Genomic DNA, 57,671 nt, shown 5'->3' with positions numbered 1-57,671 from the left:
TTAATCGTACTGCAATGATTACAAACAAACGTCGAACCAAACGTCATGGACGATCCTGTGCCCATTGAGTTCGTTTTCATATGGGCAATGTGTATATGAGTAGGCAGCATGTGCTTCTCCCCTTTCTTGTCATCTCTATAAGTATATATCTCACAGCTTTTCCATAGACTAGATCAAGGCAGAAGAAAAGGTTGTGGTCTACTTGAAACATTTCATTCTATCACTCTTTAAAAAAACTGAATCCAGTCCATCCTCCTCTGTCAGTGAGCTGGAAAAAAGGCTCACCGCTCTTGAGCAAAAAATGTCTGCACCAGCTTCCCCTGTCTCAGAGGATACACACATTCATATTGAATCCCTGCATGTGGACAAAATTGATTACCATTTGGAGTTTGGTGAGCTTTCCATTGACCAGCTTCAAGGCAAACTCAATATTGGGGCAACCTATTACACGCCAAAGGACACTCACATCAAAAAATCAACACCACAACCAAAGCCAAAAGAAACAAAAACACCGACGGTCTCGATTCGATCAAAGCCACCTTCGTAACCCGCTCAGCTTTTAAGCACAGCCGGGAGCCAGAAATACACCGCAAGGACAATCACCACAATACTCATGATATTTAACCAAAAGCCCGCCTTGACCATATCTGATATTTTCAGCACGTCTGCACTAAAAACAGCGGCATTTGGCGGTGTGGAAATCGGCAGCATAAACGCACAAGAAGAAGCCAAAGCAGCCGCAGCCATTAACCCATAGGGCTCGATACCAATCGCAAGCCCAAGCCCTACCGTAATCGGAATGATCATATTGGCAACAGCTGTATTTGACATAATCTCCGTCATAAACAAAATCGCTCCCGTTAAAATGATCAATAGCATGAGATAAGAAAGGCCATTTAAATGCTGTAGATTTTCCCCGATCCACCCTGTTAAATTGGTTTCTGCAAAGCCCGTAGCGAGCGAAAGCCCACCTCCAAACAAAAGCAACAGCCCCCACGGCAGCTGTTTCATATCCTGCCATTCTAATATTCTCTCACCGTTTGTTGCTGGAATGAGAAATAATAGCATGGCACCAAAAATGGCGATGGATGTATCGGATACGGCGGCTCCTCCAAACAAAAAGAGTTTAAAAATCCACAAAAACGCCGTCATGAGGAAAACAGCAAACACCCATTTCTCCTCTTGTTTCATTTTCCCTAAATTCTCTAATCCCTCCCGTATGAACGTTACACTCATTTCACCTGTGTGCTCTACCTTGAACTGTACCTTGGTCAAATACAGAAATAAGAGAATGAGCAGAATCATCGCAACAGGAAAGCCAAACAAAAACCATTCAAAAAACATAATTTCCCGATCTAATAGCTTTTTTGACATCGCAGCAAACACAGCATTTGGCACAGATCCGACAAGTGTTGCCAGACCACCAATTGACGCTGAATACGCAACCGACAATAAAATGCTTTTACTGAATCGCTCAAGAGATGGACCAGCTAAGATATCATTAGCCTTGACCTCTTTAATCACAGCCAGTGCCACCGGGAGCATCATCAGGGCTGTCGCTGCATTTGAAATCCACATAGATAAAAAAGCAGTCGCGATCATGACTCCTAATACAATGCGGTCACTTCGTGTGCCAATCACCCTTAAAATGTGTAAGGCCATTCTTCTATGCAGATTCCATTTTTCAATGGCAATTGCGATCATAAATCCTCCCATGTACATAAAAACGATCGGATCTCCATAAGCTCTTGATGTTTGTTCCATCGAAAGCCCGCCAAGTGTCGGCAGTAAGATGATGGGCAATAAAGATGTTGCAGGGATGGGCAGTGCTTCTGTCACCCACCATGTAGCCGTCCAAGCGGTAATGCCCAAGACTACCCTCGCAGCATAGGTCAATTCATTTTCAGGTATGAGAAAAAGAATGAGCAAGAAGAGTGCCGGTCCAAGAACAAGTCCAATCACATTCACCTTTTTATAAACGATAACAATTCCCCCCTATTGAAAGCGCTTGTATATTTTTCTATTTTCCACATTCGATGATCTCTTAAGAAATCCTTTAAATCATAAGAAAAAATGAAGATATCTTTCATAGAAACAAGCTATCATTTTCATCCCTTTCCCAAAACCATGACATCGTGCCTTGGTCTATTTTCATAGGATAAACTATACAAATCATGTGCAATCACTGTAAAATATAGAAGATCTAATCAAAAATTGAGGTGTTTTCATTGTATACAGATCAACGAAAATCAATTTGGAAACAGAAAAAAGTCATCATTCCCATTCTTAGTATCATCGTAGTTGCTGCTGCTTTCTTTTTCTTAAAAGATTCTCTTTTCTCAAAAGAAAAAGAGGCTTTAAAAGCGGCTCAATCCTTTACAAAACAATTGGAGAAGAAAGACTTTACAAAGCTGGCTGATGAGGTGACAAGTGCGTCTTTGAAAGCCAATGACTTCTCAAAAAAACAATTAGCCGAAAAATACGACAATATCTTCAACGGAATTGGTGCTCATGATCTGAACATATCAAAGCTTAACGTCGAAAAACAGGACAAAGGAAATGGGTATCAATTTTCCTATGATGTAACAATGAAAACGTCATTTGGCAAGCTGCACAAGCTTTCTTACAAGGGCGTTCTCTCAGAAGAAGATGACAAATGGAAAGTGGACTGGAAGCCAAATCTCATCTTCCCGCAAATGGAGAAGGGAGATACCATCAAAGTCAAATCAGACCCTGCTGTCCGCGGAAATATCGTCGACCGAAAAGGGCGAACCCTAGCAGAAACAACTGGTGGAAGCGCACTTGGGATCATCCCAGGAAAGCTTGGCACAGGGGAAGAAAAAGAACGCAATATCAAAAAAATCAGCAAGGCATTTGATATAGATGAGGAACTAATCGACAATCAGCTAAAACAAGCATGGGTCACAGACGACACGTTTGTCCCGCTCAAATCAATGTTAGAACAGAAGCCGATTCCAAAGGATATAAAAGGCGTCACCTATCAATCAAAGGAAATGCGTTACTATCCTTATAACGAAGCCGCCGCCCATCTCACCGGCTATGTCGGGAAAGCAAATGCAGATGATATCAAAAGAAATCCGGCATTAAAAGCAGATCAAATCATCGGCAAAACCGGCCTTGAATTCGCATTTGACAAAAATTTACGCGGACAAGATGGCGGAAGCATTTTGATCGTCCATGATGAAACAGGCATTGAAGAAACATTGCAAAAGTCAGATCGACAAGATGGAAAAACAGTGAAGCTGACCATTGATGCCTCTTTACAGAAAAAAGCCTATAAACAGCTGAAAGGTGAAAAAGGGGCCGTCACCATCATGAATCCATCATCAGGGGATCTATTAGCGCTTGTCAGCTCTCCTTCCTATGATGTCAATCTCATGACAAACGGGATCACACCTAAGCAATATCAGGCATACAGTGAAAACCCAGATCTCCCATTCCAAGCCCGGTATGCGAGCCGGTATGCACCAGGGTCTACATTCAAAACCATTACAGCAGCCATCGGGCTGGAAACAGGTGTCACAAAGCCTAATAAAGTACGCACCATCCATGGATTGAAATGGCAAAAGAATCAATCTTGGGGCAATTATCGAATTACACGGGTTCACGATAAAGAAAACGTAAATATGGTTGATGCCCTCGTGTACTCAGATAATATTTACTTCGGACAAGAAGCACTGGAAATTGGCAAAGACACCTATGAGAAAAAAGTGAAGACATTTGGATTTGGCGAAGATTTGCATATGCCATTTACAATGAAACCAGCACAAGTATCGAACGACGGCATTCAATCGGACATCTTACTTGCTGACTCAGCATACGGTCAAGGCGAATTACTCATGTCACCGATTGAACAAGTACATGCCTATTCTCCATTTGCAACTGGAGGCAAGCTTGTCTACCCTCGAGTCGTTCAAGATGAGAAAACAGCAGCATCAAAACAAATCATCAAAGAAGACTCGGCAAATACAGTAAAAGACGCGCTCACTCAGGTCGTGACGAGTCCAAACGGTACAGCTCACTCCTTACAAATTGAAGGAGCTGATATCGCCGCTAAAACAGGAACGGCAGAACTGAAGAGCAAGCAAGGAGCAACAGACGGTTCTGAAAATGGATTTTTACTTGCATTTAATCCTAAAAAAGAAGATTACGTCCTCGTCGGTATGATTGAAGATGTAAAAAACCGCGGCGGTAGTGGACTCGTCATTCAAAAAATGAAGCCTGTCATCGCATCTTTTTATAAGTAACCGTTTAGAGACACAAGCACTTGTGTCTCTTTTTTCTAAATCATGACAATTTGCTATTGTTTTATAGTTCACCTTATGAATAAAATGAGAAGAATGCAAAATTGAAAACAGTTGAATGAAAGGAGGAAGTCTCATTGGCTATTGCTGCTCGTACAAAGGATAAACCTCAACATTCTGTCACTGGATCAACGGTTTATCCCATTTTATTGATTATTGGCATTTGTCATATGCTCAATGACACTTTGCAAGCCGTTATTCCTGCGATGTTCCCTATTTTAGAACGCTCAATGGGGCTGACCTTTACACAATTAGGGCTGATTGCCTTTACATTAAATATGGTCTCCTCTGTGATGCAGCCCGCTATTGGGTGGTACACAGATAAAAGGCCGATGCCTTATGCACTCCCGATTGCTTTATTTTCTAGTGCTGTCGGTATATTCGGGCTTGCATTTGCGCCTTCCTTTGCCACCATATTGCTTTGCGTTGTCTTTATCGGACTCGGCTCTGCCATTTTCCATCCAGAGGGCTCTCGTGTTGCCAATATGGCAGCTGGTCCAAGACGAGGACTTGCACAGTCCATCTATCAAGTAGGCGGAAATACAGGTCAAGCCTTTGCTCCGCTGATCGCTGCATTAATGCTCGTCCCTCTCGGTCAGTCAGGCGTGGCTTGGTTTACGATTGTTGGAATGATGGCTGTCGGTTTCCTTCTTTATATTTCAAGATGGTACGCAGGAAGACTTCAAACCATTCGCGCTCAAGCGAAAAAAGCTCCAGCAAAAGCTGCAAGATCCGAACTTCACCGCAAGTCAGCACTCACAGCACTTGGCATTATCGTCTTTCTCATCTTTGCCCGCTCTTGGTATGGAAATGCGATATCGAATTTCTATGCGTTTTATGCGATTGAACGATATGGATTGACGATTAAAGAATCACAGACTTATATTTTCTTATTTCTCATTCTAGGTGCAATTGGGACATTTTTAGGCGGGCCGCTTGCAGACCGCTTCGGCAAGAAAACTGTGATTTTAATTTCCTTATTGGCATCCTTTCCACTTGCCTTGCTGCTGCCATTTGCCGGACCTGTTTTTGCTTATGTTTTACTTGGATTAATTGGGGTTATTCTGACATCAAGCTTCTCTGTCACAGTCGTTTATGCTCAAGAACTATTTCCCGGGAAAATTGGCACAATGTCTGGTTTAACGGTTGGGCTTGCGTTTGGTATGGGTGCAATCGGATCGGTCGCTCTAGGCTCATTCATTGATGCCTTCGGTTTAACACCTACCATGATCGGAGTCGCTTTTTTACCGATTTTAGGCATCCTGGCCTTCTTACTACCTAGTGATCAAACCATCTCCAAATGGAATGAATCATAAAAAGGAAAAAACCGCTCAGTGATTGAGCGGTTTTTTCATATCTCATAAAAATGCGTATCAGGAACGTGCTTCTTTGCAATAAACCCTTGCTGAAATTCTGGAAAGACCTTTTGCACCTGTTTAATTTTTTGATGAATTAAATCAGCATACGGAATATAGAGATGATCCACTAAATTTTGTTCTGTCATATAGTAATACCAATTCAGATTAAAGGTATTCTCATCAATGATCGTAAAGGCAGAAAAATGATAGAACAAGAGTGGACATTCGTCGAGATACATATCCCCTTTTACAACGGAAAGCTTGTAGTTTTCAATATTCCAAATCGCGGCATTGGCTCCTTTAGAGGTCACGACATGGACCCCTTCAAAATCATCGATCCATCTTTCAACATACCGCTGATCTCCGTACGTCTTATTTTTTGTATCCATTTCGACTGTACAGTGTGCAAGACAGTTTTCCTTCCATTGTGTGATCGCCTGTTTGGCAACGTCTGTGTTGCGGCAGCCGACAAATCCAGTATTAAAGCGGCCGGACAACTCATAAAAGTGATAGAACCGCTCAGAATTCATATGATCCGTCAAAAATAAATGAGCAAGGGGATTCTCAGCAAAAATCGCCTCTGGATCATGATAAAAATACAAATCCGTATCCAAATGGGCGAGATAATCTGCTTCTGAGGATTCAAAGATTTTGAGCAGGAAAGCTGGCTTTAACGTCCAGCAATACTCATGGAACGTCCGATCACCCTTTGCCTTTCGCAGCTTGGCATCTTCAATATCTTCAAGTTGTTCATATTGAACGTGCGGATGAGGAAATTCACTTAACACCTTGTAAGCCAAAGGGTCTGCACATAAAACCGACAGCTTGAATGAATGAGCGGTTTGTTCAAGCGAATGAATGAGCGCCAAAAGCTTAAAAACATGGGTATTCGACACAATGGTTGTAAAATGATAAGACGCCATCTACAACACATCCACTTGAAACAAATCAACGCGTAATAGCTCTTTCGTCAGCCCTTGAATGGCTTCTACAAGCACTGTGCAGCCATATTCGTGCCGTGCAAGCTGCGCTGCCTCTGACAGCTTTTTCAAAGGGACATGTCTAGCGGTTAGCTGATCTTTATTATCGCGTTTGACGCCCACATTCCGCTCTGTGATCAAATGAAGCAGCTCTAAAAAATAAGAGAGCAGACCATCGAATACTGGATTTTCACGCAGCTGCCGAACCTCTTTTACAATGTCATTTGTGACGGTGTGTGAAAACGGACCAGAGAAAGCCAGATGGACATCTATGGCATCAATATTGTTGTACTTCTCGCACATATACAAAATGTTATATTTGATGTCATCAAATGAAGTTAAATTACTTGGATGTTCCTGATGCACGCTCATGATATCCTCTCGCAATTCAAAGGAGAGACCAAGCTGATGCAGACGAATGCCTAAATCATAATCTTCAAACCCGTACCGAACGATATGTTCATCAAACATCCCGAGCGCGATGACATGCTTGCGTTTGACAGAGGAGTTATTCGTAATAAAAAATCGCCACGGCAGCTCATAAGAGCCTAAATCATAATTGTACGTGCGCAAAATGTCTTTGAGAATATCAATAAACTCAGACTGCAAATCAAAGCTTTTCTCTAGAAATGCACCATTCTCCACTTCTTGCATGGATAAAAGAGGCGTTTTATCTTTCATTTTCCGCTCATACAAGCCTTGTTTTTTCAATCGCTTGATATGATCCTTATCAAATGCTTCGTAAAAATAACGATAAATCCGCTTCCAGCATACACCACAAATGACAAGGTCCTCTTGATCAGCATGTGCCTCCGCATGCTTTTGAATAAATTGCGGCTCTGCCAGCATATCGCTGTCATGGAAGATCAGCAGGTCTCCCTCCGCCTCGCGAATGGCATGATTGCGACCCTTGGCAATCCCTTGATTCACAGGAATACGTACCTTTTTAAATGGGAAATTCACCTCAATGTTCTCCAGCATTTCCATCGTGCCGTCCGTTGACCCATTATCGGCGACAATGACCTCAAACGGAATATCCGTATCCTGAAGCGTTAAGGAAAAAAGACTCCCTTCTAAACGCTCCTTAGCGTTATAGCTCGGAATAATGACGCTTACCTTTGGCTTCTCATTCATGCGTCATCCTCCTCCAATTTGGCATAGCCGTTAAACAGCGGATCGACCTGCTCAACAGATTCAATCACATGGCGCAGCACGTTTCGATAGGCTTCTTGGAAAAACGGCAGATCATCTCTCCCCTTCTCATGAATTTGCTGCATCTCATCTTTGCTCGCGATGCGAAAGCCGCTGAAATGATAGCAAATGAGCGGATGCCCATCCTCCAGCAAAATCCGTCCATTTTCTTCCCGATAAGAATGCTGCCCATAGTTCCAATGACCAATATTCACGCCTTTTGTTTGAATATCTTCCACTTTTTCAAACAGCTTCGGCATATGATCGAGATATCCTTGATCGCCAAACTTGCCTTCGCCCGGCGCATTTTTGCATTCCTTCAAGCATTCTTCCTTCCACCAACTGAGGCATTTTCGGCCAGCTTCATCTCCTTTAAAATGCAGGAAGCCTGAGTTATAGCGGCCTAAAAGCTTCTGAAGCATCTTCACTTCCTCAGGATCGAAGCTCGGAATCACAATATCCCCTCTCGAAAGTAAAACAGAGGCATCCGGCTGATGTTGAAAAATCACTTGCGGGCTCTCATAAAAGAACAAATCCGCATCAAGGTAGGTTACGCCCTCTGCCTGCTCCTGTTCAAATAACCACTCAATCCACATCGGCTTTAACGTCCAGCAATATTCAGAGGCATCCCGTTCCTCTTTTTTCTCCAGCAGCTCCGGGGTTTCGAGCTCCCGTACATGAACGAGATCGACATGAGGAAAATTCATTTGATGAAGCAGATCAAATGCAGCATCATCCATACATAACGTCTTGATGACAGCATCATCTTCTACTTGCTTCAATGATAAGAAAAACGCAATGGCTTGATAAAGCCTTCCACTTGATAGAACCGTACAATATATGCTGTTCATCTACTTACACCTCTATTTTTGAAAGAATTCACGGTACCATTCAATCGTCTTCTCTAACCCTTCATCAATGGAGTAGTCGGGCTTCCAATCAAGCAGCTTTCTCGCCTTTTCTGCCGACAAATATTGATGCTTTATCTCATGCGTTCCTTGGTTTAAAATACGCGGCTTCAGTTCACTGCCCATTGCCTTTAAAATCTTATCCACGAGTTCAAGCACCGTCAGCTGAATTTCATTACTAAAGTTAAATGCTTCTCCAGCGAGCCCTTTTTCCTCCATCTTCTCAGCTAGCAGCAAATAAGCCTTAACCGCATCTTCAATGTAGAAATAATCACGAATAAAAGTCCCATCACTTCTAATTTCAGGCGCTTCTCCTTCCAGCACAAGCTGGATGGTTTGCGGAATGATTCTGTTGAAATTTAAATCCCCGCCTCCATATAAATTGCCGCAGCGTGTAATACAAACTGGAAGACCATATGTGTTGTAATACGTGTGAGAAATTAAATCTGCACAGCTCTTTGATACGTCGTACGGATGTTTCCCATTTAGCGGCATGTCTTCATCGTATGGAAGCTGCTCCTGATCGCCGTATGCTTTATCACTTGATGCCACGATAACTCGTTTGATCAGCGGCTGTCTTCTGCAAGCCTCCAGCACATTCCATGTCCCTAAAATATTCGCTTCAAATGTAGAAACAGGGTGTCTATTTGCAACCCCAACAATGGCCTGCGCCGCCAAATGGAAGACAGTATCAATTTCATATTCTCCTAACGCACGTTCAATCGTTTGCATATCCTCTAGTGCACCTTGCACCACATTCATCTTTTCAAATTGACTGCCTTGATATAAATTCGACCTTGGCACCTGATCACGCACAAGTCCAGTTACGTTTGCCCCTTGATTAATCAATTCCTTGACGAGATAGCTTCCCAATAGTCCTGTACATCCAGTCACAAATACTTTTTTCCCATTCCAAAATCCGCTCATGCCGTCACCAAACCTTCCATGGTTGTTTTCCATTTATCCACATGCCATTGATTTCCTTCAGGTTCTTGTACGTATCGATCGCTGTCCAAAATCCGTGATGCTCATAAACCGCAAGCTCTCCATCATTCGCCAAATTTTGAAGAGGTTCCGCTTCAAACACACATTGGTCATCGTCAGTCAAATAGTCAAATACCTTTGGAGACAACACAAAAAATCCTCCATTGATCATCCCGATACTGTCTGTCTTCTCAGAGAAGGATTGTGCCATCCCGTTATTTACCTTCAACGTCCCATACTGTGACTTCTTTTCAATTCCTGTGACAGTCGCAGCTGCCCCAAGCTCCTGATGACGCTTCAGCAGATGAAACATATTAATATTGGCAAGTCCATCACCATACGTCATCATGAATGTCTCATCCCCAATGTAGTCCTGTGTCTGCTTTAACCGTCCGCCTGTCATCGTATTCTCACCCGTATCTAAAAAGGTGATTTTCCAGTTCTCTGACTTTCCTAAGAGCTTCATGTCCCCTGTCGCCATATCCAGCTTCATGCTGTGATGCCGCCAGTCATAGTTCAGGAAATACTCTTTGATCTTCTCTCCTTTATATCCAAGCAATAAGATAAACTCATCTACTCCGTAATACTGATAGATTTTCATAATATGCCATAGAATAGGCCGATCTCCGATCATAGCAAGTGGTTTAGGAAGCGCTTGTGTGACCTCACTCATTCTCGTTCCCTTTCCTCCGCAGAGAATGACTGCTTTCATCTTCTCCCCTCATCTCTCTATGAAAATTTTTGATTGAAAACCTTATCTTTATGCGGAAAATCAGTACATGTACCCTCATACTTTGTCCGACATCAGGTTTTGAATCTACTCTATTCATATGTCGAAATGAGAGAGGGTGCCACCTAGCATTTAACTATTTTTACAAATAAAAAAGAGCGAGATTTGTATTCTCGCTCTTTCAAAGTTTAAATTGTATATTATCAGGGTAGATGGTATGATAAACATGTGCATCAACAGCACAAATAGCCTCTTTTTATTAAGAGACTACTAGATGAAATGAATTCAAGTGGCAGCTTGCTTCATTCTCAATATGAATCACGGAGGTGAATTCCCATGGCACAAAACGTACTTTGTGAAGTGAACTCTTGCCGTTTTTGGGCTGATAACAGCTGTACGGCTTCTACCATTAAAATTGGTAAAAACACAATGACTGATGTGACTCGCAATGCTGAAACTGATTGCGAAACATTTGAAACAAAATAAGTGGTTTTTCTGAGATGAAGGAACTGGCAGGTTCCTTCTTTTCTTTTATCATTCTATCAAGAATGATAATTATTATCAAGTGTTTTTCACTAAACATTTCTCGGGAAATAATGACACGATATTTCTCCATTCGTTGACGATTTTCACTCCTTTTTCTATACTCAACATATCCGAAGAAGAAAAAGTGGTGACCAATCAATGGATTTTACGATACGTTTTCTATCATTCTTTGTCGTAGAAATCGAAGGCAAAGATGAACAAGCAAATAAACGGTTTAAGCATTATCAAACATTAGATCAAGAGGAATTTGAACAAAGTGAGCTGAAGGACTTTTTAGATGGTGAGCTAAAAAAAATCGCCAAACGAAAAGTGGACAGACACCCTAAATCTGAACAAGTACCAACCAAAATTGGCCGATTCATTGTCGAACCTGGTCATGAACTAGATTCAAATCCAAACTACAATTTATTTCATCAGACGAGATTTGCCGATACAAAAGAAGTATTTAATGAATGCAGTGAACAGTTTGTTCGCACATATTTAGATACAAGTGCTGTCAGAGGCGGCGTTTTTTTAGTTGCGTCTGCCGTTCCTAAAAAGTACTTCGATGACTCCTTTGTCTTTATTATGAAATGCGATTTTGAACAGAAAGTCGCTTCTATCGCTGATACATCTACCTTGATCAAAAAAGTAGAAATGGCGATTACGACAAAAAATATGAAATCGATTCAATACCCGTTTATGCCAGAAGAGGGCATGACAGAGGAAGCTGAAGTGAAAATTCACCAATCCTCACACGCTCGTTATTTTGAGGACTTTCTGAAATTCGTCGAATACGGAGAATCTATGCCTGAAATCATGAAATCCCAGGTCATGAACATGGTGCAGGAACAAGTATTTGAAACATTACAGGATGAAAGTGAAGAATTAAAGCAGTTCGAAGAGGATCTTGAAATATGGGAAGCGAGTGAAAAGCGAGAAATTAGAGAAACACTCGATACAGAACAGGTCACACTAGCAGCTTCTCACATTGTGGAACAAACCCCTGACATCACAATGAAAATGCGTCTAGGTGAAACAGAAATCAAAGGACTTTTAGCCGACTTTGGCCACTCGATCCATATTGCAAAGGTCAACAATCGATATGTCGTGCTCGTTGAAGCAGACCAAATCGTCTTTGAAAAAGGAAGCACACCTGTTGAATTCCATAAACCAAATGGGTTAAAAGAGGTTGTCAGCCAGCTCACGCAAAAAGCCTACGATTCAGACTTAGAATAAGAGAATATGACTGCCTCCTGCGATCAGCTGCATGAGGCAGTTTTTTATATAGCGCTTTATTTTTTTACGCTGCACTAGAAGAAACATGCTGCCCGCCTCTTACCCACATGCTGACAAGCATGAAGCTTATGACGAGCATCAGCCAAAAAACGCTGTTTGTTCCGAAAAACTGAATCAATGTATACCCACACAAAGGTCCTAAAGCAGCCCCCATATCTTGAACAAAAGAATAGCTGGCGAGAAAGCGGTTCTTATCTGTTTGAGCAGAGGCTTTTTGAAAGGCAAGTGTATCGGTGAAGGTTGTGACAATCGTTGCCAGCAGCTGAAGCAAAAGCAGCATCAATAGGAACCAGCCGCTTACCTTCAGCATGACCCCAAGAAAACTGAGCCCTCCAAATGAAAGAAACATCCAGCATAGCATTCGTTCCTTCATCACAAGCCGATCAAACCATTTACCCGTTCTCGGTGCGACAAAGGGTTCCCATCCCCACCTGATTGCTTGAATCACACCGCTTAATGCCGAAGCTCCGATGACAAAGCCAAACAGAGTCAATTGATTTTGGTCGATCTTTGCTTCAATGACATGACTCAGCGTGGATGCGAATAAACCTTGGATGATCAGTGCGATCAGCATGCCTGTTATCAGTACTTTAACCACATCTCGTGTAAACCACTTCTGTTTGATGCCCTGATACACCTGCATGCCTTCTCTCTTTTCAATTTCATCCAACGATACATAAAAAATGCACCCCATCAATGTGAGTAAACCAAAGACTAGCGTCATGGACTGGAAGCCGATCAAGCTGGCAAAGATTCCGCCACATAACATGCCAAATAAACTGCCGAGCCGGTAAAGCCCATTATAAAGCCCCGTCAAATGTCCTTGTGTGCCTTCGTCCATTTCAGCCAAAACCCTCATCCCGCTCATACGGAGTAATGTCCAAGCAAGCCCCCATGCGCAGCGGCAGATCAATAGCAGCCAAAAGCCGCTCATCCCATATAATATCGTGGTCACTGACGCGATCAAAATCGCGATCAATACGCCTGTCTTCATTGGGATATATCGATAGAGCCACCATACGACAGGTGCTAGCGGGATACGAATGAATCGGTTAATGGACAGCAGTAACCCGACCTCCCAAATGGATGATAAACCAATCTCTTTCCAATAGACCGGGAGAACAATATAGAGCATTGAATCCCCAATAAGTGCAAATGCTGTGATGAGCGATATTGACACAACTTGCTTTTGACGACGATCCATTTTTTCTTCCCCCTTCGCTACCTTTACGATAAGGGATGCCTTATAATAAATCTAATGAATGTTTTTGATTGTTTTATCAAAATAATTGATAGGTGGTGCAAAGTTGAATTTACATGCCCTTCGGATTTTTGCAAAGGTCGCAGAGACAAAAAGCGTCACACAAACTGCAGATGCACTATCTTTAACACAGCCAGCTGTGACGGCTCAGCTTAGAAGCATTGAACGAGAGATCGGATTTCGCCTTTTTAAACGAAACGGCCGAGGCATTGCACTCACAGAAATGGGAAAGATGTTGCAACCTTATGCCCGGCAAGTGTTTGAGGCTGAAAAGGAAGTAGAATATCAGATCACGCTATTACAAAACGGGAAGAAGGGGCGCCTCCGCATCGCTTCTACCTACGTACCACTCAACTTTTTACTGCCTGATTGGCTGGCTGCATTTAAAACGTCAGCTCCACAGATAGAAATTGAATTAAAAAGCGGAAACTCCGCTCAAGTGATAGAGAGCCTGCTTCAATACAAATCAGATGTCGCCATCGCTGTAATTGAAGATTTGCATCATGAGGAGATCATTACCTCTCATTTGACGAATTTAAGCTATGATTTTATTGTGCCAGCAGACCATCCGTTGAACGGAAAAACCGTTCCGCTAGAGCGCCTGAGTCTAGAGCCTTTTTTGATGCGTGAAGAAGGCAGCTCCACAAGAGATAAGCTCTTTTCCCTGTTCACCTCGAAAGGAATAAAAAAACCAACTGTTGATTTACAATTCAGCGGTGTTCATGAAGCGATTCAAATGATCAAAGCTGGCTATGGAATCACGCTTGTTCCCCGTGATGCGGTTCAGGGCAGTCTCAAGCGGAAAGAGATTGGGCGAGTATATATCGAAGACATAGAAATCGTCAGACCTGTTGTGATCTGTAAACGGACGAATGACCTTGAAGAAAATAGAACCGTGGATGCCTTCCTGCAAATGAAGGGTATCGGTCCATTTAAGGAGCCGGCTGCAAATTAAAAAAGTGCCTGTATGAGAAACAGGCACTTTTTTCTATTCTGCTGGCTGCACGATGTCATACGGTACAGCCTTTGAGGCTTTCACTAATTGTTCTGGTGTGATCAGTATTTCATTTCCCCATTCACCTGCTCCAACACCTAATATTTCTTCCTCTAATAGCGAAGCTTCGATGATGGTGCGGAAACCTTCTGGCTGCCAGCAAAACGGCGGTATTGAACCAATTCGGTAGCCTGTCACTTCTAGAACCTTCTCTGGTGATGCCATTTTAATATTGCGGGAGCCAGCCGCTTTCTTTAGTTTCCCTGACTTAATATGCTGGTCTGCGCCAACCATCACAAGCAGCTGCTCCCCTTCCCCTGTTTCAAAAATCAATGTCTTAATCATTTGTCTTTCACGAAAACCAAGGGCAGCTGCTACATTTGCGGCTCCCTTCTCTGTTTCGGAAGAAAATGTTTTGATCTCATATGGGATGCCGTGCTGATTCAAGAATTCATGTGCTGGCAGTACTTTCATTGATTTGAACCCCTTTCCTTACGATGTCTTTCATTTAGCTTATCACAATCCTCTCATCCTTAAGATGTATTTTTCAATGAAAAGCATGTGGGTCCTTCTTCACCATGCTATACTGAACTTGTTTTTGGAAAGGAGCCGGTTGGATATGGGAAATCAGTTTTGGTGTTATACAGGCAGTAAAAGCCTTCTCATGCTAAGTGATATTCTATTTGTCATGACGATCACATTTGTGATCTATCAAGATACACAATCTGTTGCGTATGCGGCTTTATTTCCGTTAATAAGAACGCTGTGCCAGCTATTAGCTGGGCTCCTCTCTCCTGTGTTGGCAGATCACTTTCAAGCAGGCCGGCTGTTGAAATGGGTCCCGCTTTTACGTCTTGGGATGCTCATTGTCTTTACAGCCCAATTTCATTTCTTTCAGCAGCATATGGTTTGGCTATTTGTTGCACTCATTCTCATTTCCATCACAGGCGGATTCATTAGTCCTTTATTACAGGCCATCATGCCGATGCTTGTGCCAGAAAATCAGCTTGTGAAAGCAAACAGTACAGCTTCCATTTTTCAACAAACGGTTCAAATTGCCGGCTATTCGTTTACTGGAATGCTCGTTCTGTTCATTGGTCCCTTTTATTTAATGTGGATCACTTGTTTGATGATAGTGTTATCTTATTTGTTTTTCTTCCCTATATTTCCTCTTCTTCAGCAAGAAGAACCCGTTCGAAAAGTAAATAAAATGAACAGTTTCAAGGATGGCTGGACGATCATTTGGACAAACAAAACAATTCGTACCCTGACCTTTATGGATGTGTGTGAAAATATAGCAGGCGCTGTGTGGATCGGGGCGATTACGCTTGCCTTTGTCACACAAGATTTAAACAAAAGTGAGGATTGGTGGGGGTTTATCAATGCCGCCTATTATACCGGCGCCATTCTAGGCGGGCTCTTGGCGGCGTGGATAAGCCGGTTCATTCAAAAGCAGCTTCTTCTCTTTATGGCAGCTGGTTCATTCATTTATGCGGTGTTGACCATTGTCTACTCACTGAACAGCCTGCCGTGGCTTGCTTTGTTGCTTTGTATTTTAATGGGGCCTGCCTATCAAATTCGGGATGTTTCGCAGCAGACTATTCTTCAAACGGAAACGCCAGTCCGAGATTTATCAAAGGTGTACTCGGCTCATTACGTCCTTTCCTCTGTATCTGTCGGTTTATCTATTTTCTTTGTTGGATTGATTGCAGATGCATTCGGAGCGAGGACTGTGTATTTGCTGGGCGGTTTGTTTGTGCTCATCTGTTCCGGGATTGCCATCCTCTCTTTTATGAGGCAGAAAAAAAAGAGCGGCTGATTCATGCAGCGGCTCTTTTACTTTTCCTTTAACATTGCGAACATATCACGCGCCATCGCTTCTAAAATATACACAACGGGCGTCTGTGTCGTAATATTGGCTCTGTGAACCCGTTCGTCTGTCACGTAATAAGCAATGTTTAAATCTGAAATGCGTGAAATCGTGCAGTGCTGATTGTTTGTAATACTAATGATTTTGCTTCCTTCTCTTTTTAACTTCGAAATATGATCGATGGTAATACTGTTCTCCCCTGATACAGACAGCACAATGGTGACACTATTGTCTAAATACTGCATATTCATCGGGAAAAACGGATCATTGATGTAAAATGAAAATTTCTCAAGACTTGAAAAGTACCTCGCCCCATACTGCGCCAAAATACCAGAGCTGCCCGTGCCAATAAACAGCACATTTTTCGCATCGGCAATGAGCCTTGCTGCCTCTTTAATCTTCCCTTCAAAGTCCCCTTTTAGTGTGCGTTCAATAAATTCATATAGAAAGTGCTGGGTGCTTTTTAAAGTAGGTGTCCGCTCTGATTCTAAATACATTTTGAGTTTCACTTTAAACTCTGAAAAACCTTCACAATTCACTTTTCGGCAAAAGCGAAGGACAGACGAGGTGGAGATATGGGCAGCATCTGCTAAGTCCCGAATTCTCATATACACGACCTTTTCACTGTTTTCCATGATATATCGGTATAAAGCGCTTTCTAATTCATTAAAGCTGGAAATGACCTCACTTGAAAACATCTGACTTCCCCTTTCTCCAACAGCATGTCACAATGTGTTTCTTTTATGTAACAAATCTCTAAATAGGGCACCCTTGCCTAAAGACGCTGAAGTCATTTACGCACGAGATGCTCTCACGATAAGCTATAGATGTACAAACAAAAGAATTGGCTTTTCTCTATTATAACATTGCGCGTTACATTATTCGGAGGTGCAGCACATGGCAAAAGGATTAAAGGTTGTCACAATTGGCGGAGGATCAAGCTATACGCCAGAGCTTGTAGAAGGATTTATTAAACGGTACGATGAATTTCCGATTAGCGAGCTTTGGCTTGTCGATATTGAAGCAGGAAAAGAAAAGCTTGAAATCGTCGGAGATCTTGCCAAACGAATGGTGAAAAAAGCAGGACTTCCAATCGAGGTTCATTTAACATTAGATCGCCGAAAAGCGCTTGCGGGCGCTGATTTCGTCACAACACAATTCCGTGTCGGACTTCTTGAAGCACGTATGAAGGATGAACGCATTCCTTTAAAATATGATGTCATTGGTCAGGAAACGAATGGTCCAGGAGGTCTATTCAAAGGACTTCGTACCATTCCAGTGATTCTAGATATTGTCAAAGATATTGAAGAACTATGCCCAGATGCATGGCTTGTGAATTTCACCAACCCAGCTGGTATGGTCACAGAGGCCGTTCTTCGCTATTCAAACCATCGCAAAGTCGTTGGCTTATGCAACGTGCCAATCGGCATTCGCATGGGCATTGCCAAAGGACTTGATGTCGACGCAAGCAGAGTCGAGGTCAGCTTTGCTGGATTAAACCATATGGTCTTCGGACTCAACGTATTCTTAGATGGTAAAAGCATTATGGATCAAGTCATCGAAGACATGGCAGATCCAAACTCTACGATGTCGATGAACAACATTCAAGCCATTCCGTGGGATGCTGATTTCTTAAAAGGGCTTGGCGTGATTCCTTGTCCATATCACCGCTACTACTACAAAACAAGTGATATGCTGGCTGAAGAAAAGAAAGCAGCTGAGAATGAAGGAACTCGTGCAGAAGTCGTTCGTGCACTAGAAAATGACCTATTCGAGCTTTACAAAGACCCTGATCTTGATATCAAGCCGCCGCAGCTTGAAAAAAGAGGCGGTGCTTACTACAGTGATGCAGCGTGTAACTTGATTGCATCGATTTATAACGACAAGCATGACATTCAGCCTGTAAACACGATCAACAATGGTGCCATCAGTGATATTCCAAATGATTCTGCTGTAGAACTGAACTGCGTCATCACAAAAGACGGTCCTAAACCAATCGCTGTTGGCGAGATGCCAGTCGCAGTCAAAGGACTGATTTCTCAAATTAAATCCTTTGAACGTGTTGCCGCTGAAGCAGCCGTGACAGGAGATTACAACACAGCACTTGTCGCAATGACGATCAACCCGCTCGTCCCATCAGATGCGATTGCAAAAAGCATCCTCGATGAGATGCTAGAAGCACACAAAGAATATTTACCACAATTCTTCAATAAAGTAGAAGCATAAAACAGAACCGCACTTGTCAAAGTGCGGTTTTCTTATTTCTCTGTAAACAGCTGGTCCATCTGAGGGCGATCATAGTCTAATAGCCAGTGCTGCAAGCCCTCATAGACTGGCCGAAGACGCTCAGCATCTGCCGCAATAAGATCACAGCCTCGATCATCATATAAGTGGAAAATCATCTGTTTTGAGAGATTGATAAGATAAATTTCATAACCAAGCTTCCCGTTCAAAATTTGATTCGGTGCATAAAAGTCCTCTTGGCATATGGCTTGTAGAAGTGGGCGTACTCGGATATCTTGCAGCTGGCAAGTCAGTGTAAACCTCTCCAATGTCAGGGGCTCATCTAGATCTGATCTGACATAGGTCAAAAGCTCGTGACGCAATCGATTGCGTACTTGCCGGCGAACATATTTCTGATAAACTAGGAGCTTTTGCTTCGTTAATTCATGTTCATGCTGCGTATAGACATCCGTGACAAACAGAATATCGTCTTCTGGGTCAAAAGCATATCTGACAATTTTCAAAGCACGATCCCCTGCTTTTTCTAATACAACTGATTTTTCTCCTAATGACCAATCTGCCACTTCAAAGCGAAGTCCAAAAGACCACCCATAAAAAAGAGGCGGCGTGAGGACAAGATTAGGAAAATGACTTTTTAAAAAACTATTCGTTTGATCGCTCATGTCATGTCCTTCCATTGGTTTTATTTCTTATTTTACCGTTGAAATTGATGGAAATACAATTGGAAATAAACTGTCATTTTTTATATGATAGAAAGAGATGGAGGTGTGACCAATTGAAAAAATGGTTTTTACAGGTGTTCCTCACCGCATTGATCACTATGTGGATACAGGCTGGACTTGATCAGGCGAACATCATTCATACCACCAATGTATGGGTCGATGCCAGCAGCTGGATCCTGATCTTCTTTGTTATCTACGCACTTTTTGAATGGACAGCTCACGTCTTAGCAAAAAGGAAAACTGCTCATCGCTGAACATCTCTTTTCATAGAGATGTTTTTTGTTGAAATTCTTCCTGCACAAGTTCATGAATGACGCCCATTCCTGCCTGGCTTCCAGCTGCTGCGGCAAGGACAAGCTGAGCTGGCCCGCCTAAATTGTCACCGCATGCAAAGACACCGCTGACGGTTGTACGTCCAAGAATATCTGTTTCGATACCGCCATTTTTCGTCATTTGACAGCCTAGTTTTTCAGCAAATGGAGCTGACTGTTTGAATTCACTTGCGACAAATCCGCCTTCTCTATTCACCGTTTCCCCATTCGCAAGGTGAATAGAGTGCATTTGCCCATTCTCATGATGAATGGACATAATCGGTACATCAATGACTTGGATAAAATGTGCTGATAGCAATGCCTTCTCCTCTTCAGCAAACACTTGCTGTCCATTCGTAAACACGATCAAATCCTTTGTCCAATTGGAAAGAAGTTTAGCCATATGCAAGGCGCGTGGATTCTCAGCAATGAGAGCAAGCGGCTTGTCCTTTAGCTCCCAGCCATCACAGAAAGGACAGCTAAACAACGTCTTTCCATACACTTCATGAATCCCCTTCATCTCTGGCAGTATATCCTTTAGTCCTGTTGCCAATATGATTTTCTTCGCTTCAAATCTTTCTCCCTCTTGTGTCAGTAACGCAAAGTTGTCCTCATTGTTTTGTATCTCAACAATTCTAGTTCGTTTGATTTGGATATTGGGGTAGTTTTGAAGATCTGCTTCACCCGCTTGTCTGATCTCAAACGGTGTCATCCCATCGTTTGTAATAAACCCATGTGATTCCTGAGTCACTCGATTTCTTGGCATCTTGTCATCGAATACAATGACCTGTTTTCTACCTCGCCCCACAACAAGTGCTGCACTTAATCCAGCTGGTCCGCCTCCAATAATGACACAATCTAATAACATATAAATCTCTCCTTTTTATTCAAGACTTTAAAGACTCTTAATATCTATAATTTATTCAAAAAAAATCACATCTTGAAAAATGGATTTTTTTCTCTCTGCTCAATTTGGCTAGCGATATCAACTAACCGCTTTTGACTTAGTGCTTCCTGCATTTTCATTTCAACATCCTGCATGGCTTGTTCAATCAAACAACCATCATGAGGCATAAAAGAATCATGTTCTAAGGAACAACGAAATAAATTGGTTTGTCCCTCTACCGCCTGAATGACGTCTAAAAATGAAATGTCCTCCTTCTTTTTCAGAATGGTGTAACCACCTTTTGCACCAGGCGTTGATTCAATTAAACCCGCCTTTACAAGCTTTGTTAAGATTTTGGATAAATAAGTGGATGAAAGGTCTTGCATCTTGGCGAGAGGCTCAACGCCAATTGCTTTCCCCTTTGGTGCAAGGGTTAAAAATACCATCGTATGAAGCGCATAGTTGGTTGCTTTAGAATATTTCATCAGATGATTTCCTTTCTATCTATTATAGACCTTTTATATCTGTAATTGATCATAAAAGATTCAAGAAGAAAAAGCAAGTCTTGTGGATCTGCTTCTTTTTTTCATTCCACATTTCGCATATCCTTCCGATAATAGAGGTAAGCACGAATCAAATTTGATGAAAACTAGAAGGAGTGAACAAAATGTCAGATCAACAGCACAATGCAGCACACGAAGAAGAAGAGGAATTTAACGTATATGATATGCTTCCACCCGCAGGAACAATCATTGGTGAAGCAACGGAAGAAGAAATGGAAGCTGCGGCAGCATTAGAAGTGAGACATTACGCCTTTATGCGTCTTCAAGACTCGTACATTCAATTTGACGGATCTTCCTATAAAGAATTGCTCAAAGACTTTCAAGAACTAGAATTTGATTCTGCAAAGTTTTGGAGAGCCATCGCACGACGCCTGCAAGTCCCATACGAATGGCCCATCCGAATCGACCACGCAAACGGTCCTATTTATATTGGCGAAACAGAGGATAGCCGTGAGGTTGAGGAGAGTGCGGAGTAAAGGAAATGTGACCCCCTTTTTGAAAAAGGGGGCTTTTCGTCTCCTTCACAATCCATCGATTGAAAAAACAAATAAGCAATATGAGCATTGTAACGCCCATATTGCTTATTCTCGTGTTATGTTAACTCTGGCCAAAAGGCTTGATTTGCCACAATTAAGTCATCTAGAATATCTTTTGCTACTTTAGCACTCGGCACCGTTTTCGATAATGTAATAGCCTGCCATAGTTTTTGATAGGACCCTTCTTCAAATGCTTCTACTACTAATTTTTCTACGCCAACTTGCTGCTCCATGAGACTTTTTTGAAATCTAGGAATTTCTCCAACCACTAACTTTTCTGGACCGTTGCTGCCAACGATACAAGGAATTTCGACCATAGCTGTTGGGTCAAAGTTCCTGATTGCGCCATTGTTCTCCACAATCATCAGCATCCGTTCCTTTTTATTAAAAGCAATGGCTCTTGCTAAATCAACGATATAGGAAGCGTGCTCATCAATGGCTAGCTTTGTTTCCTTTGCAGTACCTTTATCAATGATGGCCTGACATTCACTAAAAACAAAGGCTTCCCGTCCCTCCATCACTTCATTGGCACGTGTGAACTCTATATTTGAATGTGCCACTTCTTCATCTGGAAATAGATAGTATTTCAAATACGTATTTGGTACCGTTTTTGGATCAAGTGCTTGAATATCTTTAGCCTTTTTTAATGTGCTGTTCCAGCTCTTCTGCTGTTCTAGTTCAGATGTTCCATCTGCTGCATAACCATGCTGGCTTACATGCTGAATGACCTCAGGCATTAAGCTATTTCCTTTTTTATCTCGAATATCTGTCCACCAGCCAAAATGATTCAAACCATAATAATCTACTTCCAGTTCTTTACGTGAAGATAAGCCTAAATTCTTTGCAATCAATTCTTCAATTCCAATCGGCATATCGCATATGTTTAAAATTTTGGCATTCGGCCTTAGCTTACGTGTTGCCTCTGCTACTATTGCTGCAGGGTTAGAATAGTTCAACATCCAAGCTTCAGGAGAGTATTTTTCCATATAATCGACAAGTTCTAAGACACCTGGAATGGACCGCATACCGTAAGCGATTCCCCCTGGACCGCATGTTTCCTGCCCAACGACTCCATGCTTCAATGGAATTTTCTCATCTAATTCACGCATTGCATATTTGCCGACACGGATATGTGCCATCACAAAATCGACTTGAGTAAAGGCTTCTTCTGGGTCAGTACTTGCCAGCAGTCGAACTTCTGGCGCTCGTTCTTTTAACATAATCTCACAAGCATCTGCAATTGTATTTTGTCTAGTTTCATCATTATCATAAAGTTTAATTGTATGAATTGGGAACTCATCTAAATAGTCTAACAGCATCAAAATGATTCCCGGTGTAAATGTACTTCCGCCTCCAGCGATCGTAATATTAAATGTTTTCATGATATCCAGCTCCTTTTTCAATCTAATGAAAGTTTTGTTTCAAAGGACTCTCTCACTTGCGGTACACTTAAGCCAACGATGATTTGAATGCTTTGACCACTCTTAGCCATTCCATGTGCCAGTTTATTTTTTGTAAAGTATTCTCTATCTTTCACCAAGCTAGGGTCAATCACTGTAATACGCAGACGCGTGGCACAGTTTGTTACATCTTTAATGTTTTCTTTACCGCCAAGGCCTTCTAAGAAATAAACGGCTTTCTCTTCGTACTCAGACGCATAAACGGGCACTTCCTTTTTGTTATGATCCTTTTTATTAGCATTCTCATAATCTTGTTTTGTATATAGCCTCGTCTCCTCCTCATGTTTTCGTCCTGGTAATGGAATATCAAATTTCACAATCACCCATCTAAATATGACAAAATACAATGCTGTAAATAGACATCCAATTGTGGCTTGGATCAGATAAATCCCTCCATGATTTGAAGAGAGCGGAATCCAGTTCAAAGCAGCTATTTCAATAAGCCCGGAACCCATCATTCCGACAACACCAAACATATTCATGATTGTCACCATGGTTGCTCCAAGAAGTGCATGTATGACAAATAAATAAGGCGCAAGAAATAGGAATGTAAATTCAAGTGGTTCTGTAATTCCGGCAAATACCGCTGTTAATGTGGCGGGTAATACCAATGCCAAAACCTTTTTTCTGTTTTCTTTCGGGGTAGAAAAATACATCGCTAGAGCTATCCCTAAACATCCGAACATCTTAATATTTCCATGCAGTAAAAATCCGTATGGATAAAGATCCTTCAAATCGGAGGTTGAGGTCGCAAATTCATTTAAGTGAGCAATCCAATATGGTTTTAACCCTCCATTTACAGCCGCTGGACCAAACTCAAAAGGTGTATAAATAAAATGGTGAAGTCCTGTTGGAATCAACACCCTTTCCAAAAAATGAAACAGCCAGACACCAATATAACCAGACTGTGCCATGAACCCTTGGAGAGATTGAATTCCCTGCTGAACATAAGGCCATACAAAAGCAACGACAAAAGCAATAGGAATCATCACAAAGAATCCGATGATGACAACAAAGACAAGCCCCTGGAAAATCCCGAGCATTTCAGGCAGCTTTTGATCATAAAAACGATTATGAATCCAAATCACAATTCCAGATATCATCACCGCACCAATGATACTTGTATCGAGCGTAGGTATACCCGCAATTTCTTTTACACCCGATACGTTCTCGACTCCTTGCGATAAATCAACACCAAAAGTGGACGGCCAAAGTGTCAAAATCGCATGAATATAATTATTAAACACAAGATAAATCATCAAAGCTGCGAGCGTCGCACGTGCTTGCGCTTTTTTTGCAAGAGAGATCGGCAAGCCAATCACAAATGCCAGCTCCATATGATTGAAAATCGTCCACCCTCCACTTTCAATCAGTGTCCAAGCCTTATACCACATCGTACCTTCTGCAGCCATATCCCCCATAATCGCTGGATTCTTACATAAAGTCGCAAGGCCGACAACAATACCAAAAAACGCGAATAAAAGGACTGGAACTACCATAGCACTGCCAAATCGCTTGATTGCATTCATAAGCATCACCCCTTTGTTTGATCCATAACACCACTGTAAAGGGAGCGCTTACAAAAACCAATAGGATTGACGTATTTAGAAATCAAGTTGTAACATTAGATTATATTTTCACAGGAAGAAAATATTTTCATGTTGGAGGGCACATCCCATGATATTGGACAAGCTGGTAAATGAATACTTCGAGAATTTAAATAAGAATGACCTGCACATTATTAAAACGATTCACGATCATCTTGAAGAAATGAAGACAATGAAAATTCAGGATCTTGCTCGTTATGCTCATACTTCCATCTCCTCCATTCATCGACTTGCCAAAAAAATAGGTTTCGACGGCTACAGTGACTTAAAGTCTTATGTGAAATTAAATCATCTTACTGAAGAATCAACACAGGATTTAATGAAACTACTCGATCAAGATATCAGCCAGACAAGGAAATTTATGGAGCAGCTGGACTTTCATCAATTAAATCAAATGATTGACCGCGCACCATATATTTATATTTATGGTACAGGAACTGCACAGCTCGATTTGGCCAATGATGTACAACGGCAGCTATGGTCACTGCATAAGAAATCTCAAGTATTACGAAGCAAGCGAGACTTAACAGATGGAATCATTGAATTTGGTGAGGATGACCTTTTATTTATCATTTCTTTATCGGGTGAATCGAAGAATCTAGATGAAATCATTCAATTAGTGAAAACGAGACATATCAAATTTATCAGTATGACCACATTGAGAAATAACCTCCTTGCACAAAATGCCATGTTTAACATCTATGTAAGCAGCACCCCGTTTCCTTTGTATAACAAAGTGGACAACTCAAGCTTTCTACCATTTTACATTGTGGTAGATATGATCGTCAGAAAATTTAGTGAGTGGAAATGGAATCAATTGAATAATAGGACTTAAACATAATAGGTACAGTTTTGGAGAGAAATAGTGAGAGAATCCATATTGCTTCACAAAAAAAGAGAGACTCTTTTGTCTCTCTCAAAAAACAACAAAACATTTTTCTGACTGCTTAATGTTATTCAGCAGTATAATGCCCAGCAATCAGTTCATCAAACGAATCCGCTAATTTGAAATCTGTCTCATCTTCTAGATCAAAGTAGTGAATCGGCGGATGTTCCTTTGTTTCTCTATAATCTAATGCGATCCACGTATGACCATCTCCACAAATAAGCACAAGTCCTTCAGGCAATTCCCATTCTTCTATTAAATAATCACTATCCATAATACCTTCGCCTTTGGCAATTCCTCTTAGATGGTTGAACTGTACATGATCCTCTGCCCATCCATTCGGCTGGTCCGTTGGAAAAGCATTATGCAGAGTATAACCGCCATTTTGTTCAAGAATCAGTTTTTTATATGTATCAGGCAGGATGATGCCTAGCTTCTTTTCCGCTTTTGCAATGCCTTTCTCATTGATTTTCTTAAATGTCTCTTCACTTTCTATGTCTTTATCCCAAAATGATTTCAAATAAAATACCTCCAATTGTTATTTCTATCTCATTTTACCATTTGGAACAACTAGTTTAATAGTCCTGTTCATAGAAAAAAGAGAAGGGCTTCCCCTCCTCTTTTTCATCATGATTATTCTTGATTTCTCGCTTCAAATTCATCTAGCATTGCACGCACTTCATCTGTTGAGGATGTGTTCATTAATTGGTTTCTTAGGAAGCTCGCTCCTCTGAATCCTTTTACATAAATCTTAAAGAAACGGTGCAGTGCCTTGAATGGACGCAAACCTAGTGATGAATATTGATCATGAAGATCAAGATGCAATCTTAAAAGACCTAGCAGCTCATCACTCGTATGCTCCTTCGGCTCTTTTTCAAAGGCAAATGGGTTATGAAAAATCCCGCGCCCAATCATCACACCATCCACTCCATACTGCTCAGCGAGCTTTAAGCCTGTTTGACGATCAGGAATATCGCCATTGATCGTCAAAAGCGTATCAGGTGCTACTTCATCACGAAGTTTTTTGATCTCAGGAATGAGCTCCCAATGCGCATCCACCTGGCTCATTTCCTTTCTTGTGCGAAGATGGATAGACAAATTCACAATGTCTTGCTCCAAAATGTGTCTGAGCCAATCTCGCCATTCATCGACTTCAGTAAAGCCAAGTCTTGTTTTGACGCTGACAGGTAATCCCCCAGCTTTTGCCGCTTGAATCAGTTCTGCCGCAACGTCTGGACGAAGAATTAAGCCACTGCCCTTCCCGTTTTGCGTGACATTCGGAACAGGACAGCCCATATTAATATCAAGCCCCTGAAATCCTAACCCCGCCATTCCAATGCTCATTTGTCTAAAGTTCTCAGGCTTGTCTCCCCAAATATGAGCAACAATCGGCTGCTCATCCTCTGTAAACGTTAAACGCCCTTTCACACTTTGAATCCCATCAGGATGGCAATAGCTCTCACTATTCGTAAACTCTGTGAAAAACACATCCGGTCTCGCCGCCTCACTCACAACATGACGAAACACAACATCTGTCACTTCTTCCATTGGTGCTAATATAAAAAATGGCCGCGGTAAATCACGCCAGAAATTTTTACTCATCTTTCATCCAATTCCTCTCATGACATAGCGCCTTTTAAGGGCATGTCCTTCTATAAAATATCATTATATACTTTAGTAAGAAGCCAACGCAAACGTTCATTCTTGGTGTTAAAAACCTTATTATAACAGGCCTTGATCATAATCAACTATGAATAATAATTGTAAATCGTTGCAATTAAAAGTATTCTTTTTGGTTAATATTATGGTTTTTTTATAAGCGACAATGCAAAAGAAGCGTAAAATAAACGTTAACAAAATACGATCAGCACTATATAAAATATCAAAAATTTCAGAAGGCGTAAACGTTGTTCAAAAAGGCAACTTTCGGGAAACGTGTTATGCAACGTGCTGTCAATAAAGCACACGGCAAGCTTGTGAAAACGTACACCTTTTCAAACTGTTCCACTTGTTATTTGAACAACTAGTCTTTATCACCTAAGCAAATCGGTTCAACTTCATGAAATGAAGTATTTATTCCCCAATCATTCTCCGTATAATGGTAAAATCTCTATTGATTGCGACCAAGCATTAAAGGAGAATACCATGAAAACGTTAGATGTTAAAACTTTGCACCATGCAATTGATCAAACACTGACACAATTAAAACAACAATCACTACATATCAAATCCCTTGAAAGCCAAATCAATCGAATCATTTCATTGGATGGCGCATTAAAGGGAGAAGCTGGACAAGCGATTCGAGCGTTTTACTCAGAGTGCCATATCCCTTTCTTGCAATTCTTTCAAGTCACGATTGGAGAATACACCTCCATACTCCAAAAGGTTCAGAATGCACTTCATGCATTTGAATCAAATGAAAATGGCTTTATCTCACAATCATTTCTCGAGCACGAGCTTGATCAAGGTTTAAAAAATGCCGAACGAGCCGTATCTGATATCATTTCAGATGTGAGCAGTGCCATCGGCAAAGTCAGCCATATTATTCATTTACCAAGTGTGGACGAGTCTGCTTTTCAAGCCAGTTACCAAAAAGCCTGGATGAACATCTCAAAAACCATCGGTACGCTCCATGCCTTTGACAGAGAACAAGCCAGTGCTTTGAATGAAACCAAGAACTCCATACAAACAATGAAGGAATACATAGACACTCTAGGCACAATGTTCACTGGTGCGAAAATCGGGATCACCACCTATCAAAAAGGATCTATTCTCAAAGATGAGGAAGACAAAAGAATCAGAAGTAACCTAAACGAATTGAATAAAAAAATAGACAGCCCCGGTGAAAATCCAATGGCGATCATGCTGAAGAAGCTGAATGATAAAGAGCGATCAAATGTGGATACGATTTTAAATAGGACACCGTCTAATAAAATCGATCAAAACGCCGTGTTCGTAAATGGAAAAGTATATAATACAAACGAAAAGCTTGACTTCGCAAATGCCAAAACAGTTGAAGTTATTCGAGATGGAATGCTATATCGGTTACGAATATCGGATCAAAACAAAGTGAATATTGAAAGCATCACAAAGATTTCCGACTTGAAAACGGGTGAACAAACCTCAACTATCTTAAATACAGCGGTTGAATTTACAGGAATAAATGATGCCATTCGAGTCATCACAGGGAGAGACCCTGTCACAGGTGACAAAGTCGCTGACATGGACCGTCTAGTATCAAGCTTGTACATGATACCAGGAGCTAAAATCGCTAAAGTTGGAAAATACGTATTTAAAGTAACGAAAGGAGAGAAAGTAGCCAAGAAGATTGTCAAAACACCTTCATTTGGCAAACACTCCGTACCAAAAGGTCCGTATCGTGAAGTAAATGGTTTCCCTGTAAAAGTAAAACCAGGCGCTCAAGAAAAACATATTCCTGATGCACCTAACTATAAACAAGAAGTTGCGAATGGTAAAACCAAGAGTATCTTTTATGGAGATAATAAAAAGGCACAAGAATTACTAGATAAGTTTGCAGGAAAAGGTGATATGTTCACTAAAAATAGGGAAAGAATAAATTTTGGTCAAGTAATAGGAAAATACTACGATCACAAATCCAACACATATGTAGAAACTACTAATGGGTTGATACATTACGGAAAAGACGGAGCTCACATAGTACCAGCGAGACCATAAAAATCATTATGAGAAGAGGATATACATGGGATATGATTCATTAATTAGAACATTAATAGATTTTGAAAAAAGTGATATGATACTAGAATGGAAAAGTGGTTTTAGAATTATCGGTAAACTAGATACGGTTTATGAAACAGACAATGGATTAGAAGATGACGATGTAAATTACACGGAATACCATGCAGCTGGAATTAAAGTGAATAAAATATTGGCTAATCCCACCAATAATAGTGGTAGTGTTTATGAATGGTTGAGAGAAGGTAATGCTTTTACTGAAATTTCCCTTTATAATGATCCACCAAAAGCAGTATATTTACCTGATGGTCAAAAAATATGGGAATTGGACAGTGATAAATAACAGACGAATAACAAAAGAAAGCCCCTCTAATAAAGAAGGGCTTTTCATTTTATTTTTGTTTTACCTGAACATATTTCGTAGGCTTTGTTTTATTTGAAGATACCTTTTTTAAATCCGACGGCTGGCGCAATTCCTTCCGCATGCCCCTCAGCCAACAAATCAAGGAAAGATTCTTATTTGAGCAGCACATCATCTCTTTTCGATCAATAAAAAGGTTTTCTGTCAATATTGCTGGCATTTCCCGCGTTTTTTTGATTTTGTTATAAATCGCAACATGTACAGCTCTTAAACCCTTTTTATTCAAGGGATAAAGACGCCACGCACTCCACATGACTCGTATGCGGAAACATATCCACTGGCTGCACTTCCTCCGTCACATACCCACCATCTTCAAGAATACGCAAATCACGAGCTAGCGTCCCGGGATTACAAGACACATACACAACGCGATTTGGCTTCATCTTTAAAATGGTGTCAAGCAGTGCTTCATCACAGCCTTTCCTTGGTGGATCGACAACTAGCGTATCTGCTTTGATGCCTTCTTTGTACCAGTTTGGGATAACAGTTTCTGCTTCGCCGACTGCGAATTCGACGTTGTTGATCCCGTTTAAGGCAGCGTTGCGTTTAGCATCTTCAATCGCTTCTGGCACAATTTCTACGCCATAGACTCTGCCTGCTTTTTGTGCGAGAAATAAGGAAATCGTACCGATTCCGCAATACGCATCGATCACGGTTTCTTCGCCTTGCAACTCGGCATATTCAAGCGCTTTGTCGTAAAGCACCTTTGTTTGAGCTGGATTCACTTGATAAAACGAACGGGCTGAAATGGCAAATTTGATGTCGCCAATTGTGTCATAAATGTATTCTTCACCCCATAAAACAGTCGTTTCGTCTCCGAAAATGACATTTGTTTTCTTCGAATTCACGTTTTGCACAATTGACCGAATGTGCGGGAAGCGTGCTATAATCTGCTCAATGACTTGCTGCTTTTGCGGAAAATCAGCTGTTCTAGTGACAAACACAACCATCATTTCACCTGTTGCAATACCGTAGCGAACCATCACATGACGCAGCCAGCCTTTGTGCCGCTCTTCGTTATATGCTTTGATGCCAAACGCATTGCATATGTCTTTTACTGCCTGTACCACTTCGTCATTTTCTGACTGCTGGATCAAACATTTTTCCATATCGATGATTTCATGGGTACGCTGCTGATAAAATCCTGCAACAAGTCCGCCTTCGCGTTCGCCAACTGGAACTTGTGCTTTGTTTCGGTAATTCCAAGGGTCTTCCATGCCGAGTACAGGATGAACTTTTACACGGCTCATATCAAGCTTGCCGATCCGCTCTAAAACGTCCTTTACTTGTTTCTGTTTAAATAGCAGCTGGCCTTCATAGCTCATATGCTGAATTTGACAACCTCCGCACTGCTTATAAATGGGACATGGCGCATCTTGCCTGTGCTGACTTTCCTTTGTCAGCTCCATGAGTCGCCCAAAAGCAAATCCTTTTTTCACACGTGTGACCTTGATTTTCCCTTGTTCGTCTGGAAGGGCATTCGGTACAAAGACAGGGAATCCTTCAATTTTCGCTACACCTGCACCTTCGTGCGTTAAGTCTTCGAAGGTTACATTGTAGTATTCATTCTTTTCAACAGGCGGTTTCATTTTCACCAATTTTATCACCTCATTTGCAAAGAAAAACTTGGCGCCATAAGGAACCAAGTTCAATCTCTACCCTATTTTTTCAGCTGTTGCTTTTGGCACAATAAATTCTATATGACGATACAGGTTTTCAAATTCACCTGGCAGCATGCCGCCGAATTCGCCATCTAAATTTAATTGCATTTTATCTTTTACATCTACCTTCACGCGATTCGCTTTTGCGTAGATGACATTGTTATCATGAATATGCTCGCCTCGAAGTGCAAGGCTGACTACTCGAATGGCTTCTGCTAAATTGACCTTCTTTAAAATAATCAGGTCAAACATTCCATCATCTAAAATGGAATCTGGCGCTAGTTTTTCAAAGCCGCCTACTGAATTTGTGAGTGAAACAAGAAACAGCATGATTTCTCCATGAAACAACTTACCGTCATATTCAATTTCGACTTCTGTCGGGCGGATCGAAGGAAGCATCTCCATGCCTTTTAAATAATACGCAAGCTGTCCAAGCATTGTCTTCAGCTTACTAGGCACTTCATAAGTGAGCTCTGTTAACCGGCCGCCTCCTGCAATATTAATAAAATAATGGCCATTGACTTTACCGATATCAAGCGGCTTCGCTACACCTTCTATAATAGCATCTGTTGCTTTTAAAACACCTTCTCGTGGAATTCCAAGTGCTCTTGCGAAGTCATTTGTTGTTCCAACGGGAATAATTCCTAGTTTTGGTCTTTTTTCAAGCGGGGCTAGTCCGTTGACAACTTCATTGATCGTGCCGTCTCCACCTGCTGCTACAATTAAATCAAAGTCTCGCTGTGCGGCATTCTCAGCTGCTTGTGTCGCATCTCCTGCACATGTCGTTGCATGACAAGATGTTTCATAGCCAGCTTGTTCAAATTTTTGCAAAACCTGCGGCAAATTCTTCTTGAAGAGTTCACGCCCAGATGTCGGATTGTATATAATTCGAGCACGTTTCATTCATCATCATCCTATATTCATTATGCAATCTATTTTCACCACTAACAACCTTTAATTATACTATGAGATTTGAAAATGGCAACAGAACAACCACCTAATATTAGAAATCTCCTGCCACATTTCCCTCAGCAAGAAAGCATTCTGATAAGATAAAAGAAAACGCTGTAAAGGATGGTTTGCGATGAAAAAGCCTGTCTATTTTAATCATGATGGTGGTGTTGATGATCTCGTCTCATTATTTCTTCTCCTTCAAATGGAACACCTGAAAGTGATCGGGACGTCTGTCATACCTGCTGATTGTTATTTAGAGCCTGCTCTCAGTGCGTCTCAAAAAATTATCGATCGATTTAGCCCTTATGAAATTGAAGTCGCTGCTTCAAATTCTAGAGGCGTCAATCCTTTTCCGAAAGAGTGGCGCATGCATGCTTTTTATGTAGACGCCTTACCTCTTTTAAACGAGAAAGGCTCTGTTGATACAAACGTGTCCAAGCTTCCAGCACACCTTCATTTAATCGAAACCGTTAAAAAGGCAGCAGAACCTGTCACGCTGCTCTTTACAGGCCCTCTCACAGACCTTGCTCGCGCTTTAGAAGAGGATCCTTCTATCTCTAATAAAATTGAAAAATTGGTATGGATGGGCGGTACGTTTCTTGAAAAGGGAAATGTGGAGGAACCCGAGCATGATGGGACAGCAGAATGGAATGCATTTTGGGACCCTTATGCTGTCAGCACCGTCTTCAAGGAACGCTTTCCTATTGAGATGGTCGCACTTGAAAGCACGAATCAAGTGCCGCTTACACTTGATGTGCGTCAGCGCTGGGCTTCCCTTCGTTCTCACATTGGAATTGATTTTATTGGGCAGTGCTATGCCTTTTGTCCACCACTCATTCATCATGAAACGAATTCGACGTATTACTTATGGGACGTACTCACCACGATGACGCTTGCTTCTTCATCATTTACCCATTCAAAAGAAGTGAACGCAATCGTTTATACCGACACGCCAAAGCAAGGACGTACCGAAGAACATTCAGATGGAAAGTCAATACAAGTCATTGACCATGTCGATCGTGATGCCTTTTTCCATGCATTTGAAGAGCTCATGAGAAAAGCTGTTTGTCAGATTTCAACATAAAAAAAGCCCCGCCAATAAACGGGGCTTTCAAATGAGTGAGAAAGGGTTGAAATGATCTTTATTTCAGCCCTTTGGCTTCCTCTTATTCTTCTTCAGCGTACTTTTTCTTACGTCTGAACTTGCTTAAAATTTCATACACAATTGGGACGATGACCAATGTGAGAAGTGTAGAACTTGTTAAACCGCCAATGACGGTGACGCCAAGTCCTTTTGATACGATCTGGCTTCCGCCTTCAAATCCTAATGCGAGTGGCAGCAGTGCACCAATCGTTGCGAGTGCCGTCATTAAGATTGGACGTAATCTTATTGTTCCTGCTTCAAGTAAAGCTTCTCTTGTTGAAAGACCTTCTTTTTCTTTATGAATCACTCGGTCAATCAAGACGATCGCATTTGTTACAACAATTCCGATCAGCATGAGCAGTCCAATCATGGCGTTTAAGCTAATGGTTTCTTTTGCTAAAAACAATCCAACGAGCGCGCCAATAATTGTAAATGGAAGTGAGAATAGAATCGCAAATGGTGCAAGACCTCCGCCAAATGTGATGACGAGAACGAGGTACACAATGGCAATCGCTGCAAGCATTGCGAGACCAAGCTGTGTAAAGGATTCCTCAATATCCGCACTTACGCCGCCTGTGTCAATCGTTACGCCAGATTTCACATCAAGCTTGTCGACTTTCTTCTGAACATCCTGCGTTACACTTGAGACGTTGTCTGTTGTCATGTCACCAGACACTTCTGCGTAGATTTTCCCATCACGTTTTGTCACTGTATTTGCTGTCGTACCGTCTTTTACTTTTACGACATCACCAATTCGAACTTCTTGTCCTGTAGGTGTTGTGATTTTTTTATTTTCTACATCTTTTATGCTCTTATATTCGTCTTTTTCGGTTTGAAGCTTCACATCAAGTTCTTTGCCGTCTTCTGTGACTTTCGTTAGTGTTGTTTCACTATTTTGAGGGGCAATCGCTTGAGCGATTTGAGAAGCAGTTAGACCTAGCTTCGCCAGTTTTTCTTGATCTGCATTAAACGTATATTCGTCGTATTTCTCAGATAAGCTTGTGCTGACATTTTTTAAGTTTTTCTCATCTTTTAAGATGTTCTCGACATCTTTTACTGTGCCTTCAATATCGCTTACTTTGTCGCCGTAGACATAGTACGTTACGGTATTGCTTGCGCCAGCAGACGAGAAGTCTTGTGATTTCCATTCCCCTTTAGACGTTTTGTCTTGCAGGGCTTTCGTCACTTTATCTTTTTCTTTATCAAAGTTTGGCGTGTCATCGTCATATTGTACGAAGAATAACGCACCGTTAGAGTTGCCCCCTACACTTGCTGTCATAGGATTTGAAGAACCTAGTGAATATTGAACAGTATTGACATGGTCACGCTTGATCAAATATTCTTCTGCTTTTTTCGTTTCATCAATTGCTTGTTCTCTCGTTTGTCCCGGCTCAGGAGTATATGTCACCATCGCCGTCTTTTCTACTTCCTGTGGTAAGAAGCTGACACCGACAAGTGGTGCTAAGAATAAGCTTCCGACAAGCATAAGAATCGCAATTCCTGATGTAATCCATTTATGGTTCAGTGTCCAATTGAGTACACGTCTATAACCGCCGGCAAGCTTACTTGGTTTATGCTCTTTTACTTTTTTCGCTGTGCCATACAGGTTCTTTTTAAATAGACTGTGTGCCATCATTGGAACAATCGTAATAGCGACAAGCAGTGACGCCATTAAAGCAAACACAATGGTTAATGCAAATGGGATGAATAGTTCACCAATCATTCCGCCCACTAATGCTAACGGTAAGAATACTGCAATAGTCACAATCGTCGAAGACATTATCGGGATAAACATTTCTTTTGTGGCTTCTCTGACGAGTGTCTTGCCTTTTAACGGTTCATCCTTTAACGCCATTCGTCGATAGATATTTTCTATGACCACAATCGAGTCATCGACCACACGCCCAATGGCGACGGTCATGGCACCAAGTGTCATGATATTTAATGTGATATCCAGCTGATTTAATAATAAAACAGCAATCAACAAGGATAACGGAATGGAGATGACCGAAATTAATGTTGATTTGATATCTCGAAGGAACAACATAATGATAATGATCGCAAAGATTGCTCCGATGATCGCCTTGTTCAGCATTGTGCTGACAGATTCTTTAATCGGCTCTGCTTGATCATATGTCGTACTGACTTTGATTCCTTTATTGTCTTTTTTGAATTTCTCAAGCTCTTTCGTCACTTCTTCTGCCACACTCACAGTGTTGGCATCAGAACCTTTGACAATTTGCAGGCCGATGCTGTCTTTTCCATTCGTTCTAGAAATCGATTCTGCATCTTTTACTACTTTAATATCCGCAATTTCAGAAAGCTTGATCGTTGGCAGTTCTACAGATTGACCGCTTGCTGCACCTCCACCAGTTTGCTGCTGAGCTGCTGCCTGCTGCTCCGCACCTTGCGCACCTGGGTTTTCAGCGCCGCTAGATGGTGCTCCAGCTCCAGCGCTTCCCGCACCGCCGCTTGCACTTGGTGTGACAGGGATTCGCATGTTTTTCAAATCTTTGACGCTTAAAATATTGCCGTCCACGACAACTGATTTTTGCTTGTTACCAAACGTGTATAGACCTAATGGTACATTGACATCAGAGCCTTTGATCATGTTTTGAACGGTTTCTTCATCTAAACCGTATTCTTTCAATTTCTTTTGTTTAAAAGAAAATTCTACTTCTTTGATTTGCTGTCCTGAAGCTTCGACAGAAGAGACACCGTCTAATCCTTCAATGGAAGGAACAAGGTCGTCTTCTACTTTCTGTGTAAGGTCTTCTAATGATTCTTTATCACCAGAGACACTGATCGCTAAGATTGGAATTGCGTTAATGCTAAAGCGTGCGATTTTTGGTTTTTCTGCATTTTCCGGAAAATTGATATTGCTAATCGCATCTTCAATTTCCTTCTTTGCTTCATCCATGTCTTTCTTGTAGTCGTACTCGATTTGAATAGATGAGGCATTTTCAAATGAATTGGATGTGACAACATTGACTCCGTTGAGGTTTTGAATAGACTTCTCAATCGGGTCGGTCACCTTATCTGATACTTCGTCCGGCGTTGCGCCAGGATACGTTGTAGAAACCGTAATGACTGGAGTGTTGATATTCGGGATTGATTCTTGTTTCATATTCAATCCGGCATATAGACCAGCAACTGTTACGATAATCGTCATGAGCCATACAGCGAACTTATTCTTTAATACAAAATTGATGATCGAATTCATTATGTCCTCCATTTTCCTTTATGTATTGACTGACTGGTCATTCTATATCATAATAAACGGTGATATACAATGCCGTCAACCATTTCACTTGCGTTTGACGTAACATTCTAAAGCTGAAGGGGCCTTATTTCATGAACGAAAAAAAAGAAAAAATCATTAAAGCAAGCATCCAGTTGTTTGCGAAAAAGGGTTTTTCTTCTACGACCATTCAGGAAATTGCAGATGAGTGCGGAATATCAAAAGGCGCATTTTATTTACATTTCAAATCAAAAGAACAGCTTTTCAATCGCGCCTTTGAATATTATATCGACACGTCCATGCAAAGTATTGAAACGATTCGAAAAGAGAATCAGCATCTCGCGCCGAGAGAGATCTTCCAGAAGCAAATCGCTGAACAGTTTCAGCATTTTGCTGAGAACAAGGATTTTATCATTTTGATCCTCAGCGAGAACATTATTCCAGAAAACCAGCAAATTAAAAAGTATTCAAAAACTGTGAAAAAGCAAATGAATGAGGAAATCCAAATTTCCATCTTGACCACTTATGGACAGGAGATCGAACCATATATAACTGACCTGTCAGTCATGATTCAAGGAATCATCCAATCGTATGTGCAGGTGCTGCTTTTACAAGATCAGCTGCAATTATCATTTGATGAGCTCTCTTCCTTTATACTCGAACGGTTTGATGATTTGGTTCAAGGCATGCTTCGTTCTCAGACGAAACCGATCTTAAAGCCAACCATTTGGGACGATGAAGCGCCGAGTGCTGCTTCCCTTCAAGAGGAGCTTCGTTTGTTAAAGCTTGAGCATTTACTTTCTGATGATACCCTTGTATCCATTGAAGTCATTGAGGAAGAACTGGCGAAAGCTGAGCCTCGTAAGCCAGTCATTCAAGGGATGCTGACGAATTTAGAAAAGTGTGAGGACCCTGCTGTCATAAGAGTAGTCGAACAATTGAAGCTGTTTCTTTCATAACTTTACGCGCTGTTTTTCCGATTCGTTCACCTTTATCCCCCTTCGAATGTGCACTTTCGCTTACGCTTCATTATAAGAAAAGAATCCCCGAATTGATATACGGCGGTGGTCTGAATCTATGATAAGACCCTGTCAGTTCAAATAAAAAAACCGCCTCTTCTCATGAGGCGGTTTTTTGCTATTTAGCGTTTTTTGATTTCTTCTAGGAGAATCTTGTTGACCATCGGCGGGTTTGCTTGTCCCTTCGATGCTTTCATGATTTGTCCGACTAAGAAACCAATCGCGCGGTCTTTTCCATTTTTAAAGTCTTCGATGGATTGCGGGTTGTTATCAAGTGCTTCTGTGACAAGTTTGAGCAGGGCACCTTCGTCAGAAATTTGGACAAGTCCTTTTTCTTTGACGATTGTTTCTGCGTCTCCCCCATTTTCAATCAGCTCTTTGAATACCTTTTTGGCAATCTTAGAAGAAATCGTTCCTTTTTCGATGAGCTTAATCATGCCAGCCAGGCCTTGCGGCGTTAGCTTTGTATCTTCCAGCTCTTTTTGAGCTGAGTTTAAGTAGGCAGATACTTCACCCATCAGCCAGTTTGAAGCTTGCTTCGCTTCTGCACCTTCTGAAATGGTTGCTTCAAAGAAATCAGACATTTCTTTTGTCAGCGTCAGCACCATCGCATCATACGCAGGAAGCCCTAGATCATCGATGTAGCGTTTGCGGCGCTCATCTGGAAGCTCTGGGATCGATGCTCTTACGCGTTCTTTCCACTCGTCATCAATGTACAGCTCCACTAAATCTGGTTCTGGGAAGTAGCGGTAATCGTCAGAACCCTCTTTGACACGCATGAGGATCGTCTTTTTAGACGCTTCATCATAGCGGCGAGTTTCTTGTTCGATCAAGCCGCCAGAAAGCAATACTTGCTCTTGGCGTTTCTCTTCGAATTCAAGACCTTTTTGGACGAAAGCAAATGAGTTCAAGTTCTTGAGCTCTGTTTTCGTTCCAAACTCTTCACGGCCGATCGGACGAAGTGAAATGTTGGCATCACAGCGAAGCGAGCCTTCTTCCATCTTACAGTCAGATACGCCTGTATATTGAATAATGGATTTTAGTTTTTCTAAGTAAGCATACGCTTCTTCTGGTGTGCGAATGTCTGGCTCAGATACGATTTCAACAAGCGGTGTGCCTTGACGGTTGAAATCGACAAGTGAATATCCGTCGCCTGTATGCGTCAGTTTACCTGCATCCTCTTCCAAATGGAGACGCGTAATACCGATTCGTTTCGTTTTGCCTTCTACTTCAATTTCAATCCAGCCGTTTTCACCGATCGGTTTATCAAATTGAGAAATTTGATACGCCTTTGGGTTATCAGGATAGAAGTAGTTTTTACGGTCAAATTTTGTATCTGTTGCGATCTCGCAGTTTAGCGCCATTGCTGCTTTCATTGCAAAGTTCACCGCTTCTTTGTTCAATACAGGCAGTACACCAGGATATCCAAGGTCGATGACACTTGTTTGCGTGTTGGCAGCTGCACCAAAAGGTGTCGGCGAACTGGAGAAAATTTTTGATTGTGTTTTTAGCTCAACGTGGACTTCAAGTCCAATTACCGTTTCAAAGTTCATTCTGATTCACCCCTTACAGTTCAGGTTTTGCTTTATGATGATCTGTTGCTTGCTCGAAAGCGTGAGCCACGCGGTAAACCGTTCCTTCATCAAAGTGCTTGCCAATGATTTGCAGTCCTAACGGAAGACCGTTTGCAAATCCACAAGGCACACTGATTCCTGGAACGCCTGCAAGGTTCACAGGGATCGTTAAAATATCGTTCGCATACATCGTCAGTGGATCGCTTGTCTTTTCACCAATCTTAAATGCAGGAGTTGGTGTTGTTGGTCCTACAATGACATCATACTTTTCAAAAACATCTTCGAAGTCTTTTTTGATCAATGTACGGACTTTTTGCGCCTTTTTATAGTATGCATCATAATATCCTGAGCTAAGAGCGAATGTGCCAAGCATGATGCGGCGTTTCACTTCGTTTCCAAAGCCTTCAGAACGAGTATTTTTATATAAATCAATTAGGTTGTCTACATTATCTGTACGGTAGCCATAACGGATGCCGTCAAAACGCGCAAGGTTTGCAGATGCTTCTGAAGAAGACAGTAAGTAGTAAGTCGCAAGCGCATATTTAGAATGCGGAAGAGACACTTCTTCCCATGTTGCACCAAGTCCTTCTAATACTTTTAATGCTTGAAGAACAGACTCTTTTGCTTCCTCGCCAACACCTTCTCCAAGGTATTCTTTTGGCACAGCAATTTTCATGCCTTTGATGTCTCCAGTTAATGAAGAAAGAAAATCTGGGACGTCGACATTTGCACTCGTTGCGTCCATTTGATCGACCCCAGCAATCGCTTGAAGAACATATGCGTTGTCCTCTACGTTACGCGTTATCGGTCCGATTTGATCTAATGAAGAAGCAAATGCGATTAAGCCGTATCTAGATACACGGCCATACGTCGGTTTCAGACCCACAACGCCGCAGAATGATGCCGGCTGACGAATCGAACCGCCCGTATCTGATCCAAGTGAAAATGGTACTTCACCTGCTGCAACAGAAGCTGCTGAGCCACCACTTGATCCACCTGGAACAGTGTTTAAATTCCAAGGGTTTTTCGTTGCTTTGTAGCCTGAGTTCTCTGTAGAAGATCCCATTGCAAATTCGTCCATATTTAATTTACCGATTGTAACTGCTTCCGCATCTCTTAGACGATTGACAACCGTTGCATCATAAATAGGATCAAAGTTTTGCAGGATTTTACTAGATGCTGTTGTACGTAAATCCTTTGTGACGATGTTATCTTTCACACCGATTGGCATACCGAACAATAGACCAAGCTCGTCCTTTTCACCAACTGCCTCGTCCAATTCCTTTGCATACGCACGAGCTTTCTCTTCGTCCAGTGCAAGGAATGCTTGTACTTTCCCGTCTACTTCATTGATTCGTTTATAAGACTCGTCCACTAAATCAGAAACAGACAGTTCCTTTTTATGTAAAAGCTCTTTTAATTCAGAAATTTTGTGATCAAACAGTGACATGCCTCAGGCCTCCTTTAGTCCAAAATTGATGGCACACGAATATAGCCGTCTTTATGATCAGGCGCGTTTTTGATAACTGCCTCAATGGAAAGACCTTTATTCGGAACATCTTCTCTCATGACGTTTTTCATTTTTAATACGTGTGTTGTTGGTTCAACGTTTTCCGTATCTACCTCGTTTAACTGCTCTGCAAATGAAATGATGCTATCAAGCTGTTCAGTAAACATTTCAGCTTCTTCTTCTGTAATTGCAAGCCGTGCCAAATGCGCCACGTGCTTTACTTCTTCTATTGAAATTCTAGACATGCAGGTTCACCTCCAAAAATGATACGTGTTCGTGGTCATGATCATAAGTCATATACACTTTATCATATCAAATTTTACTGTTCTAAAGCAACTTTACGCAGGCTTGAGATGGTAGCCATTCAACCCAAACCAGAAAGTATGAAAATAATTTGTATCAGAGGTTGAACATTTATCAGAAAATTTTTTCTTTTAAATGTTTTTGGTAGCGCTTACATATAGATTCTCATCAATCATTTCCGCTTTTTTTTATGTAAGAAAGAGGTTTAAGAAGGTTGATCAGCAGGGAATACTCTGTTAGGTTAAGTAACCATAGCAGTGAGCAGACAAACGAATTGGATGTTCTTGTATATTTTGAATGAGGTGATGTCAAATTAATACGAAAAAGGTGATATGGAAACATGAGTATTGAAATTGGAATTTCTCTATCTATTTATTTTATTGGAATGCTGGCCATTGGCTGGTATGCATTTAGAAAAACAAATGACTTGAATGATTATATGTTGGGCGGACGTGGGCTGGGTCCTTACGTGACAGCTCTATCTGCTGGTGCTTCAGATATGAGCGGCTGGATGCTCATGGGACTTCCAGGCGCGATGTATACAACAGGGCTTTCGTCAGGATGGCTTGCTGTTGGTTTGATTAGCGGGGCTTACTTGAATTATCTATTTTTAGCTCCTCGCTTACGATCGTATACTGAGGTTGCTGATGATGCGATCACCATTCCAGACTTTTTTGACAAACGATTTAGAGATTCTTCTACTTTATTAAAAGCTGTCTCAGCTGTCATTATTATGATTTTCTTTACACTGTACACCTCATCAGGTATGGTATCTGGCGGTCGTTTATTCGAATCTGCGTTTGGTGCCAATTATATGTTTGGTTTAATTTTAACCTCTAGTATCGTAATCTTATACACTTTATTCGGCGGCTTTTTGGCAGTTAGCTTAACTGATTTTGTTCAAGGAGCCATTATGTTTTTAGCATTAGTGCTCGTGCCGATCGTTGCCTTTACTCAATTAGGTGGCCCAATTGCCACGTATCAAGATATCCAACAGATTGATCCAAAATTGCTTGATATATTCAGAGGAACGAGCGTCATTGGCATTATTTCCTTCTTAGCATGGGGGCTTGGTTACTTTGGACAGCCGCACATTATTGTTCGATTCATGGCCATTACGACTGTAAAAGATTTAAAACCAGCACGTCGTATCGGTATGAGCTGGATGATTGTGTCTGTTATTGGTTCACTGTCTGTTGGATTAGTCGGTGTCGCTTATGTACATGAGACTAGTACCACTTTAGCAGACCCAGAAACCATTTTTATTGTGTTTTCTAAGGTGTTATTCCATCCGTATATTACTGGATTTTTACTCTCTGCTATTTTAGCTGCGATTATGAGTTCAATTTCTTCACAGCTGCTTGTGACTGCAAGTGCAATGACAGAGGATTTATACCGGACTTTCTTTAGAAGAAAAGCGTCAGACAAAGAACTAGTAATGATTGGACGTATGTCTGTATTGGTCGTTGCCATTATCGCGCTTTGTCTTTCACTTAATCCAAGTGATACCATTCTTGACCTTGTTGGTTATGCTTGGGCAGGTTTTGGATCTTCATTTGGTCCAGTCATCCTTCTATGCCTATATTGGAAGCGAATGAACCATCACGGTGCACTAGCAGGAATGGTTGTTGGGGCAGTTGTAGTCTTAACATGGATTTCAACCGGCTTGAATAATACAACTGGCTTGTACGAAATGGTTCCAGGATTTATTTTAAGTGGTTTGACTGCCATCATTGTCAGCCTCTTGACCAACAAACCATCTAAAGCTTCTAAAAAGCTGTTTACCAAAATGGAAAATCATCTTGAAGAAGAAACAAAATAAAGAACATGAGGGGTCATCTGCCTTAAGCGGATGACTCTCTTTTTTAAATAAAATGCTTTTCTTTCTCCCATTTCTGAATAAAATAGAAGTTGTGCAGCCATATGGGCTGTGAGAAGATCATATACATGATGTGAAACGTACATGAAGTGAAGGAGCGATACGCATGTTTTGGACGATTGAATGGGATACAGTCTTAAAGTTAGCCGTGGCCACCTTAATCGGTTTGATTATTGGGCTCGAACGAGAGCTGAAGAAAAAGCCGCTCGGCTTAAAAACATGTATTGTCATTGCTGTCAGCTCCTGCGTGTTAACCATCATCAGCATTGATGCAGCCTACAATTTCCCTCGAGTCTCTAGGCTTCAAATGGACCCACTCAGGTTACCGGCGCAAATTATATCTGGTGTTGGTTTTATTGGAGCAGGTGTGATTCTGCGAAAAAGCAATGATGTCATCTCAGGTCTTACGACTTCTGCGATGATCTGGGGAGCAGCAGGACTTGGGGTTGCAACAGGTGCAGGATTTTATAAAGAAGCCTTCCTCAGTCTTTTCTTTATTCTGGTTAGTGTCGAATTTCTACCGTGGCTCTTCCAGCGGATCGGACCGATTCGCTTACAGGAAAAAGAAATACGCATCAGAATGTCTCTTTCTGATCGAAACCGTATGACGGATATTTTAAAAGAAATGAAAGCCCTCAATATTCGCATTCATTCTGTTCGTATTGATGATTTAACAGAAAAGAACTATCCGATTATGGAAGTACGTGTACGCGTGCATAAAGATCGCTATACAACTGATGTGTATTTTGATATTAAAGATCTAGAAGGCGTCGTTGGCGTCAAGTGTGATACGGTATAAAAGGTGATGAGTCAAAAGTCTCATCACCTTTTTTTATGGGAAAAGGGGTTGAACCATCACCTTCATTCAAATAAAATACAAATTATGAAATAAATGATAAAAGGGGATTTTTCATGGGCTCTATGAATCGTAAAAAACGTATTTATCTTATGAGTGGAATTCTAGTAGTACTCGTATTCGCTGCTTTATTGACCTCACATTATGTCACTCCCGTATCAACAAATGCAGCAGACAAGAAACAAACGAAAACACCAAAAAATATTATTTTTATCGTTGGCGATGGAATGGGGATGCCCGTGATCAAAGCCTACCGCACATTCAAGCAGGAAAAGCTTGGTTCTCCAAAAGCACAAACCGTCTGGGACCCGCATTTAGTCGGGATGCAGACCACACACCCAGATGATCCTCGAGATAATATTACCGACTCAGCTGCCGCAGCCACGGCCATGGCGACTGGAAAAAAGACATACAATGATGCCATCGCCGTCAACCAAGATAAAGAACCTCTTAGAAGTGTCGTTGAAGCAGCAAAGGAAGCACAAATGAAAACAGCCTTTGTTGTCTCATCTGACATCACCGATGCGACACCTGCCGCTTTTGGCACACATAACGTCTCCCGAAAAAACAAAGAACAAATTGCAGACCACTTTTTTGATGAGAAAATAGGCGGAGAGCACAAAGTTGATATCCTTCTAGGTGGCGGAATGCAATATTTTGACCGAAAAGACCGTGATCTTGTGAAAGAATTTAAGAAGAGCGGATATTCCATTCTAAGATCAAAAGATGATTTAACTTCCCAATCATCTTCGAAAATGCTCGGCTTATTCCAAGAGGACGAGCTGGATCGAGCCATCGATCGTCCAAAGCATGTGCCTACTTTAAAAGACATGACACTGGCAGCATTGACCCAATTAAATCAAGACAATTCGCATGGGTTTTTCATGCTGCTTGAAGGCAGTACCATTGATTCTGCTGGACATGAAAATGATGTGGTCGGCGCCATGAGTGAGATGGAGGATTTTGAGAAAGCAGTCCAAGCGGCTCTTCAATTCGCTAAAAAGGATCAAGAAACCCTCGTCGTCATCACAGCAGATCATGCGACTGGCGGCTTTTCGTTTGGTGCAGATGGCATGACAAGTGAAACCGGCTATAAATGGGACCCAGCACCCATTCTAGCTGCTAAGAAAACACCTGTGTATATGACAAAGAAAATCGCAGACGGCCAATCGGTACGTGATGTCCTTCACACCAATATTGATTTCTCACTCACAAAAAAGGAAATCTCACAGGTGGAAAAAGCGGCACAATCAGGGAAGGCCAGTACGATTCAACTCAGCATTCAACACATCTTTGATCAACGTTCTTTCTCAGGCTGGACAACCTTTGCTCATACAGGTGAGGATGTCCCTGTCTATGCATATGGACCTGGGAAAGCAGCATTTCAAGGCTGGATCGATAATACAAAGCAAGGAAAGAATCTGTTTCACATCATTGAATCACCGTCCACCTATCGCCCATAAAAAAACAATCCCCGCCTTATCACAGAGGCGGGGATTTTGATGTTAAGATTGACTTAGCTTTGTAAAGTCAAACGTTGTAATCGGCGCTGCTTGCTCAATGTCAGAGCGGAAGCTAGCGAGCATGGCCTTCTCTTCTTCTCCGATGGTAGCCAAATCAAATGCTTGATGCAGCAAGCCATAGATCAGCACGTGACGTAAGCGAAGGAAGTCAGGAATGTAGGCAAGCCACTCATCCCCAAGCTCATTCTCTTCACGATAGCCTTTAAGGAACTGCTTCATAAAGTTTCCTGCAAAAGCTGCTTTGTCTTCGTATGGAATGACTGGGTACCACAACACATTGTATAGCAAAATGCTAATATCATTCATAAACCAATTGTACCCGATATCATCGAAATCAAAGGTCGTAATTTTGCCTTGATCCCAGTGGAAGTTTCCGTGATGAAGATCCGCATGAACCAATCCGTACGTATCCTGATTTTTCGGAAGCTTTGACAGCTTTTCCATCAACCGATCCGCTTGTTCGAACACAAGCGTCTGATCGGCTGGTACATACTTACGTAATTTAAGCTGCTCCTCTTCATCCCACTCTTGTCTTTTATATCGCGGGTTTGACAGCTGATAGCTTTTTGTCAGTTTATGCATGCGGCCTGTGTACTGTCCAAGCGCATAAAATAATTCATCATTCCAGTCTGCCTCTTCGACTTTATGGCCTGGTGCTTTTTCATAGACTCGCAGCAAAAATGAACCGCCTTGCCCATCGTCTACTTGCTCGATATCACGGCCATTTAATGAAGCAATTGGTTTTGCAACCGAAAGTCCGCCCTTCGCTAAGTGATGGAGCCATTCCATTTCACCTAAAATATAATCAGGTGATCTGCGGATGGTATGGGTAATTTTTAAAATGAAAGACTCTCCGTCTTTTTTAAGTTCATACACATAGTTTTCTGCATCTGCGATAAAGTGGATATCACTTCGCTGGACTCCGTATAAATGAGTGGCCTCATCTAAAATTTTTGATTCTTCATATATGGCTTTTACATCTTTATGCATGCTGATTCTCCCTCTTCATATATTTTGCTAATTCTCGAATGGTGTGTTTTTCAGCAAAATTCAAATCATCAACATACCAACCCTTCTTTTCAATCTCTACTTCCATTTTGACAGCAAGTAAAGAATTTCCTCCCAAATCGAAAAAGTCGTTGTCAATTCCTACTTTTTCCACATGAAGAATGTCACACCAAATTTCAAGAAGCAATGCCTCGCGTTCATTAGTTGGCTGTGCGTAAAGTCCTTGATCCTGCGTTAGTTCTGTCTTTAATAATGATCGAAGACCTTCTTGATCATGTACCTTAAGGGCTTTTACATAACCGCTGTGCAGCGTTTGATCTGTTTGAACCGTTTCCCATGTGTAACCTTCAGAAGCTGAATGACTTACTGTCTCCACCCTTTGACCCTCTATTTCTTCAGCTGGGTGCTGACGAGGTGACAGGTGGTCAACAATCTGAATGTGATCACTTAGTGAACCGATTTCTTCCACTTGTATACGGTATGTTTGCTGCTCCTCAATCTCCTGCATCTTGTTTTCTTTCATAAATGACTTGAACAGCTCATTACGTCCAGTCGATGCAAATGTGAATTCAATAGCAGAAATCTGGTGCTGACGGCTATACTCAGCGAGCCATGTCAGACATTTTTGCTCAATCCCTTTCCCTAGCGCACGGCAGCTTAGCATCCATGCATCGATGATCAAGGTGTCGCCTGCATGATGAGCCAAGATCGCCCCTACAATTCCTTCATGACTAAAGCGATCCGCTGACTCAATAATCCAGCCCTGAACACGCTCATTTTCCAATCGCTCTCTCAGCTGCTGTTCATCAAAGCGCTGATCATTTAAGCGGAATTGGTTAATGCGGCTGCTCATTTGCGCCACGCGGGCAAGGTGCTTTTCTTCCCACTCTGTTACACTCATGTTCAAATTCAAATCTTGTAAAAATTGCTCCATAGACGGCGATTCTGCTTGCTCTTTTTGACGAGCTTTTTCAGCCTTGTAGCTCGTTGTTCGCCCTCTATCTTCATCTGTAATATCATAGCGGTCGAATGCCCAAGCATGCTGGGCGAATAATGGAATCGCTTTTTCATTGGCAGGTAACAGCAGGGTCATCACTTCAGGCAGCTCTTCATTCATACGCAAGCACTGAGCAGGATCATCGTCTAAGAAAATAAACTGAGATAATGAAAGATTCAGTGAATCTGCCATCTCTTTGAGATGTGCCGGTTTACTTTCCCAATTGATCCGCCAGTCGACAATATCGTCTTTTTGCAAGATCATATCTGGGTGGTTTTCAAACACGCGCCACACATCTTCTTCATTATTCCTGCTGCTTAAGACAAGCAAGAGACCTTCTTTTTGCTTTTGTTTTAAAAAGCGCTGAAGCATTTGATGTTCTGGCGTAATATCGATGCCTTCTATACCGTCTTCTGAAACGACACCTCTCCAAAGCGTGTGATCACAATCAATGGCTGCTACCTTAAATGGTGCACCTTGCCATGCAATGAACTCACGTGCGACTTTTGTTCCGATGGCTCCACAAAAGACTTCTGTGAATGGGAGATGTGCGGCTTGCTCTCCTTTTGCATCAAAGATGTCATTCATCTGATATTGCTGCGCAAGCTGACGGCAATCAATCAATTGAACACCGTCTATCTCAGATAATTGAGTAATCCACTCTTGTTCCACATCTTGCAGCGTGTCTTTAAGAGCAGCACTTATCGGCAGAATCCCAACAAAATATAGGTTATGTTTCGTTTTTGATTTCAGAACGCTTGCAAGTTCTTCAGCATGCTCTGCAGCCTGTTTTTTCTTTTCTTCCAGTGAAAGATGAGCTGGGCCTGTAATATCCTCTAAACGAATGAGCAGAAGGTTCGCACCGTTTTTCTTCTGTGAGATAAGGCTGCGCTCATTTAATAATTCCTGATATACCTGCCCATACGGTGCAAATTGAACATCCAGCTGCACGTCAAACTGTTTGGTCCAGTACTGAATGTAAGGTGCGATCGGATCTGCTGTAAATGTCGAGCTGACCGTTAGTACGAGCGGTGCTTTTTCCTCTGCACGCTCCCTTTTCTCCTTTGCTGCCTGTTCTTCTTCCTGTGAAAGAACAGCGAAATCCTTGAGCAATTGATCAGGTGTTTGAACAGCCTGTTCGACCAAGTGCTCGAAGTGCTTGACGAACGCTTGCATTGTCTCATGTTTAAACAGTGCAAGATTGTATTGAAGGACGCACTTTAACTCACCTGTTACTTCTCTAACAACATCCATTTTCATATCGAGTTTGGAAATTCCCTTTGCAAACTCATGTGTTTCAAATGTTAGTCCATCGGCTTCGATTTTAATATTCGGATCGTACTCATTATGGTAAATGAGCATTGTATCAAAAAATGGATTGCGATGCGGTCTTGTTTTTGGATTCAGATGCTCGACCATTTGATCAAATGGGTACTCTTGATGGTCATACGCATCCAGCAGCACTTGCTTTGTCTGCGCCAGTTGCTCTGTAAAGGTTGCGTCTTGTACCATGTCTAGTTTAATAGGCAGGAAGTTTGTGAACATGCCAATTGTATGCTCAATATCTGCATGACGCCGTCCAGCCACAAGTGACCCGACAATCAGCTCCTCTTGATCTGCATAACGTGAGAGCAGCAGTCCATAGAGCTGGAACAAGATGACGTTATTTGTCAGCTGATACTGTTCAGCAAGCTGTTCAATTTTCTCCACGATGTGCGGTTCAATGTTGAATTTGATCGCTCTTCCTAAGAAGGATTGTTCCTTCCGTTCAAAATCATATGGCATTGTCAAAGTTGGCACATTTGAGCCAATTTGCTGCTTCCAATAATCCTGCTGCTTTTGGAACATCTCGCTGCGGAAATATTTGTCTTGCCATTCTGCATAATCTTTATATTGAACAGTGAGTTCCGGCAAGGTTTCCCCTCGATAGAGCTCAGTAAATTCTTTAATAAAGATGTTCATGCTCGCTCCATCCGCCACAATATTATGCATATCGACTAATAAGAGGTGATCATGTGCTGCTATTTTCACAAAACGCACACGGATCAATGGTGCAGCCTTTAAGTCAAATGGACGAATGAATTCATCGATTTGTGCTTCTAATCCTTCTTCATCAGCCTCTGTCAATTCAACAGCAAACTGGAAGTCATCATGGACCCGCTGAACCGGTTCACCATCTTTTAATTCAAAGGTCGTTCGCAAGGTTTCATGACGATCAATTAATTGCTTGAAGGTCTGCTCAAAGCGCTCGACGTCAATTTCCCCTTTACATCTTAGTGCCATCGGCATGTTGTATGAGGTCACTTGACCAATACGCTGATGAATGAGGAATGTCCGTCTTTGAGCAGCAGATAATGGATACGTGTCTTTCTTTTCGACTGGTTCAATCTTGAAATATTGATGCTTCTCAGCCTTCTCGATGAATGCTTGGAGCTTTTCAATCGTCGGATTGTTAAACATATCTGTGAGCGTTAGCTCTACACCAAACTCTTTGTGAATTTGAGAAATGAGACCGGTGGCATTTAACGAATGTCCCCCAAGCTCAAAGAAATGGTCGTCTCTTTCCACCTTTTCAATTCCTAAAATGTCTTTCCACATCCGCTGTAACGTTGCCTCAATGTCATTCGATGCGGCGGCATGGACTTGATTGTTTTCTTCTATTTCCTGTGTCTTGTTTTCCTTTGGCACCACCATTTGCACACCTAAAGATGAAGATAATGCAGCTGTATCTACCTTTTCAATCCAATATCGTTGTCGTTCAAACGGATAGGTTGGCAAGGATACTTTTTGATTTGATGTCTGATTTCGCAATCTTGTCCAGTCAACCGGCACCCCTTGAAGCCAGATGTCACCCAATCTTCCCAGCAGGTAGCGGTCGTCGGCTACCTCTTCTTTTGGATGACGCATTAATGGAATCGGCTGCTGATGATGTTCCTTTGAAGCTTGGCGAATAAAGGCACTTAACGTATTCCCTGGCCCGACTTCAACGAAAATAGGATCAAGCTCCGTTAATAATGTCTCCGCTCCATCACGGAAACGAACTGCTTGTCGCAAATGATCAGCCCAATATGCCGGGTCTTGCACTGCTTCATGGTCAATCCACGAACCTGTGACGTTAGAAATATACGGGATAGACGGCGCATTCAATTGATACTCGGCGACCTTTTCTTTAAATGATGGCAAGATGTCATCCATCATTTTAGAATGGAAAGCATGAGAGGTGTGAAGCTTTCTACACCCATGTTCAGCAGCCTCCAGCTTCTCAGCAAGTGCATCAATGGCTGCGGTCTCACCTGACACTACGCACAATTCAGGACCATTTACTGCTGCAAGTGAAAGTTCATCTGTTAAATATGACAGCACGTTCTGTTCACTCAAAGGAACGCTCAGCATAGAGCCTTTTGGAAGCTGGCTAATGAGCTGTCCGCGATAAGCCACAAGATCTACGGCATCTTCAACAGATAGTAAACCAGATACCGCAGCAGCCGTGTATTCTCCAATACTGTGGCCGATCAGTGCCTGCGGTTTGACGCCAAAATGAATCAGCAATTTAGCCAAAGCATATTCCACACTAAACAGAAGCGGCTGCGTGTATTCTGTTTGGTTGATCAGCTGACGATCATCACTTTCTTCTGTTGAAAACAAAAGACGAAATGGGTCAACTGAGACATGCTGTTTGAATTGATTCAAGCATTGATCCAGCGCTTCCTTAAAGACTGGATATTTGTCATAAAGCTGACGCCCCATGTCTACATACTGAGATCCTTGGCCTGGGAAAAGAAAGACGACTGGACGGCTCGATGTTTGGGAGCTGGCCGTCTTGACCACCTCTTTTGACCTTTGACTGAGCGCCTGTAGCATGTCAGCCGTGTTACTTCCAAGAATGACACGTTTATGCGGGAAATGATGGCGCCCTGTTTGCAGCGTATAGGCAACGTCACTTAGACGGACTTGCTGCTGATGCTGGAGTAAGTAGTCCGCAAGACGATCCGTCATTTTTTCAAGAGCTGCTGGTGTTTTGGCAGATAATAAAAGAAGTTCACTCTCCTCAGGGCTATCTGTTGCTACACGTGCAGCAGGTGCTTCTTCTAAAATGACATGAGCATTTGTTCCACCTATCCCAAATGAGCTTACACCTGCCCGGCGAGGAGATTCTTGCGTGCTCCATGGCGTCAAATCTGTGTTTACAACAAAAGGCGAATCGGCAAACTCAATTTTTTCATTTGGTGTTTCAAAATGAATGGTCGGCGGAATCACTTGATGCTTTAAGCTTAAAACGGTTTTAATAAAGCCCGCGACACCTGATGCATCATTCAAATGACCAACATTCGATTTGACAGAACCAATCCGGCAAAAGCCTTTTTTATCTGTATCAAATGCTTGCTTGAGCGCTTCAATTTCGATCGGATCTCCGAGGGTTGTCCCGGTTCCATGTGCTTCAATGTACGAAATGGTTTCAGGTTCCACCTCAGCCATTCGAAGTGCTGTCTTAATCGCTGAAACTTGACCTTTCGTACTTGGTGCTGTATATCCTACTTTTCTATTTCCGTCATTATTAATAGATGATCCTTTAATGACAGCATAAATGTGATCGCCGTCTTCAATGGCATCCTCTAAATTTTTTAAAATAACAGCACCTGCACCATCACCAAAAACGGTTCCATCGGCTTTGTTATCAAAAACGCGGCAATGTCCGTCAGATGAATGGATCATGCCTTCTTGATACAGATAGCCCGATTTTTGCGGCAGGCGAATGGACACGCCGCCTGCAACTGCCATATGACAGTCGCCGCTTAATAAAGCCTGAACGGCTAAATGAATCGACACCATCGAGGTCGAGCAGGCGGTTTGCACCACCATACTCGGTCCCTTCAGATTTAATTTATATGAAATCATCGTCGCTAAATAATCACGCATATTCAGAACGGCAGCTTCCAGTGTTTTCGAATCTTCACCTTGTGCCGCCCCTTGAAGTGCTCTCATGACCCATTCTGTATTGATCCCTGCACCTGTATAAAGACCGATTTGCCCTTTATATTCAAACGGATCGTACCCAGCGTCTTCAAGCGCCGTCCAAACACATTCATGAAACAGTCTAAACTGCGGGTCCATCATAGCCGCTTCCTTTGGTGTATAGTCAAAGAAATCTGCATCAAATAAATCCACATCATCTAGCATTCCTTTTGCTTTAACAAAACGGGGGTTTTTTAATAAAGCTTCATCTGTACCTTCACGCCGTAATTCTTCCTCTGTAAAAAAAGAAATTGTTTCTTTTCCCTTTTTCAGATTCTCCCAGTACTCATCTACATTTTTGGCCCCTGGAAAACGACCTGCAAGACCGATAACAGCAATTTCTGCGCCATGATAATGATTCGTTGTATCATTCATTCTCGATTCCGCCTCTCAATCTTTTATTCCGTTGCTGTTTAAAACGAGCTCTTCGATCACCTGAAGTGACGACGGCTAGTTCTTCTTCCATCGCTTCTTCCTTCGAGTCCTCAGAAGGCTGGATATATTTCGCAAGTTCTGCAACAGAAGGGTACGTAAACAAGGTCACAACCGCTTCATTTGTTTGAAGTGCTTGATTTAACCGATTGGTGACTTGAACAATATCCAGCGAGCTTGCGCCGAGATCAAAGAAATTGTCGTGAATGCCCACTTGTTCCATGCCCATAAAATCCTGCCATACTTGACAGATCGCTTTTTCAGTTTCATTTCGAGGCGCCACATATGGATTGCCCAGCTCTGGTCTTTCGTGCTTAGACACTTCATATGAATCCTCATCTGGTGCGGTCTTAGACTCTAGTGACAGCCATTGATCTATCCGTTCATCAAGATTTCCTGTGGACACGAGCATGTGTCGATTCTGCCGGTTAGACAGAACATACTGGAACAGCTCAGCACCCTCTTCTGGTAAAATCGCAAGCTCATTGATCGATTCACCAATTGTGGATTCTAGCTCACCCCAGAAATTCCATGCATCCCAGTTCACACACATCCACGGGGTTTGACTATGTTGATTAAGTCTAGCTGCAAATGCATCCATATATAAGTTAGCCGCTGAGTAAGCAGAGAATCCTAAGCCCCCAAGCAATGCACTAATGGAAGAAAAGAGAAGACAAAAGTCTGCTTGTTCTTGTTCCAGCAGCTGCTCTAGCACATCCAGCCCTTTCACCTTTGATTGGAATTGATCCTCTCCCTGCGCCAGTGTAGAAGGGATATCTTTGATGGCACGGAAGGATGTACTTCCTGGTAATCCTGCTGCATGGAATACACCATGAACGCCGCCATGCTTTTTGCGAATGGCATCAAATACACGTTTCATCTGATCAAGATCTCCTGCATTCGCCTGCACCGCTTCTACTGTTGCCCCTAATCGTTCGAGCTCAAGCACCTTTTCAATTCTCGTGCGCTGCGCTTCATCGGCATTTGCTTGTTGAACATATGACGCCCATTCATTTCTTGGCGGCAATGCCGTTCTTCCAGTTAAATAAAGATGTACATTTCCTTCCTTCGCCAGCATCTTTGACAGAACAAATCCGATACCACCTAAACCCCCTGTAATCAGATACACACCATTTGGCCTGATCATCTTCGGAAGTCCATCTTCTTTTTGTAGCGGCAAATGCTTGTAGCTCTCTACCCAGCGCTTTCGATGACGATACGCCACAAGCTGGTCCTTTCCAGGCTGCATGATTTCCTGCAAAATAAGATCGACAAGGACTTGTTCCTTCCAAGACATGACTTCTGGCACGTCTTCCACATCGATATTCCAGCACTTAATATGATGGTATTCCTGTGAAATGACTTTACATGGTCCAAGCATTGCACTTTTCTCTGCACATATCGTCTCATTGCCTGTGACTGGCTGAATTCCGCTAGTGATCGTAAACAGACGGCATTCTCGAATATTTTTTTGGGCAGCAATCGCTTGAGATAAGAAAATTAAACTGTAATAGCCTTTTTCAATGTGCGCCTGAAAAGCAGCTTGACGATTCGAGTTGTCATCTTCTTTCGCAGCTTCCCATAAATGCAGAATCCGCTGGATATTGATGCCTCTATTAGACAATGAATCTAGCATATTTCGGTAGTGCTGGCCTTCTGCCGGATTGATCGTAAACGAATCATCTTGCACTTGATAAGCTTCACCCTTTGTGACTGAAATGACCTTGATCCCTTTTTGCTTAAATGAATGGGTAAACAGTTCATGAAAAGCATCCTGTTCCCTGAAAATGAGCCACGTTTGTTCTTCTGTTTCTTTTTCGAAAACTGGTTTTAGCGGCTGCTGTTCCCATGAAGGCAGGTAGAACCATTCTTCCATCTCTTTCTTCTTCGTTTCCTTAGGGGCGGATAGCTGCGGAGACGCTGACTTTCCTGCTTCAATCCAATATCGTTTCCGCTCAAATGGATAGGTCGGCAGCGATACGAGCTGACGTTCCTCTTGAGTTGGATGTTGCTGCGCTTTGACCTCGTAGCCCCCTGCCCATAGCTCTCCTATTCTCTTTAAGAAATATGCATGGTCATCCGCTTGTTCTCTCGTATGCCTCACCATATTCAGGACATCATGATGTGACTCTTTGTTTTCATGACGTTTCGCTAATGCCGTCAAGCTGTTTCCAGGTCCAACTTCAATGAGTGCTCGTACTTCATCGGTTAACAGCTGAGATAGACCTTCATGAAAACGAACGGTTCCACGCAGGTGGTTCGTCCAATAAGATGCTGTCATCACATCTTCACTTGTCGCCCATGTGCCTGTGACATTCGATATAAACGGAATAACCGGCTCTTGCAATTCTACTTTTTCTACGATTTGTTGAAACGCCTCAAGCATCGGCTCCATCATGTAGGAATGAAAGGCATGAGAAGTATGGAGCTGTCTTGTGATAATTCCTTTGTCTTGCAGTTTCTTTTCAAATGCAGCGATATGCTCTTCTCTTCCAGAAACGACACAAAGGTCTTTTGCATTGACAGCAGCAACAGAAAGCGATTCATCGATCATCGAGACGAGTTCCGCCTCTGGTAATTGCACACTAAGCATCGCGCCTTTTTCCATGTCTTGCATTAATCTTCCTCTTGCCATCACGAGTGTTAATGCAGACTCGAGAGAAAAGACCCCTGACAAACAAGCGGCAACGTATTCGCCGATACTGTGTCCAATCATTGATTCTGGCTCAACACCGCTATGTTGAAGCAATTTGGCTAATGCATACTCAAATATAAAGAGGAGCGGCTGGGCATTTGACGTTTTTGTGATGTCTTCGTTCGTTTCATCCTCGGAAAAAACAATGCCCTTTAAATCCACTTGCTCCGTTTCCATTACATATTTAAAGCATCTATCTACTTCCCATTTGAACACTGGCTCTGCATCATATAACCCGCGCATCATACCAGCATACTGAGCGCCTTGACCTGAAAACATAAAGGTTGCTTTGCGCCATTTTTGGCTTCGGAACACACTCGTTTCAAGCTTTTTCTGCTGCATCCATTCATCAGCAGACGCGAGTACGATCGCTTTTCGGTATGGAAACTGCTTTCTGCCATACCGCAATGTATAAGCAATATCTTCAAGCGGAACTTGAGGATGCTGGATCACATACTGCTTTAATTGCTCTGTCATTTTCGCTAAAGCAGTATCTGTTTTAGCAGATAAGACGAGTAGCTGCTTTTGGGTAGAAGCTGGTTTTTGCTTCGCCTGTATGCCCTCTTCTATGATCATATGAGCGTTCGTTCCGCCGATACCAAAAGAGCTGACTCCCGCTCTTCTCGGACCATCTGCTTCCTTCCAATACAACACCTTTTGATTCACATAAAACGGTGTATCTTTGAAAGGAATTTCCTGATTGGGTGATTCATAATGAATGGTTGGCGGGATCGTTTTATGCTGGAGAGCCAAAATGGCTTTAAACAGACCTGCAATCCCTGCCGCACTATTTAAGTGTCCGACATTACTTTTCACAGAACCGATCGGAATCGTCAGCGGATCTGTCCCTTTGAACACTTGGCTAAGAGCGGATACCTCAATTGGATCTCCCATTTTTGTCCCCGTACCGTGAGCTTCTATATAACCGATAGACGCGGGATCGATACCTGATTTTTCATACGTTTCTTTTAAAACCTCTGCTTGTCCTTCCACACTCGGAGCGGTAAAACCAGCTTTTCGGCTGCCATCATTGTTCACACCAACCCCTTTGATGACCGCATGAATCGGGTTGCCGTCTCTCATCGCATCTTCATAACGTTTTAGTAGAACAATTCCTGCTCCATCTCCGAAAATGGTTCCGCTCGCCTCTTGGTCAAACGGACGGCAATGTCCATCTTTTGATTGAATCATCCCATCTTGATAGATGTAGCCGATATTTTCTGGAGAACTGACCGTCACACCGCCAGCCAGTGCGGCATCACATTCTTGATTCAATAATGCTTGACAGGCCATGCCTATGTTGACAAGTGAGGTCGAACAAGCTGTCTGCATGGTCACACTAGGCCCGTGCAAATTCAATTTATAAGAAAGCTGCGTACTAAAAAACTCACGATCATTTAACAGCATGGCGCTGAACTGCTCAGTTGCTTCCATTTGATGGGCAAAGCGCGTCAGCCACTCATGGTTTGGACTCGTTCCTGTATAAACGCCAATTTTCCCTGCTATTCGATCAGGGTCACAGCCAGCATCCTCCAGCGCTTCCCAAGCACATTCATGCAAGAGCCTGAACTGCGGATCCATTAGCTCTGCCTCTCTAGCAGAATAGTTAAAGAAGTCTGCATCAAAGCCTTCGATCTCTTGTAAACGACCTTTTGCTCCAATGAAATTCGGATGCTGGTAGACAGACGCATCCAGCCCTGCTTTCTTGAGCTCTTCTTCTGTGAAAAAGTGAATCATTTCCTCGCCATTCACAAGACGCTGCCAAAAGTCTTCTAGCGATGAAGCTCCTGGGAATCTTCCAGCCATTCCGACAATCGCAATATCCGTATGCTCTTGGGACGTGTTTTTTACTGGGCGAGAAGCAGGCGTTTGAACCTGTTCTGACTGTTCTTCAAATAAATATTCAGCAAGACTTGCCACTGTCGCAAACCGATACAATTGCACAGTGTCAATTTGCTTGTCGACGTGCTCAGATATTTTCGCTGCAAGCTGAGAAATATCAAGGGATGTCGCACCAAATTCAAAAAATGGCGATTCATCATCCATTTGATCAAACCCAAAATGAGTTTGCACAATGTCGTGAATCT

General features: G+C 42.1%; 43 protein-coding genes and 1 pseudogene (2 of these 44 only partly in view). 18 read left to right on the top strand and 26 right to left on the bottom strand.

The window, feature by feature from the left end; genetic code table 11:
* Positions 1-110: the beginning of a hypothetical protein gene (locus MHI16_RS03925; RefSeq protein WP_058015468.1), read on the bottom strand. 118 nt of this gene lie to the left of the window's left edge; only the first 110 of its 228 coding nucleotides appear in the window; its start codon is at positions 108-110; the stop codon falls past the left edge of the window.
* A gap of 92 nt (positions 111-202) precedes the next feature.
* Here MHI16_RS03925 and MHI16_RS03920 point away from each other — a divergent pair, with 92 nt between their 5' ends.
* Positions 203-547, top strand: coding sequence for a hypothetical protein (locus MHI16_RS03920; protein WP_058015570.1), 345 nt, complete (start codon positions 203-205; stop codon positions 545-547).
* A 5-nt stretch (positions 548-552) separates the two neighbouring features.
* Here MHI16_RS03920 and MHI16_RS03915 read toward each other — a convergent pair whose 3' ends face one another.
* Positions 553-1,968, bottom strand: coding sequence for a DASS family sodium-coupled anion symporter (locus tag MHI16_RS03915; RefSeq protein ID WP_058015469.1), 1,416 nt, complete (start codon positions 1,966-1,968; stop codon positions 553-555).
* A gap of 260 nt (positions 1,969-2,228) precedes the next feature.
* Between MHI16_RS03915 and MHI16_RS03910 the strand changes: the two genes are divergently transcribed.
* Positions 2,229-4,268: a penicillin-binding transpeptidase domain-containing protein gene (locus MHI16_RS03910; protein WP_058015470.1), complete on the top strand. Its 2,040-nt coding sequence runs from the start codon at positions 2,229-2,231 to the stop codon at positions 4,266-4,268.
* Between the two features lie 134 nt (positions 4,269-4,402).
* Entirely contained in the window at positions 4,403-5,641 is a 1,239-nt protein-coding gene (locus MHI16_RS03905) for an MFS transporter (RefSeq protein WP_058015471.1), read from the top strand.
* 35 nt (positions 5,642-5,676) lie between these two features.
* Here the strand turns inward: MHI16_RS03905 and MHI16_RS03900 are convergent, their stop codons facing one another.
* From MHI16_RS03900 to rfbF, 5 genes are read right to left on the bottom strand one after another with little or no spacing between them, the layout of a single operon-like run.
* Positions 5,677-6,606 carry a putative nucleotide-diphospho-sugar transferase gene (locus MHI16_RS03900; protein WP_061407060.1) on the bottom strand — a complete coding sequence of 310 codons (930 nt, stop codon included), beginning with the start codon at positions 6,604-6,606 and terminating at the stop codon, positions 5,677-5,679.
* Complete coding sequence (locus tag MHI16_RS03895; protein ID WP_058015472.1) at positions 6,607-7,797, bottom strand: glycosyltransferase family 2 protein; 1,191 nt, start codon at positions 7,795-7,797, stop codon at positions 6,607-6,609.
* Complete coding sequence (locus MHI16_RS03890) at positions 7,794-8,705, bottom strand: putative nucleotide-diphospho-sugar transferase (protein ID WP_058015473.1); 912 nt, start codon at positions 8,703-8,705, stop codon at positions 7,794-7,796. Before MHI16_RS03890 ends, MHI16_RS03895 begins: the two co-directional genes overlap by 4 nt.
* Positions 8,706-8,717: 12 nt before the next feature.
* The gene (locus tag MHI16_RS03885) at positions 8,718-9,689 is read right to left on the bottom strand and encodes a GDP-mannose 4,6-dehydratase (RefSeq protein ID WP_058015571.1); all 972 of its coding nucleotides are present in this window, start codon (positions 9,687-9,689) and stop codon (positions 8,718-8,720) included.
* A gap of 4 nt (positions 9,690-9,693) precedes the next feature.
* Positions 9,694-10,458 (bottom strand): glucose-1-phosphate cytidylyltransferase, encoded by a 765-nt coding sequence (rfbF, locus tag MHI16_RS03880; protein ID WP_058015474.1) that lies wholly within the window; start codon positions 10,456-10,458, stop codon positions 9,694-9,696.
* A gap of 354 nt (positions 10,459-10,812) precedes the next feature.
* On the opposite strand from rfbF, the gene MHI16_RS03875 reads away from it, so the two are divergent.
* Positions 10,813-10,962, top strand: a complete 150-nt coding sequence (locus MHI16_RS03875) for a DUF1540 domain-containing protein (protein ID WP_003213883.1) — start codon at positions 10,813-10,815, stop codon at positions 10,960-10,962.
* 198 nt (positions 10,963-11,160) lie between these two features.
* Positions 11,161-12,240 carry a DUF3900 domain-containing protein gene (locus MHI16_RS03870; RefSeq protein WP_058015475.1) on the top strand — a complete coding sequence of 360 codons (1,080 nt, stop codon included), beginning with the start codon at positions 11,161-11,163 and terminating at the stop codon, positions 12,238-12,240.
* Positions 12,241-12,304: 64 nt separating this feature from the next.
* On the opposite strand, the gene MHI16_RS03865 is transcribed toward MHI16_RS03870, so the two are convergent.
* On the bottom strand, positions 12,305-13,504 hold the full coding sequence (locus MHI16_RS03865) for an MFS transporter (RefSeq protein ID WP_058015476.1): 1,200 nt from the start codon (positions 13,502-13,504) through the stop codon (positions 12,305-12,307).
* Positions 13,505-13,607: 103 nt separating this feature from the next.
* Here MHI16_RS03865 and MHI16_RS03860 point away from each other — a divergent pair, with 103 nt between their 5' ends.
* Positions 13,608-14,516 (top strand): LysR family transcriptional regulator, encoded by a 909-nt coding sequence (locus tag MHI16_RS03860; protein ID WP_058015477.1) that lies wholly within the window; start codon positions 13,608-13,610, stop codon positions 14,514-14,516.
* Between the two features lie 33 nt (positions 14,517-14,549).
* Here MHI16_RS03860 and MHI16_RS03855 read toward each other — a convergent pair whose 3' ends face one another.
* On the bottom strand, positions 14,550-15,029 hold the full coding sequence (locus MHI16_RS03855; protein ID WP_058015478.1) for a YbaK/EbsC family protein: 480 nt from the start codon (positions 15,027-15,029) through the stop codon (positions 14,550-14,552).
* Positions 15,030-15,174: 145 nt separating this feature from the next.
* Here MHI16_RS03855 and MHI16_RS03850 point away from each other — a divergent pair, with 145 nt between their 5' ends.
* On the top strand, positions 15,175-16,374 hold the full coding sequence (locus MHI16_RS03850; protein WP_058015479.1) for an MFS transporter: 1,200 nt from the start codon (positions 15,175-15,177) through the stop codon (positions 16,372-16,374).
* A 17-nt stretch (positions 16,375-16,391) separates the two neighbouring features.
* Here MHI16_RS03850 and MHI16_RS03845 read toward each other — a convergent pair whose 3' ends face one another.
* Positions 16,392-17,123 (bottom strand): MurR/RpiR family transcriptional regulator, encoded by a 732-nt coding sequence (locus tag MHI16_RS03845; RefSeq protein WP_058015480.1) that lies wholly within the window; start codon positions 17,121-17,123, stop codon positions 16,392-16,394.
* A gap of 199 nt (positions 17,124-17,322) precedes the next feature.
* Between MHI16_RS03845 and MHI16_RS03840 the strand changes: the two genes are divergently transcribed.
* Positions 17,323-18,651 (top strand): 6-phospho-beta-glucosidase, encoded by a 1,329-nt coding sequence (locus MHI16_RS03840; protein WP_058015481.1) that lies wholly within the window; start codon positions 17,323-17,325, stop codon positions 18,649-18,651.
* Positions 18,652-18,683: 32 nt separating this feature from the next.
* On the opposite strand, the gene MHI16_RS03835 is transcribed toward MHI16_RS03840, so the two are convergent.
* Positions 18,684-19,331 carry a DUF3885 domain-containing protein gene (locus MHI16_RS03835; RefSeq protein WP_058015572.1) on the bottom strand — a complete coding sequence of 216 codons (648 nt, stop codon included), beginning with the start codon at positions 19,329-19,331 and terminating at the stop codon, positions 18,684-18,686.
* Positions 19,332-19,444: 113 nt separating this feature from the next.
* Here MHI16_RS03835 and MHI16_RS03830 point away from each other — a divergent pair, with 113 nt between their 5' ends.
* Positions 19,445-19,645, top strand: a complete 201-nt coding sequence (locus MHI16_RS03830; RefSeq protein WP_058015482.1) for a hypothetical protein — start codon at positions 19,445-19,447, stop codon at positions 19,643-19,645.
* 10 nt (positions 19,646-19,655) lie between these two features.
* Here MHI16_RS03830 and MHI16_RS03825 read toward each other — a convergent pair whose 3' ends face one another.
* Positions 19,656-20,570, bottom strand: coding sequence for an NAD(P)/FAD-dependent oxidoreductase (locus MHI16_RS03825; RefSeq protein ID WP_058015483.1), 915 nt, complete (start codon positions 20,568-20,570; stop codon positions 19,656-19,658).
* Between the two features lie 65 nt (positions 20,571-20,635).
* Entirely contained in the window at positions 20,636-21,073 is a 438-nt protein-coding gene (locus MHI16_RS03820; protein WP_058015484.1) for an Rrf2 family transcriptional regulator, read from the bottom strand.
* A 182-nt stretch (positions 21,074-21,255) separates the two neighbouring features.
* Between MHI16_RS03820 and MHI16_RS03815 the strand changes: the two genes are divergently transcribed.
* On the top strand, positions 21,256-21,627 hold the full coding sequence (locus MHI16_RS03815) for a hypothetical protein (protein ID WP_024718616.1): 372 nt from the start codon (positions 21,256-21,258) through the stop codon (positions 21,625-21,627).
* A 116-nt stretch (positions 21,628-21,743) separates the two neighbouring features.
* On the opposite strand, the gene MHI16_RS03810 is transcribed toward MHI16_RS03815, so the two are convergent.
* Positions 21,744-23,069: a 6-phospho-alpha-glucosidase gene (locus tag MHI16_RS03810; protein ID WP_058015485.1), complete on the bottom strand. Its 1,326-nt coding sequence runs from the start codon at positions 23,067-23,069 to the stop codon at positions 21,744-21,746.
* Positions 23,070-23,086: 17 nt separating this feature from the next.
* On the bottom strand, positions 23,087-24,676 hold the full coding sequence (locus tag MHI16_RS03805) for an alpha-glucoside-specific PTS transporter subunit IIBC (protein WP_058015486.1): 1,590 nt from the start codon (positions 24,674-24,676) through the stop codon (positions 23,087-23,089).
* A gap of 148 nt (positions 24,677-24,824) precedes the next feature.
* On the opposite strand from MHI16_RS03805, the gene MHI16_RS03800 reads away from it, so the two are divergent.
* On the top strand, positions 24,825-25,589 hold the full coding sequence (locus MHI16_RS03800) for a MurR/RpiR family transcriptional regulator (RefSeq protein WP_058015487.1): 765 nt from the start codon (positions 24,825-24,827) through the stop codon (positions 25,587-25,589).
* Positions 25,590-25,710: 121 nt separating this feature from the next.
* Here MHI16_RS03800 and MHI16_RS03795 read toward each other — a convergent pair.
* Both MHI16_RS03795 and MHI16_RS03790 read right to left on the bottom strand, forming a co-directional pair.
* Positions 25,711-26,160: pseudogene (locus MHI16_RS03795) on the bottom strand (SMI1/KNR4 family protein); the annotation flags it as partial.
* Between the two features lie 113 nt (positions 26,161-26,273).
* Complete coding sequence (locus tag MHI16_RS03790) at positions 26,274-27,242, bottom strand: tRNA-dihydrouridine synthase (RefSeq protein WP_058015488.1); 969 nt, start codon at positions 27,240-27,242, stop codon at positions 26,274-26,276.
* A gap of 543 nt (positions 27,243-27,785) precedes the next feature.
* Here MHI16_RS03790 and MHI16_RS03785 point away from each other — a divergent pair.
* Both MHI16_RS03785 and MHI16_RS03780 read left to right on the top strand, forming a co-directional pair.
* Entirely contained in the window at positions 27,786-29,336 is a 1,551-nt protein-coding gene (locus tag MHI16_RS03785; protein WP_058015489.1) for a T7SS effector LXG polymorphic toxin, read from the top strand.
* A gap of 25 nt (positions 29,337-29,361) precedes the next feature.
* A complete protein-coding gene (locus MHI16_RS03780) occupies positions 29,362-29,697 on the top strand; it encodes a hypothetical protein (protein WP_058015490.1) in 336 nt (111 codons plus the stop codon).
* Positions 29,698-29,993: 296 nt separating this feature from the next.
* Here MHI16_RS03780 and rlmD read toward each other — a convergent pair whose 3' ends face one another.
* The gene (rlmD, locus tag MHI16_RS03775; protein ID WP_058015573.1) at positions 29,994-31,370 is read right to left on the bottom strand and encodes a 23S rRNA (uracil(1939)-C(5))-methyltransferase RlmD; all 1,377 of its coding nucleotides are present in this window, start codon (positions 31,368-31,370) and stop codon (positions 29,994-29,996) included.
* Positions 31,371-31,430: 60 nt separating this feature from the next.
* Positions 31,431-32,339 carry a diacylglycerol kinase gene (locus tag MHI16_RS03770; RefSeq protein WP_058015492.1) on the bottom strand — a complete coding sequence of 303 codons (909 nt, stop codon included), beginning with the start codon at positions 32,337-32,339 and terminating at the stop codon, positions 31,431-31,433.
* Between the two features lie 181 nt (positions 32,340-32,520).
* On the opposite strand from MHI16_RS03770, the gene MHI16_RS03765 reads away from it, so the two are divergent.
* The gene (locus tag MHI16_RS03765; protein ID WP_058015493.1) at positions 32,521-33,474 is read left to right on the top strand and encodes a nucleoside hydrolase; all 954 of its coding nucleotides are present in this window, start codon (positions 32,521-32,523) and stop codon (positions 33,472-33,474) included.
* 82 nt (positions 33,475-33,556) lie between these two features.
* Here the strand turns inward: MHI16_RS03765 and MHI16_RS03760 are convergent, their stop codons facing one another.
* Positions 33,557-36,757, bottom strand: coding sequence for an efflux RND transporter permease subunit (locus tag MHI16_RS03760; protein WP_058015494.1), 3,201 nt, complete (start codon positions 36,755-36,757; stop codon positions 33,557-33,559).
* A gap of 131 nt (positions 36,758-36,888) precedes the next feature.
* On the opposite strand from MHI16_RS03760, the gene MHI16_RS03755 reads away from it, so the two are divergent.
* Positions 36,889-37,734, top strand: coding sequence for a TetR/AcrR family transcriptional regulator (locus tag MHI16_RS03755; protein WP_058015495.1), 846 nt, complete (start codon positions 36,889-36,891; stop codon positions 37,732-37,734).
* Positions 37,735-37,916: 182 nt separating this feature from the next.
* Here the strand turns inward: MHI16_RS03755 and gatB are convergent, their stop codons facing one another.
* The 3 genes from gatB to gatC are packed head-to-tail and all read right to left on the bottom strand — an operon-like array spanning position 37,917 to position 41,123.
* Entirely contained in the window at positions 37,917-39,347 is a 1,431-nt protein-coding gene (gene gatB / locus MHI16_RS03750) for an Asp-tRNA(Asn)/Glu-tRNA(Gln) amidotransferase subunit GatB (RefSeq protein WP_061407034.1), read from the bottom strand.
* Between the two features lie 13 nt (positions 39,348-39,360).
* Positions 39,361-40,818: an Asp-tRNA(Asn)/Glu-tRNA(Gln) amidotransferase subunit GatA gene (gatA, locus tag MHI16_RS03745; protein ID WP_268467427.1), complete on the bottom strand. Its 1,458-nt coding sequence runs from the start codon at positions 40,816-40,818 to the stop codon at positions 39,361-39,363.
* A 14-nt stretch (positions 40,819-40,832) separates the two neighbouring features.
* Positions 40,833-41,123, bottom strand: a complete 291-nt coding sequence (gene gatC, locus MHI16_RS03740; RefSeq protein WP_003213898.1) for an Asp-tRNA(Asn)/Glu-tRNA(Gln) amidotransferase subunit GatC — start codon at positions 41,121-41,123, stop codon at positions 40,833-40,835.
* 398 nt (positions 41,124-41,521) lie between these two features.
* Here gatC and putP point away from each other — a divergent pair, with 398 nt between their 5' ends.
* The 3 genes from putP to MHI16_RS03725 all read left to right on the top strand — a co-directional run bounded on the left by putP (position 41,522) and on the right by MHI16_RS03725 (position 45,379).
* Positions 41,522-43,003 (top strand): sodium/proline symporter PutP, encoded by a 1,482-nt coding sequence (gene putP, locus MHI16_RS03735; protein ID WP_058015497.1) that lies wholly within the window; start codon positions 41,522-41,524, stop codon positions 43,001-43,003.
* A 157-nt stretch (positions 43,004-43,160) separates the two neighbouring features.
* Complete coding sequence (locus MHI16_RS03730; RefSeq protein WP_170966033.1) at positions 43,161-43,859, top strand: MgtC/SapB family protein; 699 nt, start codon at positions 43,161-43,163, stop codon at positions 43,857-43,859.
* 113 nt (positions 43,860-43,972) lie between these two features.
* Positions 43,973-45,379 (top strand): alkaline phosphatase, encoded by a 1,407-nt coding sequence (locus MHI16_RS03725; protein ID WP_342498098.1) that lies wholly within the window; start codon positions 43,973-43,975, stop codon positions 45,377-45,379.
* Between the two features lie 42 nt (positions 45,380-45,421).
* On the opposite strand, the gene MHI16_RS03720 is transcribed toward MHI16_RS03725, so the two are convergent.
* The 3 genes in view from MHI16_RS03720 to MHI16_RS03710 are tightly spaced (each overlapping or abutting the next) and all read right to left on the bottom strand, a layout consistent with a single transcriptional unit that may run on beyond the window.
* On the bottom strand, positions 45,422-46,429 hold the full coding sequence (locus MHI16_RS03720) for a phosphotransferase enzyme family protein (protein WP_342498097.1): 1,008 nt from the start codon (positions 46,427-46,429) through the stop codon (positions 45,422-45,424).
* A complete protein-coding gene (locus tag MHI16_RS03715; protein WP_342498096.1) occupies positions 46,422-52,832 on the bottom strand; it encodes an HAD-IIIC family phosphatase in 6,411 nt (2,136 codons plus the stop codon). Before MHI16_RS03715 ends, MHI16_RS03720 begins: the two co-directional genes overlap by 8 nt.
* On the bottom strand, positions 52,825-57,671 hold the 3' portion of the coding sequence (locus MHI16_RS03710; RefSeq protein ID WP_342498095.1) for an SDR family NAD(P)-dependent oxidoreductase. Its footprint extends 2,386 nt past the window's final position; the window shows 4,847 of its 7,233 coding nt (coding positions 2,387-7,233); the start codon falls outside the window, past its right edge; the stop codon is at positions 52,825-52,827. Before MHI16_RS03710 ends, MHI16_RS03715 begins: the two co-directional genes overlap by 8 nt.

This window comes from Bacillus sp. FSL K6-0923, from assembly GCF_038630825.1.
GTDB lineage: Bacteria > Bacillota > Bacilli > Bacillales > Bacillaceae > Bacillus > Bacillus pumilus.
Note: the sequence above shows the minus strand (reverse complement) of the source record. Positions and strands in the feature narration are given on the sequence as shown.

Excerpts from the sequence above, each read along its gene's own strand:
- MHI16_RS03900 (WP_061407060.1), bottom strand. The coding sequence starts at position 6,606 with ATGGCGTCTTATCATTTTACAACCATTGTGTCGAATACCCATGTTTTT.
- MHI16_RS03895 (WP_058015472.1), bottom strand. The coding sequence starts at position 7,797 with ATGAATGAGAAGCCAAAGGTAAGCGTCATTATTCCGAGCTATAACGCT.
- MHI16_RS03890 (WP_058015473.1), bottom strand. The coding sequence starts at position 8,705 with ATGAACAGCATATATTGTACGGTTCTATCAAGTGGAAGGCTTTATCAA.
- MHI16_RS03885 (WP_058015571.1), bottom strand. The coding sequence starts at position 9,689 with ATGAGCGGATTTTGGAATGGGAAAAAAGTATTTGTGACTGGATGTACA.
- rfbF (WP_058015474.1), bottom strand. The coding sequence starts at position 10,458 with ATGAAAGCAGTCATTCTCTGCGGAGGAAAGGGAACGAGAATGAGTGAG.
- MHI16_RS03875 (WP_003213883.1), top strand. The coding sequence starts at position 10,813 with ATGGCACAAAACGTACTTTGTGAAGTGAACTCTTGCCGTTTTTGGGCT.
- MHI16_RS03870 (WP_058015475.1), top strand. The coding sequence starts at position 11,161 with ATGGATTTTACGATACGTTTTCTATCATTCTTTGTCGTAGAAATCGAA.
- MHI16_RS03865 (WP_058015476.1), bottom strand. The coding sequence starts at position 13,504 with ATGGATCGTCGTCAAAAGCAAGTTGTGTCAATATCGCTCATCACAGCA.
- MHI16_RS03855 (WP_058015478.1), bottom strand. The coding sequence starts at position 15,029 with ATGAAAGTACTGCCAGCACATGAATTCTTGAATCAGCACGGCATCCCA.
- MHI16_RS03850 (WP_058015479.1), top strand. The coding sequence starts at position 15,175 with ATGGGAAATCAGTTTTGGTGTTATACAGGCAGTAAAAGCCTTCTCATG.
- MHI16_RS03845 (WP_058015480.1), bottom strand. The coding sequence starts at position 17,123 with ATGTTTTCAAGTGAGGTCATTTCCAGCTTTAATGAATTAGAAAGCGCT.
- MHI16_RS03840 (WP_058015481.1), top strand. The coding sequence starts at position 17,323 with ATGGCAAAAGGATTAAAGGTTGTCACAATTGGCGGAGGATCAAGCTAT.
- MHI16_RS03835 (WP_058015572.1), bottom strand. The coding sequence starts at position 19,331 with ATGAGCGATCAAACGAATAGTTTTTTAAAAAGTCATTTTCCTAATCTT.
- MHI16_RS03825 (WP_058015483.1), bottom strand. The coding sequence starts at position 20,570 with ATGTTATTAGATTGTGTCATTATTGGAGGCGGACCAGCTGGATTAAGT.
- MHI16_RS03820 (WP_058015484.1), bottom strand. The coding sequence starts at position 21,073 with ATGAAATATTCTAAAGCAACCAACTATGCGCTTCATACGATGGTATTT.
- MHI16_RS03815 (WP_024718616.1), top strand. The coding sequence starts at position 21,256 with ATGTCAGATCAACAGCACAATGCAGCACACGAAGAAGAAGAGGAATTT.
- MHI16_RS03810 (WP_058015485.1), bottom strand. The coding sequence starts at position 23,069 with ATGAAAACATTTAATATTACGATCGCTGGAGGCGGAAGTACATTTACA.
- MHI16_RS03805 (WP_058015486.1), bottom strand. The coding sequence starts at position 24,676 with ATGAATGCAATCAAGCGATTTGGCAGTGCTATGGTAGTTCCAGTCCTT.
- MHI16_RS03800 (WP_058015487.1), top strand. The coding sequence starts at position 24,825 with ATGATATTGGACAAGCTGGTAAATGAATACTTCGAGAATTTAAATAAG.
- MHI16_RS03790 (WP_058015488.1), bottom strand. The coding sequence starts at position 27,242 with ATGAGTAAAAATTTCTGGCGTGATTTACCGCGGCCATTTTTTATATTA.
- MHI16_RS03785 (WP_058015489.1), top strand. The coding sequence starts at position 27,786 with ATGAAAACGTTAGATGTTAAAACTTTGCACCATGCAATTGATCAAACA.
- MHI16_RS03780 (WP_058015490.1), top strand. The coding sequence starts at position 29,362 with ATGGGATATGATTCATTAATTAGAACATTAATAGATTTTGAAAAAAGT.
- MHI16_RS03770 (WP_058015492.1), bottom strand. The coding sequence starts at position 32,339 with ATGAAACGTGCTCGAATTATATACAATCCGACATCTGGGCGTGAACTC.
- MHI16_RS03765 (WP_058015493.1), top strand. The coding sequence starts at position 32,521 with ATGAAAAAGCCTGTCTATTTTAATCATGATGGTGGTGTTGATGATCTC.
- MHI16_RS03760 (WP_058015494.1), bottom strand. The coding sequence starts at position 36,757 with ATGAATTCGATCATCAATTTTGTATTAAAGAATAAGTTCGCTGTATGG.
- MHI16_RS03755 (WP_058015495.1), top strand. The coding sequence starts at position 36,889 with ATGAACGAAAAAAAAGAAAAAATCATTAAAGCAAGCATCCAGTTGTTT.
- gatB (WP_061407034.1), bottom strand. The coding sequence starts at position 39,347 with ATGAACTTTGAAACGGTAATTGGACTTGAAGTCCACGTTGAGCTAAAA.
- gatA (WP_268467427.1), bottom strand. The coding sequence starts at position 40,818 with ATGTCACTGTTTGATCACAAAATTTCTGAATTAAAAGAGCTTTTACAT.
- gatC (WP_003213898.1), bottom strand. The coding sequence starts at position 41,123 with ATGTCTAGAATTTCAATAGAAGAAGTAAAGCACGTGGCGCATTTGGCA.
- putP (WP_058015497.1), top strand. The coding sequence starts at position 41,522 with ATGAGTATTGAAATTGGAATTTCTCTATCTATTTATTTTATTGGAATG.
- MHI16_RS03725 (WP_342498098.1), top strand. The coding sequence starts at position 43,973 with ATGGGCTCTATGAATCGTAAAAAACGTATTTATCTTATGAGTGGAATT.
- MHI16_RS03720 (WP_342498097.1), bottom strand. The coding sequence starts at position 46,429 with ATGCATAAAGATGTAAAAGCCATATATGAAGAATCAAAAATTTTAGAT.
- MHI16_RS03715 (WP_342498096.1), bottom strand. The coding sequence starts at position 52,832 with ATGAATGATACAACGAATCATTATCATGGCGCAGAAATTGCTGTTATC.